Here is a 57,671-nt window from a genome sequence, read left to right on the forward strand (position 1 = left end):
GGAGGATTGCAACGGCTGACAATCTCGCAAAGCTGGGGTCTGATGTTGAGCCGGAACAGCGGGAGAGGGAAACAGTGCAAACACGTCAACCCGGCGCGTCTGACCCTGTTGTCGTGGATGGTACGGAGGGTGATGCGCAGGTTGATCAACCGCCGTACTGCTGGGTGTTATTCCCCGGTTGGAAAATGACGGCAGCGCGTTATGATGAGATGGTGAAAAATAGTGAGCAGGTTCTTGAAGCACGAGGAGAGCGTCATCTGTGGCACATTGTTGTGGTTGATGTGTCAGATGTGTCCGGGCATCATCCGGATCCCGATATAATGGCCACGATCGGACCGGCTCGAGCTGCGTCAAACATAAGTCTTCTCGGCGTTGAGGAAGCAAGAGAACTTACCGGGTTCGAGCGCTATCTTGTGATGGGAGAGTCAGCCGGAGCGCACGGTGCGAGATTATTTACCCACAGCATCAAATCACGAACCCCTGATGCGTGGGTTCAAACGGTGCTTCTGGATGCGTACGTTCCCGATGCTGAGCTCGGAGGTGAGCCGTTCGGGACAATGGCTGATTTCACGCTCAATATTCGTGATACGTATGCACAAGGTATCGAGCAGAACCAAGGGATTGGATTCATGAAAGACCACGTAGGTTGGTATTGGCTTCCGGCTGATGAAGCAGATACCGCTTTTGTTTTAAGAGGCGTTACCGGTCCGGAGTTCGAACGTGCGTACAACATTGATGTATCCTCCTTGTTTCCGGAGCCGGCCGAAAGTAATGAAGTAGATCTGGTTGAGATTGGCAGGCAACAGGCGGAAGGGGTAGGGAAGGCCGGTCAGAGAGCCGCCGAGAGCTTACGGGAAGAGTTCAATGTACTCGCAACGTATTCTAAACGACATGCGTGGCCAGCCGATTGGCTGACTCAGGTCATAGCTGAAGAATCGTCAGAGTATCATCAGCTCTTGCCGATTTTTGGTTCTTGGCCAACGCACGATCAGTTCAAGCGGCATAACCCTAGCCAACCCGCTGACGCCGACGGCGATGAAGAAGATCGCGACGCATACCGTGGTAGCGGGCCGCCTAAGTACATAATGAGAGGGCCGCGTATCGAGGGCACAAAAATGGTCAGCCCTCATTCAGTTGAGGTAGTTGATCAGGATGAATCGTTCGATGGAGCAGAGTTGTTCGATTTTGAGTCCGAAGAAGATGAAGACGATGCGGATGATCTTTTTGATTTCTAGGTGCACCTGGTCGGTCGCATCTGTTTCTAGCCCAACCGCCTGGCGTTATGCCGGGCGGTTTTATTTTCCAGTAAATCTCGACCGAAGCTCCCGGCCTCCTTAGGAGGCCGGGGAGGAGGTTCTTGGATTGAATTAGTCCGCAAACCGTTGTGCAATTAGAGTGAGAATTCAGGTGGACACCATTTACAAATTGCATAAAAGTTGTATATTAGTTGAAGTTCCGTACGGTGCGGATGACTTGTTTCTTCACAACATTAGGAGGCATGCTATGCGTTATACGAATTGGTTGTTGGTCTTAGTGACGGTTGCAGCCGCGTCTGGAACGGTGAAAGGAGAAGAGTTTGATCTCAAGGCAACTGTTGGCGGCCCGAACGGAGAAGATCTGTACATTGCCGACGTGAATGATCAAGGACACGCCTGCGGGTTCATCGACCAGAACGGCTTTGAGCAGGCGGTGTTTCTCAACGGCAGGGAGGTGATCGTTATTGAGACACCTTCCGAGCAGAATGAAAATGCCTATTTGTCTGAATCGTCTGCGACATCGAGCCGAGCGGTCGCGCTTAATGAACATGACCAAGTCGTGTATTACATAAAGGGGGAAAACGGACTCCGTCAAACCTATATCTGGGAAGATGGAGAAAGCACGAAGCTGCCGACGCTTGGCGGCAAGGAGACTGTCGGAAAAGATATCAATCTCTTCGGGTGCGTCGTTGGAGCCTCAAGGAACGCAGACGGTGTGTTTCTTGCGTTTGCGTACTACGAAGGGCAAATACACAACCTCGGCACCTTCCATCCGGAGCATCCTGCCTTCACTAGCGAAGCTACGGCGGTGAACGATCGATTCCAGGTAGTCGGTAGATCACAGTCGACACTTCCTCAAGTTGTGCACGATGAGCCGTACCGCGCTTTCTTCTATGAGGATGGCGAAATGAAAATGCTGAGAACCGAGAAGGTTGCGATCTTAAGTGCGACAGATATCAATAACCACGGCGACGTGACCGGCAAGGCGTACTATGCATTGACCACGGAAGCCGGTGAAACGGTGGTCGGCGACTTTGCGTATATGTTTGCTCATGACGCCGACGCGGCGACGCGGTTAACCCCGGCACATGAATATCATCGGGATTACGGCATGCATATCAATGACCACGGCTGGGTCATCGGTGTGGGGAATACAGATCTTCAGCTCTGGCGTCCGGGAAAACCTGCGGTCAAAGTGAACTCCCTCCGACCCGAGCCAGCTGTTTTCAATCAGCCTGCTTCACAGGGGATGAATGATCGTGGTGACATCGTTGGTGCTCTTCGAGTTAGCGAAGAGAGGGTGATCGGCGTGATCATTGGTCCGAAAGAAGGCGATCAATTGGATGAGGGTGTGGTCATCGAAGATCCGCCCAACGACCCCTTTGGAAGCACGGGTGAAGATACGCCGGAGGAACAGAACGATATCGATCTTGATTCGTTGTTCGATATGTGAGTCAATAAGTCTCAATAATCAGTACCAGGAGTACTAGGAAATGTTCTTTATACCGTCGACCACGTGTCGGCGGTTTTTTATAATAAAAAACCGAGCGAAATAAAATTCGTTCGGCTGGGGTGTGTGCACCGCTTGGTGCGGCATGAAATTTGTTACTCGGTATCGAATTTTCAGTGCCAATATCGTATTCCCTGTTGAGAGTACGACACGGTAAAGATTTTCGTCAATCATTGACTACATAATATAATTACAGTATATTTTTAAAGGAATTTTCCCTGGTAAAGTAGCGTGTGCTGCTTCGGGATAACGGTCTTTTCAGTGAAGGATATTACGATGATGAGTTTTTTGAGAATCTTGTTGGTTGGTGTGTTGTGCTCTGTTGCCACAGCGTGTTCTTCGGAAGACGTTCCATCTGAGCACCAAGGACAGGAAACGGTGGCTGAATTCCTTGAACTCTCTGGTCTTGATCAGTATCTATCCATTGAGGAGTTTGAGAAAACGAATGCCCAAAGAAGGACAGTGGAAGGCGCGGAATACTACAGTCTGCACTTTCACTCTGTCATCTCATTCAAGGAGGATTGCTACTGGCATCCAAGCAGCATTTCGGTGGTTGATTTTATGACGGGGTTTAAGGCGCAGCGCGCAGGTAACACTGCAAGGCTGTTCAACCAAGAACTCAAGCACTTACAATCTTTTACCCCGGCCTTTGCCGGAAGTGAGACCGTGTTTACCGGAGCGGTTGTCTTCGAGAAATTTGAATCTGGATGGAAGCGCAAAAATGGCGGATTTATGGATGCTATGGACTTTCCTGACTACCAGGAATTTACACGTGAAGCCAACGAGATCCTAAATCAGCCGCCCGGACCACGAGCTGGTGATTTGAAAAGCAGCCTCCGGAACCATCTCACTGAGCTCAACCAACTTCTTCAGAGAAAAGAGGGGGAGGAGTTCATCAATGCGGTGTTCGCGCCGCATGTGATCGCGAGAATGAAAGAAGAGGAAAGATATCAACCAATGAGCAATTCATTTAGCTCAAACACCTCTACATACCGGACAGCGTCTCAGCGATTCAGAGCAGCGCTTGGGCACGGCCCTCCGCCTTTCGGCGGTCGCGAGTTTGACCCGCAGTTCCTGAAGGGTGGTGATATTGCAATCGTGGAATATTCCACCACCGGTAAATTCATCTTCTATAGGCATAACGGGAGATGGGTAACGGAAGAAATTTGATTTTTAGTTCAGCTAACGAAGACACATCGGAGGAACAGGACGCCGCCGAGCTTGATTCGTTGTTCGATATGTGAGTCAATAAGTCTCAATAATCAGTACCAGGAGTACTAGGAAATGTTCTTTATACCGTCGACCACGTGTCGGCGGTTTTTTATAATAAAAAATTGGCTCTGCGCAGAGCAAGGGCAAAGTTCTGCCTGCCGGCAGGCAAGATCACAATGCAAAGTTTAACTTGCTGGACACGAGGAATGCGAACGCACCTTCGCCACTCCAGAGACAGCTTGCAAACCGTTGTGCAATTAGAGTGAGAATTGACCCGTCCCTTGACAGAATTACTCTGCAATGCGATATTGCGCGCAGAACACCAACGGGGTGTTACTGGTCTTTCACTCTTTTACGGAGGTGACGTATGTCACAACGTTTGTTGACGGTTCTGACGGTTGCATTGATGTTTATCGGATCGGCCGGGCTGGTCGGCTGTGAAGCTGGCAGTCTCGTCGGCGAGATGGGCGACCTGCTCCCCGGGGAGTATGGCGCCAAGGCAAAACAGGCCGAACGCATGGCCCGGGAAGCCGAAGATGTCCAGGACGAGGTAGATGGTCTGGAGTTGTTTGCCGACAACAGTGACGAGAACGGGACTTCCGTGTCCAACACCGCAAACACCTCAACTGTCAGCGAGTTCGCGACCGACGAAGCGGCGGTCCAAGCCCTCAACGACGACGGCATGGATATCACGGCCAGCCAGTTTCAGGAAGTAAAACGAAGGCTGAACAACAAGCTTCGTGAGGCTGATCAACCCGAGCTTCGCGACCCGGAGCTTCGCAACAAGGTTTATGAGCTTGCCCAGAACCAGCTTGATAAGTAACGTTCACCCCTCCCAACAATCGCCCCGATCAGCTTTGCTGATCGGGGCGATCTTAATTTCTATTTTATCAATCACCCTTTTTCCTAAAATCTATCCTGCCAATTTGCTCACTCGTTGATCTCATCCAAACCACCCACACCTGATTTATCCGGTTTCGAAGTTCTTCAAAGTTTTCTTCATCAAAATAGCCAGATAAGTGATTTTGATATCAGATGTGTGGGGTATTTGTATTACCCTTAAAATGGTGAAACAATGTTGGTATGAATATCGTTCCCGCATCTATTGAACAGTGGAGTAGGCGTGTGCCGCGAAGTGTGTGGTGGGCGCTCGCCTGCATGCTTGTTGCCGGTGGCGCACTTGCGCTGTGGGCAATGGGGCAGCCGGCGATCTGCGAGTGCGGGTACACGAAGTTCTGGCACAGTGCCACGGACGTGCAGAGCTCTCAGCATCTTTTTGATTGGTACACCTTCTCGCACATTATCCACGGCTTCATCTTTTACTGGTTGCTTACGCTTTTTGCCCCACGGATGCCGTTTGCGGCACGGTTGGTGATCGCGCTTATCCCTGAGGTTGCTTGGGAAGTGTTTGAGAATACCGATCTCGTGATCAACCGTTATCGTGATGCCGGCCAGCTGGCATACTTCGGCGATACGGTATTGAACTCGGTATCCGATGTGCTGGCGATGGTCGGTGGATTTATATACGCGCGGTTCGCTCCGGTCTGGAGTACGATCACGCTCATCATCGCTTTTGAACTTTTCACTCTCTACTACATTCGTGATAATTTAACCTTAAATATAATCATGCTCATTCATTCATTTGATTTTATAAAGGAGTGGCAGGCGGGAAAATAGTATGTGGGAAGACCTTATATTCTCAGTCGGACAGCTTGCATTCGTGGTCGCGCTTTTACCGTCTATTTTTGGCAGTGACAAGCCGGCACTTTCTACTAGCTTGATGTACGGATCGATCCTCTTGGTGTTTGCCGGAGCATATGCGTCACTTGAGTTGTGGGGGTCTACGATAACCGCGGCGGCGATATCGATCGCCTGGTTTATTCTTGTTGTTCAGAAGTTCTTGGGAAACAGGAGAAAAAGCGCCCGAAAAAATGCACATCTCTAGAGGTGGGCATAAGGCGATGCGTCTGTATTTACCGATTTTCTATCCGGTGCATCGCGCTAAACACTAAAGACCGGGGTATTTAGTGTTTAAAAGCCGGTTTTGGGCGTTAAATCTAAGCGCGTTCTGCTCCGAAGCTCTGTCTGTCTGCGCGCGACGCACAGGCAGGCTGCGAGGCGCTTATTTTGATATACTTGGAGCTAATGCATATTGTTGTCGCCTCTAAAAATCCGGTAAAGATAGATGCCGCTAAGCGTGGGTTTGAGCGAGTGTTTTCGGACGTGGAGGTCGTTGTCGAGGGAGTGAAGGTCGGGTCAGAAGTTTCTGATCAACCGGTCACGGATAAAGAGTCACGTGAAGGGGCTATAAGTCGAGTACGCAATGCTCGCCAAGCTGAGCAGAATGCTGATTACTGGGTAGGCATTGAGTCCGGGGTGGAAAAACTTGGTAAGCAGTATGGTGACTTTACCTGGGTGGCTATTGGCAACAGGGAGAGTAAGATCGGCACGGCACGAAGTGCGTGTTTTATATTGCCCATGCAGGCAAACGAGTATCTTGAGCGAGGCGAAGAGCTTTCGGTTGTCGGCGATGTGTTGTTTAAGGGAACTGCGTCCGGTAGCGAGCACGGTATGATCGGCAAGCTGACCGGAGGAGTGATCGATCGTACGGATTACACTGTTGAAGCGGTTGTACTCGCGTTGATCCCGTTTATCAACGCCGAGCTCTACACAGAAGAGTGATATACTAAAAATATAATTTTGTATTTGTAATTTAGTTTAAGTACGTATGGACATAGCCCCACTTCAACGAATAGCCAAGCAGATGGTCGAGGACCCAAGAGGAATTCTTGCCGCGGACGAAAGCGTGAGCACTGCCGGTAAGCGCTTGCGTTCGGTCGGCGCGGACAATTCAGAAGAGAACCGTCGGTTGTACCGCCAGCTCTTTTTAGATGCAGATGATATTGAGAAATATCTTAACGGCGTCATTCTTCATACCGAGACCATGCGTCAACGCGATCAAAACGGCGAGTTGTTTGCTAAGCTTCTCGAGAAGAAAGGAATTCTCCCGGGGGTGAAGCTCGATGAGGGAACGGTTCCGTTTCCCGGTTTTCCGGGCGAGGAAGTGACTGAAGGGCTCGACGGCCTGCCTGCACGGGTCGGTGACTATGTGGCTATGGGGGCAAAGTTCGCCAAGTGGCGCAACGTGGTTCACATAGGGAAAGACATTCCAACGTCGGAATGTATTCATACCAATGCTATCAATCTCTCTCGTTACGCCCGTATCTGCCAAGAAGGCGGGTTAGTACCGATCGTTGAGCCGGAGGTTATTCTCAAAGGCGATCATTCCATAGAGCGAGCGGAAGAAGTTACCACCTCGATGCTCTCTGAGCTTTTCTATCAGCTCAAGCGCTACCGGGTTGATCTCTCGGCACTAATCCTCAAGTCGAGCATGGTGCTTCCGGGCGACGAGCACGGTGAACACGCTGAGGCGAGCGTGGTGGCAGACGCAACCGTGCGCACGCTTAAAGCGACCGTGCCGAGCGAGGTTCCCGGCGTGGTCTTTCTTTCCGGCGGGCAGGGTCCTGAAGAAGCGACCGCAAACCTCAACGCAATTGCCAAGCAGGAGCCACTACCGTGGGGTATAACCTTCTCCTATGCTCGTGCTATTCAAGGTCCGGCCCTCGAGGTATGGAAAGGCAAGAAGGAAAATGTTGAGCCGGCTCGCCAAGTATTCCTCGAACGCTTGCGCTTGAACATCGAGGCTGACAAGGGTGAGTTATAGGACTTTGATCTATCGCTAAATAAATTTTAGGACAAACGCCTAAACGAGCGCTCTCGTTTAGGCGTTTGTCTATTGTGGTAGTTGACATTACCTCTCTCAGGTATAAAGTAGGCCATGGTGTTCATGAGGGCTTTGGGTACTTATCAGGAGTTACGATCATGGCAGACGACTGGGACGATATCGTTAACGCGTTGGCCACGTACATTCGAGAAGAGACGGCAATTCTCATCAGAGGGAAGGGAAAGAGGAAAGAAGGGTACAAGGTGTCTCCTCGACAAGCGGTTGCCTGTGCGATCCGTTGGCGCGAGATCAAAGATGAAACGACCCCTGTCGACATTCAGACGCTGGCCGATTCGGCGGACGACGCGCTGGAAGTCTTCTATCGGGAGATCCCGGAGAGCAAGCTGAACTACTTCCTGTTCGATGTTCTTGAAATGTTCAATATCGAGGTTCGATCGAAAGACAGGGTTCCAAGGGACAAACTCCTGGAGATCGTTCAGGAGGTTGTGGCTAAGGTGAACCCGAAAAAGGGTGCACCCCAGGCAGTCGCCTCATAAAACGGTCTGACTCACTGTCTGGCTCGTGGCGCTAGCTTTTCTTAGCGAACCCGCTCTCAACGGAGGGCGGGTTTTTTTTATTTATGTACGTCTATGAATTCTATGAGTCACTTCTTGACCTGCGGTTAGCATGCGTGTAGGTTGTGTACGGGATCGGTTATTTCAGTAACGTCTGACAAGGAGGCGGCCATGAGCGTTAACGGTCAGCTTATATCGAACTCGTTTGAATTCGTTAAAGAAGAGGTGGGGCTTGAGCTTTCCCCGCGACAGTTTTTTGCCTGTGCATGGTTGTGGAGAGACCGGCGTGAGCCTGACCTGACAGCATTACGTAATCAGCAAACAGGCGATCCGGCAGTGATCGCAGTGAGAAAGAGGCTAGGACTGTTGCCGGAGCCTTTTGAACAACCTCCACAGAAACCAAGAGACGCACGGGAGCTGGCGGCTCAAGCTGATCTGACCATCGGTGTCTTGTGTGGCACTGATGCGGACACAGGTGAGCCGTCCTGTGAGGATGTGGTCGAGCAGTTTTGCTTAGACCTTCTGAGTCGAATTTCAGAAAAAGCTCTCTTTGAGCTTGTGACATACGTGATGCTTAACATACAAGAAAAAAACGAGGAAAGGAAAGGAGCCAGGGTATAGTGGTCGTCACCTAACCTGTAATTGCCCGTACCAGTAAAGTGGTGCGGGCATCTTTTATTACCAAAGGTATTTGCTATACTAAAACGTTATGTTTAGTAAACAATTTATAGTACTACTCCTGATCCTTGCCGGGAGTATTGGATTTGCCGGCTATACTTTTTATAGTCCACATCCGTGTCTTGAGCCACTTCGTTATTCTATCGGTCAGATCGACGAGGAGTTTGATATTGCCACTACAACACTGCACTCGATCCTGGCCGAGGCAGAAGAGCCGTGGGAGACTGCTGCCGAACGAGATCTTTTCGTATACGACCCGACCGCTGAATTCAAGGTGAATCTTCTTTTTGACGAACGACAAGAGTTTACGAATGAGTCCGTAGAAGTAAAAGAAGAGCTGGAAGAGTTGCAGACAGAGCGGGAAGAAGTGCTTGCGCGATATCGGTCTCTCTCAGTTCGGTATGAAAACGAAACCGAAGTGTTTGAAGCAATGCAGGCTGAGTACGAAGAAGAGCTTGCGGTGTACAACGAAGAAGTTGAGCGCTGGAACAGTCAAGGAGGAGCTCCTCCCGCTGTTGCCGAGGACCTACAGGATCAGCAACAGGAATTAGAGGCTCAGCGTCAGACGCTTCAGGAGAAACAGCAAGAGGTGGTTAGTCTTGTCGATCAGATCGATCGGGTGGTGGCTGAAGAGCGTGCGATCGTTGATAGATATAATGAAGCAGCGAACACGTACGATGATCGCCACGGTGAGTCACGGGAGTTTGAGCAAGGTCATGCAACACGCAATGAGATCAACGTGTACCAATTTATGGAACACACCGATCTGCGCTTGGTGCTTACACACGAATTAGGGCACACGCTCGGGATCGACCACGTGGAAGATCCGGAAGCAGTAATGAATCGCCTGATGCAGGCGCAGTCGCTTGATCCGATCACACTAACGGAAGCGGACACTGATGCGCTTGTCCAGGCGTGTGAAGATGCATCGTACTGGTTGTTCTGGAATTAAGATGGCAACCAAGCAAATACAGCAAATACAAAACCCGTCGCGCAGAGTACGACGGGTTTTGTATTGATGCGGTCAGTCGGCCTAAACCTCTTTGCCGTAAACACCATCTAAAAGATCAAGATCTTTCTTGCTGGTGCGAAGGAGGTCGATGTTCTTTTCTTCAAATGCCTTAAGCAGAGCGAGGCTTTTCTCGTCGCCGACGTGCTGTTCGAAAAACTCACGCAAGGCAGCAAAGTCTTTAATAAAACAGTGTCCGCCGGCACCACGACCTGAGTCGTGCACCGGGTCCATGTGACTGTCGCCAACCCGTGGGTCATGCGCCATTGCCTTCTTCACTTCGTCAAAGTCGCATTCGAGTGATTCGCAGAGGTCGTACATAAGATTCATGAAGATGACCTTGCTAAAGAGGAAGCAATTGCCGCCGTACTTGATAAGCTCTGCTTCTTTGGCAGAAACGATCCGCTCGTACAGTGCATCCGGGAGCACATCGAGCACTTCTTGGGCACGTTTACGGTACTCATCGGTATCAATAGGAATACCGATAATGTTTCTCTTCGGGTGTGCGGCGTCGGTGGCGGCGCTTTTTTCTACTAAAAATTCCGGAGAGTGGAGAACGTAGCGGTCCGGGTACTGTGTCTGTATCGATTCGGTCGTGCCGGGCGCGATGGTGGATTTAATAACTGCTGTTTTGCCTGTGCCGACAAGTCCGATCACGCTTCGCAGGATGCTGTCGTCAAAACCATCAGGTGTAGTGGGTGTGGGGACGGCGATCAGCACAATGTCACAGTCAGCGATCGCATCTTTGTTTTGTTCAAATGGAGCTTCTTTAGCGTAGCGGACAATATTAAATCCACGATTCTCGAATTCGTCCGCGTAATTTTTGCCGATAAATCCTTGGCCGATAAATCCAATTTTCATGATGTGTGGTGGTTAGAAGTAAATGGTCTCTGTGCGACGGTGCTACGGGGTTGTGACCGGAAGTTCGGCCAAAGGATTACAGGCCTTGTGTATCGTTGTGCCGTTTTTCTGGCTACGGGCTGTTGTGGTGGATGTCCCAAGCAGTGTTTCTCTGTCGAGCGTGACTGTGGCAACAAGGCCGCACCGAACCGCCGGATGCCAGTATTGGTCGAAGACAAAGTTTCCAAGTGAGTACAGTATGAGGCCCTCGCCGTAGGTTTCTGTTGTTTGGACGACGTGGGGGTGGGTCCCGACAACAAGTGTTGCGCCGGCATCCACAAAGCGACGGGCAAGATCACGCTGAAATACTGTTGGCGTACTCTGATATTCCTCTCCCCAGTGAGCTAGAACCACTGTGTGGTCAGTGGTTTCGCCGGCGCGCTCAATCGCCGAAACCGTTTCCGCGCCTGATTGGCCGGTGAATTGATTGTAGGCGATAAACGCTATTGAAACACCGTTGATGGTCGTGGTGGCGGCACGCGGTTTGTCATACGGATCGCCAATAAACTGTATGTCGGCTTGGGTGAGGTGGTGTTTTGTTTGGCGAACGCCGTCAGGGCCGAAGTCGGTGATGTGATTGTTGCCGATCGAGACAAAGCTGATGTTGTTCGCGGTGAGAAACGCGAGACTTTCAGGAGAGAAGGTGAAGCGCATATTGTTCTGGTCACCGATATAGGTGTGCTCACTAAGCGAGGGTGTGGTCGTGACCGGTCCTTCGAGATTGCCGAGAATAAGGTCGCTTTTGTTAAATACCTCATTGAACCCGACCGCTATGTTCTCGAAGCCGTGACCCGCTCCGGTTTGCGGGCGTGCTTTTTTGAGGATGTAGCGGTCGAGCATGATGTCGCCGACAAAGGTGAGCGTGGCCGATTCATCTCCGAGTGAGAGCGCGAGCGGAGAAGCGGGGACCGTGAAGAGGGGCACGCCAAGTATGGCGAGGGCACTTGTTCCAAAAAGAGAAAGTCTGAGAAGGCGGTTCATTTTCTTTTACTATAATCAATACTATAACCAAGAGTGGCTGATACGTCGAATCACGGTGCATTTGGGAATAACACCCCTTACCAAGCGGTAAGGGGTGTTTATTTGACAGGTGAACGAACGTTCACGTATACTGTATTTCGTATGGGTACTAAAACAACCACCTATGAGAAGGCAGTTATTGAATTGCGGACGTTTCACCGTCGGCACAAACGCATGCCGAGTTTTGCCGAGCTTGGTGAATTGGTCGGGCTTAGATCTAAGAATGCGGTCTCGAAACTTATCTCGAAGCTTTCTGAGAATGGAGTCGTGGACAAGGATAGTACCGGTCGGCTTATTCCGCTCGATCTCGAGGGCGAGCTTAAAGTACTCGGCTCGGTCGAAGCAGGTTTCCCATCGGCAGCAGAAGAAGAACTTTTGGACACCTTGAGCCTCGATGAGTATCTGGTTGAGAACAAGGAAGCGAGCTTTCTTCTCGAAGTGAAGGGCGAGTCGATGATCGATGCCGGTATCCGCGAAGGTGACTTGGTTATTGCCGAGCGAGGTGCAACACCGCGGTCGGGCGACGTGGTGGTTGCTGAGGTAGATGGCGAGTGGACTATGAAGTATTACCGCACGAAAGGATCGAAGATCTGGCTGGAGCCGGCCAATAAAAAGTTTAAGCCGATCTATCCGAAAGAGGAACTGCAGATCGCGGCGGTGATAAAAGGAGTTGTTCGTAAATACTGATCTATGCACATACTACACATTGATGGTGATAGTTTCTTCGCAAGCGTGGAGCAGGCGCGTGATCCGTCGCTGAAAGGAAAACCGGTCGTGACCGGCAAAGAGCGAGGTGTGGTCACGGCGGTAAGTAAAGAGGCAAAAAAGTGCGGAGTGGTCCGCGGGATGCCGAGCTGGGAGATCAGGCAGAAGTGCCCGGAGATACAGTTCGTACAGTCTGACTACCGTCTGTATTCAATGGTGTCACAGCGGATGTTCGCGATCGCTCGCCGACATTGCGAGATCGTGGATGAGTATAGTATCGATGAATTCTTCGCGGGGGTGTCGGGCAAGAAAGAAGAAGCAGAGCGGGTGGCGTGGCAGGTTAAAAACGAGATCCAGCGCGAGCTCGGTATTACCGTGTCGGTCGGTGTGGCGTCGAGTAAGGTGCTAGCCAAGGTTGCTTCTAATTGGTCAAAACCCGATGGCTTTACTTCGTTCAAGGATGTTGATGTTTCTTCGAACCTGCGTCAGCTTAACTGCGAGAATGTTTGGGGTATTGGCTCGAGCACTGCGCTAACCCTTGCGCGTTTGGGTGTGCGTACTGCCGAGCAGTTTCGCTCGTGTTCACACGGATGGGTGCGGGCGCACTTGAGTAAGCCCTACGAAGAGATCTGGTATGAGCTGCAGGGCGTGTCGGTAATGCCGCTTGATGTGCCGGCACGAACCCGCCGATCTCTCAGGGTATCGCGTACGTTCAAGCCTAGTGCGTCTCGGGAGACGGTCATGCGCGAGTTCTCGAGAAACGTCGAGCGAGCATGCGAGAAAGCTCGCCGAAAAGGGCTCGTTGCACGGCGGGTAAGCGTGTTCCTTAAAACCCAGCAGTTTGAGGGCGCAACCGTGGAGGTTCCATTGGTGACCGCGAGTGCGTCGTCTCACCAGATCCTTGACTGGGTTATCGATGCGGCGCATGAGTTGTTTCGACCCGGCACGGAGTATCGAGCCACCGGTATCGTGCTGGCCGATCTTATTGATGCACAGCACCTCCAGGCTGATCTGTTCGGGGCGCACGAGCAGAGCACAGCCTACGAGCCGCTTTATACGGTGCTCGACACGATCAATCGCCGTTTCGGCGGTGGTCATATTGCGCTTACGTCCAGTCTTGGAGCTCAGGGAAGATCTGCTCCCTCGAACCCTCTCCGGCGCCTTTGGTTACCGCTCTTGGGGGAAGTGAAATAGGTCTGTCGGGAACTCTATGGCTAGCTCTAGAGCCAGCTCTAGAGTTAGCTATAGAGTTCGTGCTTTACCGTCTCCGGGTCCTTTGTATAGACGTAAAATTGTTGAAGTGCGCCGGTTCCTTGAACCTTGACGATAAGGCCGGCTCCTTGCCTGCCGTCGGGTAGGCTGATCGGAAGGCACTTTATTCTTGGCGTGCGAGAGCGGTTTGACTCGATCGGGCCGATAACGATCTTGGTAACCGAATCGAGTTTACGGATACGGTCGAGCACCGCCAGCGCGTCCTGGATGACGGTCTGGTGGGTTGTGGTGATCTTCGGATCAGCAGATAGTTTGTTGCGGGGAGTGGTCATGGGCTAGAAGTGTATATGCTACACTACACGTTGTTAAATCGATTGCAATACGTATGGCTTACCCAACAAGATTGATAAAGAAGGAGATCGTGGCAGAGGGAACGATTGTACTTCATCTAAAAAAACCTGAAGAGTTTTCCTTCAAGCCGGGTCAGCATATTGATCTGGGTATAGAAAATATGAGCGAGAGCGATGATCTGGGTAGCGTTCGAACTCTTTCGCTCGTGAGTGCGCCGCATGAAGACGAGCTAGCAGTGGCGACATGTCTTCGCAACACGGCTTTTAAGCGTGAGTTGCAGAAACTCGAGGTGGGTGCAGATAATCTCTCGATCGACGGGCCGTTCGGGAATATGACACTACATTCACGCAGTGAACGGCCGGCAGTGATGCTTGCCGGCGGTATCGGCATTACGCCGTTCGTTTCGATGATCCGCCATGCCGAGCACGAGAATCTGCCGCACACCATTACTGTACTGTATTCCGCTCATACAGCCAAAGACACGCCGTTTCTCGAAGAGCTTTCCGAAACAGCGGTGCGCACTGATCGTCTCGCGTTGGTCTCAACGTTAACGCAGGAGGACGGGAAGAGAATCGATGAAGACCTGATTCGAGCGAGTGTGGAGAACATTGCTGACAGCGTGTACTATCTGGCCGGTCCGCCGAAGTTCGTCAAAGCGATGCAGGATCTGCTTGAGCGTATGGGTGTTGTGGACGATGATGTGCGATTTGAAGAATTTGCCGGATACTGAGTTAGGCTCTGGTATTAGGTGTTAGACCTCGTCCGGCAAAGCCGGTTGGGGCTGTTTTTATGGTGAGGTTTGGTATACTAATGAGCAATGGGCAGAAAACTTGTATACACAGTACTAGGTATTTCGGTTGTCGTATTTCTTTTTGCGGTCGTCTTTTTGCTGTTCTCAGATCAGCAAAGTGAAACTTCGGATCTGGAATTTGAGACGGTGAGCACATCAACAGATACCGAGGATGGGTCGAGTAGTGAAACTGATGTTCCTGAAGGTGTTGGATCACAAGCAACTACTACAGTTAACGCGGATGTATTTGATGAAGAGAAGGCACAAGGAAGCTGTGTGAGTGAGCATGAGGAAGAACTTGAGGAACAGAACTACACCGAAGGGAGTCTTTTGGTCGCGTTCGAATCTGATATTGAATTTAATGACGCGAGACGGATCATCGAGGTGGAGGGCGCTTCGTTTGGCGATGAGGATTCCGCCGAGTCCTCGTTTGATGATCAGGGTTGGCTCGAGGTTTCGGTAACCGAAGGCGAGGAGGCACGGTATATGTGCCGATTTGAACGGTATCCGGAAGTGCGAAGCGTTCGGGCTAACATGGTTTTTGAATTGCACGAATAAAGAGTGTGTCGCAACATGGTATGTGTTCTTAAAGCCCAGATCCTACGCCCAACCACTTTAAGAACACATGCCATGTTGCTTAGGAGAGAGGGTAGGAAAAACATCCTGTTAGGGAACAGATGAGAGGAGAAGAGATTAAAATACTATAGACTATGACATTTTTTAGATCGTTTTTTAATGAGTTCAAGCAGTTCGCACTGAAAGGGAGCGTGGTCGATCTGGCGGTCGGTATCGTTATCGGTGCGGCGTTTAACAGTATTGTTACATCTCTTGTTAATGACATTATCACGCCACCGCTTGGGCTACTTATCGGTCGCGTTGATTTTTCAAATTTGTACGTGAATCTTTCCGGAATTGAGTACGATAGCTTTGCGGCCGCTCAAGCAGCCGGCGCCCCGACGATCAATTACGGATCATTCTTTAATTCATTGTTCAGTTTTGTATTGATGGCCCTTGCGGTGTTCGTGCTTGTGAAGGTGATCAATCGCCTTCGTGCACAGGAAGCGAAAGATCCTAAAACAACACCGTCGGTGCGCGCCTGTCCGTACTGCTTTAAAGAGGTGTCACGAAAAGCGATCAAATGTCCCTTCTGTACAGCTGACATTAAGCCGCTCAAAGATGACGCGGTGTAAGCAGAGCTTGCTCCAACTGCACTCGCGAGTCATGCGAGAATGCAATCTTCGCCTTCGCTCGGATAAAGACGTGAGTGAACCCGCCTACCGGAAGGCAGCCCCCCCCACTTTATCCTCGTTTGCCGAAGATTGCGCTCTCGCGCGACCTCACTCGTTTGTTGCAGTAAGTGAAAAGGCGTAGAACAGTCTATGAATACAGACGACCAACAAAGAGCAAAAGAGCAGTTTCTCAAGGTGTACGACGAGTACGCGGATGCTATTTTCAAGCATTGTTATTTTCGGGTATCTGATCGGGAACTGGCTAAAGACCTCATGCACGACACGTTCGCTCGTACTTGGAAATCTATTACGAAAGGGAACGACATCAAGAATATGAGAGCATTTCTGTACCGTGTTGCACACAATCTTATTGTGGATTCGTATGGAAAGAAAAAAGAAATGTCGCTTGATCAGCAGCGTGATGAGAATGAGGAAAATACAAATCCGATCTTTGACCCGGCCGATACGGATGCGGTAGAGCGGATCGAGGGAAACGCTGAGCGTGACCGGGTGCGAGCGGCTGTTGACCAGCTTGACGAAAAATACCGAACTGCTGTTACGATGCGCTTCCTTGACCAGCTGTCACCTACCGAGATCGCCCGTATAACCGGAGAGTCAGAGAATGTGATATCCGTTCGTGTTAATCGAGGGCTCGGACAGCTGCGTACACTTTTAGGCATCGAAAAAATATAGATTTATTTATCATGGATAACCTTATTAAAACAATCAAAGATCTGTTTCAGCGCACGGCGCCGACTCTCTCAAAAGATGAGAAAGAGTCAATTCGAAACATGCTTTCTGAGACCATTGATCTGTCTCCTGTAAGTTCCGCTCAAGCGAAGCGTCTTGATGATGTGAGCCGTTCAGCATATAAAACACGAACAGTTCGATCATTATTCGTAGCCTACATACGACCTATGCCAGCACTAGCAGTAGCTCTTGCGCTGATCCTTACCGGTGGAACATCAGTAGCTGCCCAGCAGTCACTTCCGGGCGACGTCCTCTACCCGGTTAAGACAAATGTAAACGAAGAGATCGCCGGTTGGTTCTCCGTCTCGGCCGAAGCTGACGCAAAGCGCGCATCAATGCTCGCCGAGCGACGCTTGCAGGAAGCTGAGCAGGTTGCTGTAATTGATAGTGAATTAAGCACAGAGACCCGATCGGGTATTTCGGTCGCTTTTGCGAAGCAGGTAGAACGATACCAGCAAGAACTTGAGCAGATCGAGGATGAAGAGACAACGGTTGAAATACGCTCAGGCTTTGAGGCTGCGCTTGAGTCTCACGATCGGGTTTTAGCCCGACTGGAAAGTACGGGACGAGATGTTGCTCAGCTACGAGCTGATGTTGCATCAGTGATGCCGGTACGGGTCGCGGCGTCACTAGGCGCAGAGGCCGCAACTGAAAGCACAGAAAACAAAAGCGAAATGAGTACAATGAGTACAATGCGTGCCGAAAGCGACGCTGACCAGGCGGTGAGTGATGGTGTCGACGTTAAAACCAGCTCTCGAGCCGGTTCAGAGGCCGGCTTTGAGGCTCGGGCACGAGGCAAAATAAAAGCTGCGGCTAACGTTATCGCTTCTGCCGAAAGCACCCTGAAGCGAGTAAATGGATCAAGGGATGATGTAGAAGCTGAAGCCAAAACCCGACTAAAGGAAGCCCGGGAGCTTTTTCTTGAAGCACGGGGTGGTCTCGATGGCGGTGAATATCGAAAAGCCTTTCATGTCGCCGAGTCAGCTCTTCGTGCAGCAAACGATGCGCGAACCTCCTTTGAGTTAACAAAGCTCGGACTGTCGGTCTCTGTTGGGAATGGATCGTCCGGATCATCTGCGGGACAAGGAGCAGGTGGTGGTGTTGAACAAGATTGGGTAGAAGGATTTATTTTTGCTATCTCTGAGAATAGGATTTTAGTGGCCGAGAGCTTGGCTTCGGGAGTAAAGGAGTATACCGGAGAGTTGGGTGAACTTCGTGGCACCGCTGTTTGGTATGCTGTTTCGAGCGATACAGAAATAACAGATCAGGACGGAAGAGAGATGACTTTTGTGGATCTCGATACCCATGTGGGTGTAGAAGTGTACTCAAGCGGACCAATGGCTGAATCGTATCCTGCCCAGGGCGGGGCTGACCGGATCGTTGTAACCGATGAACAGTATAAGGTTCAAAGCAATGCTAATTTGCCTGAGGTATCGCCGTATGAGCAAGGGCTGGAGAGTGAGGCCGGCGTAAATGCGGGCGTTGAGGGCGAATCTTCTGAAGGTAGTGGGGTTGATCTTTCAACTGAGGTTGAGGTAGACGTTCGACTCGATACCTCACTTTAAGATCTCGGCTCTAAGTAGACGGTAAAGAGGCCGAAAATTGTGAGGAACATCTTTTTCCTCTACAATGATACTTATGGTAAAAATTCTAGACGGAAAAAAAGTTCGCGATGAGCGCAAAGCAAAACTTACAGAGCTGGTCTCGCTATTTAACGATACGCCCACGTTAGTTATTCTTCAGGTGGGAAGTCGTGCGGACTCAACCGCGTACATCGAGCAGAAGAAAAAATTCGGCGCCGAGATAGGTGTTGCCGTTGAGGTTCGTCAGTTCCCTGAGGATGTGCAGGAAAGTGATCTGATCGACGCAATAGAAGAAGCAAATAAGGATACGAGCACGCACGGTATTATCGTACAGTTGCCGTTGCCGGACCGTTTAGACACCTCTTCGGTCATTGAGGCGATCGAACCGAACAAGGATGTGGACGGTCTGACGGCGGTGAACGTAAAGAAACTGCAGGCGGGAGACGGCTCCGGTTTTACGCCTGCCACAGCAAAGGGGATCGGCTCACTTCTGGATGCGTACGATATTGATCTTGCTGGTAAGCGGGTAGTAGTAGTTGGCCGGTCAGCGCTTGTGGGTAAGCCAACAGCTTCTGTAATGCTCGTTCGCGACGCGACAGTGACGATCGCTCACAGCAAAACCACTGACCTTGCTCAGGTTACCCGGCAAGCAGATGTGCTGATCGTGGCGACCGGTCGGCCGAAACTGATCGGCGCGGAGCATGTGCGAGAAGGGCAGACGGTAATTGATGTCGGTATTAACCTAAACACCGGGGAAAGTCTGGAAGAAGAAATAGCTCTTCAGACCGGGTCAGGCAAAAAATTTATTGGTGACGTGGACTTTGAGGCGGTCGAAGGGATCGTGTCCGCGATCTCGCCGGTACCCGGCGGTGTTGGTCCGATGACCGTGCTTTCATTATTTGAAAATTGCATCAAAGCATATCAAAAGCAGGTCGAGGAAAGATAAGTAATTATTAAAGAGGTAAGAAGTAACAGAATATGGAACAGAATACTACGCAAAGTGATTCAATGCTGAAAGAAAAGACAAAGCTATTTAAGATAGGATCAGTCGTGTTATTGGTCCTTGCCTTTTTCATTGCGATTCAAGCAGTGAATTCGATCCGTGAATTTTGGCATATCGGAAGTGAGATCGAGCCGCAGGCGACGATCAGTGTTTCGGGTGAAGGTGAGGTGTTTGCAGTACCGGATACAGCTCGGGTTTCGTTCAGTGTGATCGAGACAGCAGAGACAACAGAGGGAGCACAAAGCGCCGCGTCAGAGCGTATCAGTGAAGTGCTGGCCGCTCTTGCAGATCTTGATATCGATGAAAATGATATCAAGACGCAGAACTATACACTTAATCCACGATACGAATACTCGCGTACTGCGTGTGAAGCAGGACAGTTGTGTCCGCCGGAAGGCAGGCAGATACTTGTTGGCTACGAGCTTCGCCAAACGATCGAGGTAAAGGTTGAGGATCGGGAGCGAGCAAGCGATGTGGTTCAGATCCTTGGAGACACTGGAGTTCAACAGATCAGCAATGTTCAGTTGACGATCGATGATGAAGACGCGGTGAATGCAGAGGCGCGTGCCGAAGCTATCGCTGACGCAAAAGCAAAAGCTCAGGAGCTTGCGAGTGATCTTGGTGTGCGGTTGGTTCGCGTGATTCGCTTTGAGGAATCAGGGCAGCCATATCCGTATGCGCGCATGGAATCCGTACAGATGGCTTTTAATGGAGATGACGCTGTCGCTTCGCCACAGTTGCCTGCCGGAGAGAATCGGATAGTCTCAAATGTGAATATTACGTACGAGATACGGTAAATTCCGTAGTGGTTTACAGTAGGAGGGAGTTAAGAAACACCGCCCCGCAAAATGGGGCGGTGTTTTCTGTGCCTGAGCTGATATCCGATATCACTCAGGTGTTTTTGGCTACTATTGACACTAAACCCAAAAAGAGTATTATGATATTTAACGACGCCCCGGGAGGGGTTTTTTATTAGGCAAATCAACTTATGAATTACGTTACTCAATTCATCAATTACGTGAAAGACACACAGGGAGAAATGCTGCACGTCAGCTGGCCAACGCGTCGCCAGGCGATCATCTATACGGTTATTGTGATCGCTATATCGCTTGCAATCGCTCTGTTCCTTGGCTTTTTTGACTGGATATTCTCAGTGGGATTAAACACGTTTGTACTGTAACGAGTCACCTTCATTCTTTATTATGGTTCAACAGAAACAACAAGTTAATCAGGGACGCAACTGGTATGTCGTGCACACGTACGCCGGTTACGAGGATGCTGTGCGCCGAAACCTTAAGCAACGCATCGAGTCGCTTGGTATGACCGATCGGATCTTTGATGTGGTCGTGCCGACTGAAAAGAAGATCAAGATCAAGGGAGGCAAGCGTATTGAAGAAGAAGAAAAGATCTATCCCGGCTATATCCTCGTGAACATGATCGTGACTGATGAGTCGTGGTATGTGGTACGAAACACTCCTCGCGTGACCGGATTTGTTGGGGCCGGTGTGTTTCCGGTTCCGGTTGATCAGGCAGAGATCGATGGCCTTTTTGCTCGTATGAATGCTGACACAAGCTCTCACGAGATCGACTTGAGTGTCGGTGAGCTGGTATCGATCGTGGACGGTCCGTTCAAAGAGCTTGAAGGGAAGGTAAGCGAGGTGGATCACGAGCGAGGCAAGGTGAAAGTGCTTGTCTCGATGTTCGGTCGCGAGACGCCGGTTGAACTTGATTTCTTGCAGGTGAAGAAAACCTAATCGATTGACTAATCCACTTTAATTCTATAAGCTACAACGTACTAAGCTAATTGTATGGCAAAAGAAGTCCAGAAAAAACTAAAACTCCAGGTTCCTGCCGCAAAGGCAACGCCTGCACCTCCGATCGGACCGGCTCTCGGTCAGGCCGGTATTAATATTGGTGAATTCGTTACTCGATTTAACGAAGGAACTGCTCAGATGGCCGGTGATATCATTCCGGTTGAGGTTCTCGTGTACGAAGATAAGAGTTTTGACCTCGTCTACAAGACTCCGCCGGCTTCCCGTCTTATTCTAAAGGCTATCGGCAAGGATAAAGGAGCTGCAAATCCGCTTACTACAAAAGTCGGAACCATCACTAAGGCTCAGATCAAAGAGATCGCCGAGCGAAAAATGGCCGACTTGAACGCTCACGATCTTGATCAGGCTTCCAAGATCATCGCGGGAACCGCTCGCTCAATGGGTGTTGAAGTAAAATAAAAGCCGGTTAGAGCGTTTAATGATACTAAACCCGTCACGTACAAGTGACGGGTTTAGTGTTTTATTATGTTGCCGGCTATTGCTATACCTGGTAAACTCGTTTTGGTTTGTACACTGTGCTCGAAACGAAAGACAAATAAAAAAGGAGACTCTGATGAAAGAGAATACACGATCGCGTACAACTCGTATTGCTGAGGTTCTTCAGTTCGTGTCGGTGTCCTATCCGGTGTTTGCCATGAGCGTGATCCTCTACGGGGTACTGCGGTTGACGGGCAGGATCCGGATCCGGTATCCCGAGCGATGGCCTCGAGGAAAAGGGAGGGTGATCATTGCTCCTAACCATCCTTCGCTCTGGGAGCCGATGCTGCTCATGCTTCTGTTTCCTTGGGAGGGGTTGCGCCATCCGCGTACTCGCATTCCTTGGAGTACTCCGGATAAAGGGAATTATGATCGGTGGTACTGGGCTCTGTTTCGACAACGGTTTATTTTCGTGCCGAGAGGTAAGCGGAAAGGCGAGCTGAAAGCTCTTAGTGCGATCATTCAGAAGCTCAAAGTGGGCGCACGCGTTATTATGTTCGGCGAAGGAGGTCGCACAGCCCGAGGGGCTACATTTTGTTGGTCTCAAAACAAGGCAGGGCGAGTTCGTACTTTACAACACGGCTTGTCGCGTGCCGCCTGTGACTCCGGCGCAACGATTGTGCCTATCTGGATCTCTGGGGCAGAAAAGGTGCTTCCGGTCGGGTGCGGTGTGCCGCGTATGTGGCGGTGCGTCACAATAACTATCGGAGAACCGTATACGGTCGAGCGCGTCTCTTCTAAAGATCCCCAACGTAAAGATCGAGTAGTTGCCGAGACAGAAAAGCTTACGACAGCGCTTCTTGAGTTGGCTGACGAGCAGGACGAGTAAAGGGTGCACCACGAGCGTGCACCCTTTTTTTCTTTTCTTTTCATACCGTGTTCTTTGTACGGTTTTAAAAATGCCGTCCGGGGATACCGGACGGCGGGTTTGGTTTAGAGTTAGTTTAAATGACGTGTGCTTCCACGGAAAGTCGCAAGATCTCTGCATCTTGGCGAGATTCTTCCCGGAGCACTTCATCTCCGGCGTCGATCAGCTCATCGAGATTGTCGACCGGCAGATTACCGCCGTTCTCCCTCTTTCTTAATTCTGTTTCCGAGACACAGTCGCCATCATTTCGCTCGACTTCTCGGATGAGTCTTTGGCGTAGAACGCGGCGTTGCCGTCGGCGCGCTCGAACCTTCATTTCTCGAACTGTCATAGCGAACCTCCTCAAAAGGACGTGATATCAGAACTAATGTGAATAGTACCTATTTTTGCAAACGCGTCAACAATATCATGGCCACATTTTTTCAGGGTGTGGTATAACTGTATGGGATGTGGTTTATCGTAGAACGATCAAAAAAGGAGGTTCCTCGTGTCAAAACTAAAATTGTACGTTGGATGTTCTCTTACTCACGCACCGCAAGCGTACCGAGATCTGGTTGATTCAATGAAGCAGGATCTTGAGCAACAATTTGAAGTGCTCGGTTTTCTTGGTCTCACGCAAGGTTCGCCGGTAGATGTGTATCGTTGGGATATCGAGGGGTGCGTGGCCTCCGCCGATCTGTTTGTTGCAATGTGCGATTACCCGTCAACCGGGTTAGGTCTTGAGATCGGCGCGGCGCTCTGGCGGTACGATGTTCCGACACTAGGGCTTGCCTCTGTTGAGAGCAAAGTTACACGGATCATTCTTGGGGTTGGCGAAGAGGCAGATCAAGAGTTGTTCACCTTCCAGAGGTACAACGACCATCGGCATGCGGTGGAACTGGTGTTGCGTTTTGCCGACTCGCGCACTCAGTCCACATGATGAAAATACTGTATACAGGTACCCCGTCACCATCCGTGGCGGGGTATTTCTTTGTCATCAGCGATTCTTTTCGGTAGTATATGAATACTATGACCTCACACAAGAAAGGAGCGATCGCGTCGCAGACGATCGCAGAGTTGATACAGAGCGGGTTTATTATGGGTGCAACAGAAGATAATGTTCGTCCGGCGTCGCTCGATCTTTCTATCTCGGATGAGGTGTATTCAGTTGGAGGTGTGTTTCAGCCACGTCCGGGAGAAACAGTTCGAGAAGTACTGGAACTTATAGATAAAAAGAAGCACGACCTCAAAAGTCCACTCCAGCGCGAGCAGATGTATATCGCCCGTCTGAACGAAACGCTTGAACTCCCCGAGACTGTATATGCGTTCTGCAATCCTAAATCAACAACCGGTCGTCTCGATATCCATGTTCGCCTCATTGCCGATGGTGTGCCGCGGTACGATTCAGTAACTCCCGGTGGCTGGAAAGGGGAGCTGTGGGTATCGATCGTTCCCAAAACATTTCCGATCAAAGTAGCACCGGGTCAGTCGCTGAACCAGCTTCGGTTTTTTAATGCTGATACGCGACTTGACCAGCTCGAGCTTGAAATGGCCATGAAGCGGGACAAGCTTCTGTGGAATCCGGAAAATAAAAAGCCGTATCTATATGAGGAGCTTTTGGTACGTGATAACGATGACTCTCTTATCCTCTCACTCGACGGTATGAATGACCTGATCGGCTACCGCGGTAGGATCGGCGACACACCGATCGATCTTGCGAAGATCGGCGGATACGACCCAAAGGATTTCTTTGAACCGGTTAAAAAGGACAACGGCTATATTTATTTAAAGCAGAATGAGTTCTACATTCTCTCAACCAGAGAGGCGGTGAAGGTGCCGCCTACCTTGGCTTGCGAGATGGCGCCGATGGACGAGCGGAGCGGGGAATTCCGTTCTCATTATGCCGGATTTATCGATCCGGGCTGGGGGTATGGAAAAGAGGGTGAGGGTAATGGCCGACCGCTGACGCTTGAGGTGCGACCATTTGAAGACTTGGTTGCCCGTGACGGTCAACCAATTGCTAAGATCCGTTTTGAGCGCGTGACCGAAACGCCTGACCAGAACTACGACCAGCTCGACTCAAACTATTCAGTTCAATCCGGTCCACGGCTCGCGAAGCAGTTTAAAGCACCTAAAAACAAGTAAAAGAGACGGTTTAGAAGAGGGTGAGATGGGGTGTAAAAAACCGCCACGCTGAAAGCGTTGCGGTGTTGGATCTCATCCTGTTGTTGTACGGGTTCCGGAACTTCCTTGTCCGATGGCGACCTGGTCGGTTCAATGATCGGTCGATCATCAGGTCGGCTGTGAACACAGCCAACCGTTATCGAGACCAGAAGAACAGCAAGAACGCATTTCATAGAGCACCCTTTCCAGTGTAAATAGTAGTACAAAGCTGTTAGTACTATATATAATTATTTACCCCCTGTCAAGGGTAACCCACGCATAGCGAAGCCCGTCTTCCGTCGAGTGTTCTTCGCGATGTGCCTCTCGTGAAAATTCCTGTTCGTATTTAGGAAACCAGGTGTCACCTTCCTTGCTGGAATCGACCAGCGTTAGATATAAACGGTTGATGAATGGAAGTGCTTGCTCATAGATCTGCTGTCCGCCGATCACAAATATTTCATCACTATCGAGTACGGAAGCTTGTTCAAGCGCGCCCTCAATCGAGTCAGCGATCTGAGCTCCTTGTGTATCGTAATCATTCCGGCGGGTAACAACAATGTTCGTGCGACCGGGAAGTGGTTTGCCAAGGATCGAGAGAATGGATTCAAACGTTTTTCGCCCCATTATCACCGGATGACCGCGAGTGATCTCTTTAAAACGTTTTAGATCCTCAGGTATATGCCAAAGGAGTTGGTTGTCCTTGCCGATCACTCGCGTTCTTTCGCCGACTGCGGCGATCGCACTGATTCGTGGGTGTTTCTTCATACGTTTTTTGATCTCTGGAACTAGCTAGACCGCCATTTTTGCTTTGATCTGGTCGTGGTGTTCGTAGTTCTCAAGTTTTATGTCGTTCATTGTGAAGCTGTCGATATCTTTTACTTCCGGGTTGAGCCACAGTGTTGGAAGCGGTAGAGGTTTGCGAGACAACTGTTCCTTAACTGCATCAAAGTGATCGTGGTAGACGTGCGCGTCGTTCAGCGTAAGGATACATTCGTCGGGTTCGAGGTCGGTTACTTGTGCAACCATCGACAGGAGAAGAGCGTAAGAGGCGATGTTGAACGGCACACCGAGGAACATGTCGCAGCTACGTTGAGTCATGTGAAGACTTATTTTGCCGTTTGCAACGAAAAACTGGAACATCATGTGACAGGGCGGAAGCGCCATGAGATCGAGCTCGCCCGGGTTCCAGGCCGAGACGATCAGCCGTCGGTCACCAGGTTTATTCTTGATCTTATCTATTACTTCCGCAAGCTGATCGATCTCTTTTACTTCGTTTCGTCCACGGTCCGGATAGGCGGGAGAGCGCCAGTTACGCCATTGAACACCGTAGATTCGACCACAGTCTCCGTCGAAAAGTGCGTGGGGCTTCCAGTAGTCAGAATACGCATTGTCGGTCCAGATGGTCCAGTCCTTACCCATGATCTCGCGAAGTCGGTTTTCGTCTCCGCTACCTTCAATGAACCACAGCAATTCGCCGGTCATCATTTTGAAGGCAAGTTTTTTTGTTGTGACCGCCGGAAAACCTTCGCTCATTTTGAACCGAAGCTGTTTTGCAAACAGTGCACGAGTGGAACCATTTCGACCTTCACGGTCAACGCCGGTATCCATGATCTCCTGGAGAAGTGATAGATATGCTTTCATGATGAATATTTACATGTATAACGTTGTATCTATAGTAACAAAAAAATCAGCGTCTCGCTGATTCCGGTCTTTTCTTCTGATTACGTTTCCAGGTTATTCCTTGGGCTGTAGTTCACGTAAAAGCTGGTCTTCCTCCTCAAGAAGTTGATCGAGGGAAGGGGCGTCATCTGTGCCGATCAAGTAGTCACGCTTTTTATTAATGACGGTATTGAGACGATTGAGAAAATCAGTCATTTTCTCGCCCTGCCCAATAAGCCGAGCGCGCTCTTGATGGGACAGACCTCGTTCAACAACTTCTGCAAGTTGTTCTTTTTCTTCGCCGGAGATATCAAGTTCCGCGATGGATGTAGTTAGGGAATCATCTAGCATATATTCTTTCTAAGACTGGGTGAGGCGGGTTTTGCTTACACCGATAGAGTGAGTAGCGCTACCTTTGTTCTGTTACTAGGCTCGATTCAGTGCCGCTTCTATAGTTGTATTAGTATAATTCTCTCCAAACATCTCCACCTCTGCTGCGCGCAGATCATCTAGACGCTCTTGTTGCTCCTTTGATAATTCAACGTGTTCTACGGATTCTATAGGAAACGATCGAGACTCAAGTGAAGACATAGGCGCAAAGAATTAATTGATTAGCTCTATTGTACCAAGCTGTTTTAAAAGTACAAATGAAGAGGATGGCGCAGTTACTAGAAGTGGTTTGTTAGCTGTGGATACCTGTAGTGAATAGAGAGGGCGGTACGTTTATTGACGAAATCAATTTAATATGTATAATTTTAAGTCTGTGGTTCGAACAACGTTCTTTGATCCAAAAATGAAGAAGGAAGCATTAGTATGCCAAGGACGGGAAAATTTCGTATGCAGACGCTCGACGGTCGGATCGCTAGCAGCTCCAATGCGCCTCCGGGCGGATGTCATGAGCACGCCAGGATACTAAATATACCTCCTGCTCCGAGGCAGGTCAGGTTGGCCAGCGATCCGAGAGTGCTTAATTTCGGTGGTGTTAGATCGCTCGATGGAGTTAAAGCACGCCGCCGACAGCTATAAATGTCCTACTAGGACTGCGTCCTTTCAACTTACTACCCCACGCGCGCTCAGTGCCGTGGGGTTTTTCTTAGGGTTTTTTGATCGCTTTTCTAATTGTATTTTTAGGACCTTTCCTCTAGAATGGGTTTATTATGAAAGATACTCAGATTGAAAAGCGAATTCGTGAAGAAGCGAAGCGACAGGATAGAGTAGTGAACTTGATAGCCTCTGAGAATATTGTCTCGCAAGACGTGCTTGTGGCACTTGGCTCAGTGCTGACCAATAAATACGCCGAAGGCTATCCCGGCAAACGATACTATGGCGGCAACGACATTATTGACTCAGTTGAAGCACTTGCTCAAAAGCGCGCCCTCAAGACCTTTGATCTCTCTGAAAAAACCTGGCACGTGAATGTTCAGCCGCTTTCCGGTTCCCCGGCGAACCTCGCGGTGTATTTGGCATTGGTTCCTCAAGGCGGAAAGATCATGGGGATGTCGCTTGATCAGGGAGGACATCTCTCGCATGGGTTCAAGGTTTCGGCAACCGGCATGTTCTGGAAACAGGTATCCTACGGCGTTGATCCCAAAACCGAGCAGATCGATTACGAGGCACTCAAGAAGCTCGCTTTAAAAGAGAAGCCAGATATCATTGTTGCCGGTTTTACGGCGTATCCGCGGAAGGTGAATTGGAAAAAATTCCGGGAGATCGCTGATGCAGTGGTTTACCCTGAGCAAGGTCGAAAGGGTGCGTACTTACACGTTGATATGTCGCATATCGGCGGGTTGGTTGCCGGCGGGGCGCATCCGTCGCCATTTCGCTATGCAGACACCGTAATGACCACGGTTCACAAAACACTGCGCGGACCGCGCGCGGCGATCATATTTGCTCGCAAGGACAAGCGTGGCATTCCAAAAGCGATCGACAAAGCGGTATTCCCGGGACTGCAGGGAGGACCGCACATGAACCAGGTGGCAGCAACCGCTGTTGCGCTCAAAGAAGCAAGTACGAAAGGATTTGAAAAGTATGTTACCCAAGTCGTCGCAAACGCAAAGGTGTTGGCCGATGAGCTGGCAGCGCGTGGTTGGCGTGTTATCTCCGGAGGCACTGATACGCACTTGCTTTTGATAGACACGTGGCTCGACGGCAAAGGGATCTCCGGTAAAGAGGCCAGCGACCGGCTTGAGAAAGAAGATATTATTGTAAACAAAAATACGATCCCGAACGAAACGCGTTCGCCGATGGACCCATCCGGTATTCGCATCGGTACTGCCGCTGAAACATCCAAAGGAGCAAAAGAAAAGGATATGGAGAAGATCGCTGAGCGCATTGATAGAATTCTAAAACAGTAGACATGGCTAAAAAGGACACAGGAAAACCACGTAAAGTTACACCACGCGGCAAGCTGATCGTTATTGATGGTATTGATGGGTCCGGTAAAGCGACGCAAGTTGGTTTGCTTAAAAAATATCTTAAGAAAGAAGGGGTAAAGGTAAAAACGATCGACTTTCCCCGTTATGAAGATAACTTTTTCGGAAGTCTTATCGGTAATTATCTTTCCGGTGAGTATGGAGATTTTGCAAAAACTGATCCACGGGTCGCCTCAGTGCTGTACGCAGCAGATCGATTCGAATCCAGTAAAAATATCCGAAAGTGGTTGGAAGAGGGGTATACCGTTTTGGCTGATCGGTACGTAAGTGCTAACCAGATCCATCAGGGTGGTAAAATTGCAGATGCGCGAAAACGAAAAGAATTTCTCGAGTGGCTTGAAAAAATGGAGCACGGCGTGTTCGGCATCCCAAAGCCGGACCTTGTTATTTATTTAGATGTGCCGTTCGAGGTTAGTCGAGAGTGGCTGAAAAAGAAGTCTGCTCAATCGTCGAAAAAGTATTTAAAGGGAAGAAAGGATGTCGTGGAAGATAATTTAAAATATTTGAAAAATTCTCGAAACGCTGCCCTGTGGTTGGAGCGGAATAATAAAAACTGGGAGAAAGTCACGTGTTGTGACGGCATGACCTGCATGCTCCCTGAGGAGGTTCACGGGTACGTGGCCAAGATCACACAAAAGCGATTACGACGTATATAGATCTAGTACTTCTGCTATACCTTTTGTTACATATGGGGCTTACGATACAGATCAAAAAACTTTACAAGAATACTAAGATGCCTGCCTATGCTCGAGCGGGTGATGTGGCGCTCGATATGTTCTCCCGAGAAGAAGGCGTACTCCTGCCAGGCGAGCGTAAAGTGTTCCATACCGGATTTGCTCTAGAGTTCCCGGAGGGATTTGCAGCTATCGTGAAAGATAAAGGCGGCATAGCGAATGTCGGCGTTACTACACTCGGCGGGGTTTTCGATGCCGGATATCGCGGAGAGTATAATGCCCAGTTGTTTAATCTTAGTACAGAGCCGTATACGGTCGAGGTTGGTGACAAGGTAGCCCAGCTAATGATCCTTCCGGTGGAGATCGTAACACTCGAGGAGGTGGATGAACTCAGTGATTCTGATCGCGGTGACGGTCGGTTCGGGAGTACCGGTTTGAAATAATCGGGTGCGTAATGTGTCTTTATAGGGTAGGAGTATGCTTGAGTACAAGTATACATGTTATTTATGACAACTTTCTCATTGAGGAGCGAGATCAATGGAAACCTCTAGTGTTTCGTACTCATCGTTCAGTGTAACCCGATTTAGACGTGTGCAGGTTGACCTGCTTGAGCCAATAGACCGGCTCCTGAGTCGAGTTGGTGTAAGGGAGTATGATGTGCCTCTTGGAATAACCGCGCTCGATAGTTGTAAGGCGGAAGTCTACGAAGTAAAAATTCGTAGCTGGTTTTATGACAGGCCGCTGGCATCAGTCGAAGAGGCGTGTCTGCACCTTGAGTGTGGGGAACGATTCGCCACGCTTCGAGAATTTCTGAGCTGGGTTGCCGTACGACCAGGCATTGCTCGAGTCGGTGCGTACACTATTTGGGGGAGTCAGTGTCGCAATATTGTTCCTGTTGTACGAAACAAGGGGGTCAATGATATTTCAGATCTACGGGTCAGCTGTGAGCATGTTAAAGAAGCTCTGCGGATTCAGCGGATCCCCACGGTCGTTCGCTGCGTCGCGCAGCATTCAGTTGCCGCATGAGCGAGTGCTCGTATCATCCCTTGCCCCGGTTCTAATAAAGAACCGGGGTTTTCTTTGTGTTTTTCCACCGTCTCTTTCTTGCAGGGTATGAAGTAGAGAAAGTTGGTATGATCGCACAGATACTTTATACTGTGAGCTATGATCCAGGACATCCTGAAAGACACAATTAGCGAAGCGTTGCAACAGATCGGTATTGCTGACCCGGAGGTTGAGCTGGAGCACCCGGCCGATCTTGCACACGGTGATTTTTCAACGAATGTGGCGATGAGATATGCCAAAGAGCAGGGTAGCAGTCCGCGAGATATTGCTGAAAAAGTCATTTCTCTTATTGAAGAGAGTAAGCCTTCTTTCGTAAACAAAGTAGAGATCGCCGGCCCCGGTTTTATTAATTTCTTTTTAGCACGTGATTTCTTTGCAAAGTCACTAGAGGATATTGCTGCTCATGCAATGGATTTTGGCAGGAGCGAGGTTCTTGAAGGAAAGAGAGTGTTGGTCGAATACACCGATCCGAACCTCTTCAAAGAGTTTCATGTCGGTCACATTATGAATAATACGGTCGGCGAAGCGATCGCAAATCTCTTTGAGAGCCAAGGCGCGTCAGTCGTGCGAGCTAATTACCAGAGTGATGTTGGTCCGCCTGTTGCTAAAGCGATCTGGGGAATGCGCCAGCTTGCTCATAAAATGCCGAAAGATGACGCGCCGCTTATCGAGAAGGTGCGATTTCTCGGTGACTCGTATGTTACCGGTAGTGCGGCGTACGAAGAAGGCAGCTCCAAAGAAGAGATCGACGCGATCAATACGCACATATATGAACGTGATAACGACGAGCTAAATGAGCTCTACAAATGGGGTCGTACCGTAAGCCTGAATCATTTTGAAGAGATCTACAAAAAACTCGGCACACGGTTTGATTGTTATTATTTCGAAAGTCAGGTTTTTGAAGACGGACTCAAACTTGTGGAGGAAGGGAAAGAAAAAGGTGTTTTCAAAGAGTCGGATGGCGCGATCGTGTACCACGGTGAAGAGGATGGATTGCATACGCGCGTGTTCGTAAATGCGCGCGGTTTGCCAACCTACGAGACCAAGGAGCTCGGGCTTACCAAGCAGAAATTTGAAACCGAAACATACGAGCAATCGGTCGTGGTAACAGCAAACGAGCAGACATCGTACTTTCAAGTGGTGATGGCCGCGCTTACCAAGCTTTATCCGGAGTGGGTTAAGAGAACGAAGCACATAGAGCACGGCATGCTCCAGACGCCGGATGGCAAGATGTCGTCGCGAAAAGGCAATGTAATCGGCGGCGGGACACTCATCGAAGATGTTGAAGCTCGGGCCAACGAAAAGATACAGGAAACTGACCGTGATCTTGAAGACCCCGATATATTGGCGACCCAGGAAGCGGTCGCGGCGATCAAGTACGCTATTTTAAAGCAGGCGCCGGGTAAGAACGTGACGTTCGATATGGAGCAATCACTCTCGTTGGAAGGAGATTCCGGACCGTATCTACAGTATGCACATACTCGCTGTTACTCGATCCTGGCAAAAGCAAAGACAGAAGGAATTGTGGCATCGATCGAGAATCCACCGGCCGAGTCGTATGAGTTGGAGCGAGTACTGTATCGATTCCCGGAGATCGTCGAGAAGGCATTTAGCGATCTTTCTCCGCAGTATGTTACAACGTACCTGACCGAACTTGCCTCCATGTTCAATAGTTTTTACGGCACCGAGCAGATAGTAAATGTAGATGATGAGTTCTCGCCGTACAAACTCGCGCTCACTCGAGCTACGCAAACCGTTCTCGCCAACGGACTCAATGTTCTTGGCATCGAAGCTCCTGAGCAAATGTAGACTTGAATTATTGTGTTTGAACTGCTGGTGTGGTATGACCATATCAGCGGTTCTTCATGTTCCATGAAATTAAGATAAATACGAAAGGGGGCTACCAATGGTAGCGCTTGCAGATCTAGCAGAAGAACGTGCACGTCTCGATAGAGAGCTTGGTCGGGTTTGGGGAGGGTCCGGGGTGCGAAATCTTTGCCTTGAGGGGTACTGGTTTCACAAACCGATCAAACTGGGGCACCCGCGAGGCTTTTCCTTTAAAGGTCTTGAAGAGGTCGCCAAGACAACAACACTTCTTCCAAACGCGGGTCGAATGCCACTGAATAAGCGCAATCAGCCAAAGGAGTGGTCTCCCAACTGTATCTGGGTTGATCGAAAACGGAGCATCGCACTCAACGCGATCGGACTTTCCGGTCCGGGAGCGAAAGTGGTTTTCGAAAAACTCCAGAAGCTTCGACATCGTTTTCAACCGTCAATTATGGCGATCGGCACAACGCTAGAGGAGCGACTTGCCGAGATGCGGCTCCTGATGAAGTTGATCGTGGAGCACTTCTCGTATGAGCAAGTTCCGATCGTTCAGATCAATGTTTCGTGCCCGAATCTTGAGCACGGCTTTGATCCAATAAACGAACGGATCGTAGAGACTCAGAATATCCTGGACATCGTGTACGAGTACGGTCGCTTCGCGGTGATCAAGCTTAGTGCGGACTTCCTGCCCGAGCGGGTGATGGAGTTTGCTGAGCACCCGGCGTTGTTCGGTATCAGTGGCACAAATACTATTCCGTTCCGTATGATCATCCCGTGGCTTCCCGAAGATCATGAATGCCAGATCCCATGGGATGAACTTTTCGGCGTCGGACAGCCATCTCCGCTTCGTGCTCGCGGGATCGATGCTGATGGCGGTCTTTCGGGCGCACCGCTCAAAAACCTCGCCTGTTTGTGGATCGGTCGGATCCGAAAAGCGGGGTTCAGGAGGCACCTGAACGGAGGTGGCGGTATTTTGCATCCGAATGATATTGAGTCCTTCCGTGTTGCAGGTGTTGACTCGATCTCGCTCGGTTCGGCTGCGTTTCTTGCTTCAGCGCAAGTGCAACCGATCATCCGGTACGGAAATAAAATTCTATCCTAAAATAAGGAAGAAGCTGATGGAACTAATACGAGACAGCGCTGGAGTTGTGTGTGAGATCAGAATGCGTCGACCTGACAACTTCCACGCCCACTACCGACAGAACGGGATGCTCCAGCTCATGGTGCTTCTATTCTTGCGGTATGGTTGGGGACGGGTTGAGGCAATGCCTAATAATCCGTTCATTGACACCGGTCAGAAAGCTATAAAATATCGTTATGAGGCGATGCGTATCGCGCGAGCGAATGAATCCCGCTTTAATTATTCCGAGTTTGAGATGGTGCCGTCGATGCAGATCACGCCTGAGACAACACCGCAGATGGTGCTCGAGGCGTGGCGGCTCGGTGTTCGGATCTTTAAGATCTACCCGCGTTTCGTCACTACCGCCTCTGAAAACGGCGTTATTGATTACAAAGCACTTTACTCGGTTTTTGCAGAGATGGAGCGGATCAATACGCACGTGGTGGGAAAAGAGTTTCCTCATCCGTGTGTGTTGTCGCTTCACCCTGAGGACCCGAATGAGAATGTTGAGCCGTTCGACAAGGAGTCGGCTTTCATCGACAATCACGCTCACGATATCGTTCTTCGTTTCCCGGGATTACCGATCGTCTTCGAGCATATCTCGACAAAGGCGCTCGTGGATTTCGTGAAAAGCGACAATGCAGCTCGGAGAAATATCGCGGCAACGATCACGCCTCAGCACATGATACGTACATACGCGGATCTGCTGGGGTATACACCTGCTTCGAATTTCAAGCTGCAGGTGGATGACTTTTGCAAGCCGGTCCTTAAGCCGCGTGAGGATCGTGATGCGGTTCGTGAAGCGGCAATGAGCGGTAATCCGAAGTTCTTTTACGGCGGAGACGACGCGCCGCATCCGGTAGGGAGCAAGGATTGCCGGGAGTGCTGTGCCGGTACGTTCAACACTGATGCCGGACTGCGGGTTTGTGTTGAAGAGTTCTATCAGCACAAGAAGCTCGAAAATCTTGACCCTTTCTTCTCAGAAAGCGGCGCTCGGTTCTACAGTTTCCCTCAAAACAAAGGAAAAATTACACTCAGACGTGAACCGTCAGTGGTTCCTGAGATGCATGTTATTCCGTGTGACGAGGGAGAGGCTCGTCCGTGGCTGGCCGGTGAAACGCTTCCCTGGAGCATCACCGCCATTCACTGATCAACCTTTGTTCGTTTCTCAATTCAATACCACACCCTGTCGATCCGTCGACGGGGTGTTTTTTTGCACAAAGGGTGAAAATTGGTAGTATTAGCCGTATACATGACTACTTGCAAAGACGAAAATACAAAAAGCGAACTGGCCAAGCGAGAGGAGGAGATACTCAAGCAGTGGCAGGAAAATAGCATATTTGAAAAAACGCTTGAGCAGACCAAGGGCGGGGAGGAGTTTGTATTTTATGAGGGGCCGCCGACCGCCAACGGCCGACCCGGCATTCATCATCTTGAGGCGCGCGCATTTAAGGACGCTATTCCTCGGTACAAAACAATGCGGGGCTATCATGTCCGCCGCAAAGGTGGCTGGGACACGCACGGCCTGCCGGTTGAGCTTGAGGTAGAGAAGCAGCTTGGCCTTACATCGAAAAATGAAATTGAGGAATACGGTATCGAGAAGTTTAACGAAAAGTGCCGTGAGAGTGTCTGGACGTACGTAAACGAGTGGCGATCTTTTACAGAGCGAATCGGGTTCTGGGTTGATTTGGACGATCCGTACGTTACGTATCAGCCGGATTACATGGAGTCAGTGTGGAATGTTCTTGGCCAGGCAAACGAGCGCAAGCTTCTCTACAAAGACTATAAGGTATTGCCGTGGTGTCCACGGTGCGGTACCGCGCTTTCGAGTCATGAACTAGCGCAAGGATACGAAACGGTCAAGGACCTATCGGTGTATGTTGCCTTTAAGATAACCGATAGAGACGAGTACCTTCTGGCCTGGACCACTACTCCGTGGACGCTCCCGGGAAATGTCGCGCTTGCGGTTTCGAAAGAAGTTGAGTATGTACTCATAGAAGTTGAGGGCAAAAAGGTGTGGTTAACCAAGGATCGGCTTGAGCATGTTGCCCCGGAAGCGGTTGTAGAAAAAGAGGTGAAAGGGGGCGAACTAGTCGGTCTCGCCTACGAGCCGCTTTACGCGTATCTCAAAGATAATCTTCCCGAGAGCGAGAAAGAGAAACTTGCGAACGCCTTTCAGGTCTATGATGCAGATTTTGTAACCACTGAGGATGGTACCGGTATTGTGCACACCGCTGTGATGTACGGGCAGGATGACTTTGAGCTTGGTTCTCGAGCGGGTCTTCCAAAATTTCACTTGGTGAAAGAGAATGGCACGTTTATCCCGGAGACAGACTTTCTTGCCGGGCGTTTTGTTAAAGATGAATCCACCGATGTTGAGATCATCAAAGACCTTGCTCATCGCGGGCTTTTGGTTAAGAAAGAAAAAGTTGAGCACACCTATCCGCACTGTTGGAGGTGTAAAACACCGCTTATTTATTACGCACGTGGATCATGGTATATCCGCATGTCAGAGTTGCGTGATGAGTTGGTTAAGGAGAATCAGGAAATTAATTGGGAACCGGAGCATATTCGCGACGGTCGTTTTGGCGAGTGGTTGAGTGAAGTAAAGGACTGGGCGATCTCGCGCGAGCGGTATTGGGGCACACCGCTGCCGATCTGGACCGATGAGAGCGGAGACGAGGTCGAGGTAGTTTCTTCGCGGGAAGATCTCCATAAAAAAGCGCCGGAGAAGGTGGTCAAAGTATTTTTTATGCGACACGGAGAGAGTGTGAAGAATGTTACGCATACGTTTGACAGCGGGCAAGCCGATTTTCCGCTGACCGAAAAAGGAAAAGAAGAAGCGAAGCGCGCGGGAGAAGAACTAAAAGATGCCGGTATTGATCTGGTTGTTACTTCACCGATCCAGCGAACACTCGAGACTGCCGAGATCGTAGCCGGTGAGCTAGGGGCTGAGTTGGTGGTGGAGGAAGGGCTTTCTGAGATCAAAAGCGGGAGTTGGGACGGCAAGAAACTTGACGATGAATCGATCAAGGAAAGCCGTGCAACCTACTGCGCGCTTGGTCCGGAGGATTATTATACTGCTCCGCGCGGAGAGACAGGAGAGAGCTGGAAGGAGATCGAGGCGCGTGCGTTCGGTGCGGTGAGTAAGGTGATAGACGAAAATCCCGGCAAGACAGTTCTCTTTGTAGCGCACCAGGGTATTGTGGTGTATGCGCTTAAGCCACTTAAAGGGTGGGATATTGTTGAAACCCGCAATGAGCGTGTTTACGACAAAGAGTTCCATGCTCATGCTCACCCTGTTCTTGTATACATAGACCGAGAGCGAAAACGTGAACTTGACCTGCACCGACCATACATTGACGCTATTACATACGAAAAAGACGGAAAGGAAATGAAACGAGTTCCGGAAGTGATGGATGTATGGTTTGACTCAGGGTCGATGCCGTTTGCCCAAGATCACTATCCGTTTGAGAATAAAGAGCGTCTTGAGGCAGGAGGCTATCCGGCTGACTTTATATCTGAGGCGATCGATCAAACTCGTGGCTGGTTCTATACACTTCACGCTATCGGGGCGATAATGGGCTTCGGCAAGGCGTACAAGAATGTAATTTCTCTTGGTCATATTCTTGATGCAGAAGGAAAGAAGATGTCGAAATCGAAAGGGAATACAGTAGATCCCTGGGAGCTCATGGATAAATACGGTGCGGATGCCCTTAGATTTTGGATGTACTCGGTCAACCAGCCCGGTGAGCCGAAGAATTTTGTAGAGCAAACTGTGGATGAGGTAGTTAAGAAAGTGTTCAATCTGGCTTCTAACACAGCTCGGTTCTATGAGATGTACAAAGATTCTGATGACGGAACCGATCCGGACAAGACCGACGTGCTTGATCAGTGGATCGAAAGTTATACCAACAAGGTGGTTCAGGATGTTACGGATGATCTTGAAAATTACAAGCTTCTTGAAGCCAGCCGATCCATTCGTGAATTCATTACCGATCTCTCCCAATGGTACCTCCGTCGTTCTCGTGATCGGATAAAGGAAGGTGATCAAGCCGCGCTTTCAACGTTGCGCCAGACATTGCTGACACTCGCAAAACTTCTAGCTCCGTTTGCGCCGTTCTTTGCCGAGGATCTCTATAGTCGAGTTGGTGGCGGAAAGGAAAGTGTTCATATGGAAAGCTGGCCGAAGGGCCCTCAACCCGATGAGCAAGTGCTTACTAATATGGAAAAAGTTAGAGAGATCGTCACACAAGCGCTTGAATTGCGGGCGAAGGCAGGAGTGAAAGTTCGCCAGCCGTTGGCAGTGTTGACGATCGCTGAAGACATGGATGAAGCATATCGGGCGATCATTGCCGAGGAAGTGAATGTGAAGGAGGTGGCGGTTGGCAATGAGCTTGCGCTTGATACCGAATTCACCGATGAACTTAAGCAAGAAGGCGCTGTACGTGAGCTTGTTCGTGCAATTCAAGGGCTTCGCAAGGACTCCGGCATGAATCCGAGCGACAAGGCCACTCTTGCTGTCTCCACGGACGAGGCGGGCGCACAATTGATCGAGCAGTACCGAGACGAAGTTACCAAAACAACGAACCTTTCAGAGGTAACGTATGGCGATGTTGCTCAAGGAAAAAGTGTGGAGGCGAATAGCTATTCGTTCACTATTGATCTTCATATATAATTCTAGTTGGAATACGGCAGATAGCTTTTATCATTAACGCAAGGAGAATCTCATGTCGAGTACTGTGTACGGATTGCGCATGATGGTGGCTTTGTTCTTCTTTCTTTTGCCGTTCGCGTTCGCCGGTGTCCTTGTTGTGAGTGCGCCTGATGGAGTGATTTTTCAGTGGTTTAAGTTATTTGAAGGGTCAACACACCTGGAAGGAACCTTGCTCCTTATTCCCTGGGGTACGGCCGCCGCGATCGCCGGTCATACGCAAGGATGTCGTGACCGAACCATCGCAGCACAGCAGAAAGATGACCCTGTGTTATGAATTCTTTCGCTAAAGAACTTCTCAGGTTGTTTCCGCTCGCACCAAATGGTGTCGGGCGGTTTTCTAAATACGAAATACTAGATACTATATACTGACTATATGGAATACCGTCTCTACACTACCCCTGCTTTTGTGCTCGCCCGAACGCCCTCGGGTGAAGCAAATAGCCGTGTCTGGTTTCTCACCAGAGATCTGGGTCTTATTCAAGCAAATGCCCAGGCGGCGCGATCATTGGCAAGCAAACACCGCTACGGCCTGCAGACCCTATCGCTCTCGGTAGTTTCGGTAGTTCGTGGAAAAAGCGGTTGGCGGGTGACGAGCGTAATGCCGCAGTACTCATATTATTCGCGCTTGAATAGTTCAACAGCTGCTGTGGATGTGGCGGCGAAAGTGGCGCTCGCTTTGCGCACCTTGTGTGCCGGTGAGGAGCATCAGCCTGAGCTGTTCACTATTTTTACTGAGGTAGTGAATAGTCTTTCAGAAGATTCTCTTAATTATAAAGAGTGTCGAGCCATTGAGTGTATTGCCTTGTTGCGTATACTCTCGCGTCTTGGTTACGTGGGCGACGATAAACTCCTTATTCCGTTTACTTCCTCGTCCGGATTTGATCAACCGTTGATTCAGAAGGTAACAGAACATAAGAGGAACATTATTCGAACGATCAATAAAGCTTTTGAAGCAAGTCACCTGGTTTCCGCACGCTACGCGTAGCCACTGTTGGGGCGAGGTGGTATAATTTCAATTATCTATGGCTGATCGAGAGGGCGATAACAAACTTGAAAAGGCGCAGAATCGACTATATTCTCGCGATTACAATGAACCGGATTCAAATCGCCGAAGCGGTTTTGAAGAGGATGATGAGCCGGTTAGACGCAATTGGGACGACTTGCACGCGCAAGAACAAGAAACAGTAGAGGCTCAAGAGCCGGACCCGCAGGACCGGTCAGAAGAGCAAGTAGACGAGCAGCCTTCAGAACAAACCCTTTCAGAAACCACCGAAGAACAAACTGAAGAACAAATCGAAAAACAAACTGAAGATCAACCCCAAGGATACTCTGAAGAACCACAAGAGAGATCGCCGGAGGCACGTTCGGTACAAGACTCGTCAGCCGATCGAGAGGCGGTGAGCGTGAGCGCTGGAGTAGACGAGAAACCCCGGGGCTCCCGCACGGACAGCTTTTTTAATACATTATTCTGGCTGTCGCTAGCTTTTTTCGTGCTAGCGATCAGCGGTGCAGTAGCACTCTTTTTAACCGGCTCTTTTTTCACGTCCGGCGACAATGTGCTGGTTAGAGTTGAGGGACCAACATCCGTAAGTGGAGCAGAAGATAGTGAGTTCGATATTATTGTGGCAAATAACAACGACACCGGATTGACCAACGCAAAGCTTACCGTTACGTACCCTGAGGGCGCCCGATACACAGATGATCTGGGCCGCAAAAAAGCACGCGAAGTGGTGGTACTCGATACGGTTGATCCGGGCCAACAGATCCGAGCCACGATCGATACGACTATCATAGGAAGAGCTGATACGACCGAGACAATAACACTTTCCCTTGAGTACGGGCTTGAAAATTCAAGCGCAACGTTTGTAAAGGAGACGGAATACGATGTTGCTATCACAAATGCTCCGATCGATGTTTCTATTAGTTCCCCGACCGAAATAAACAGTAATCAGCCGGTCACCTTTGATCTAACGATCAGTTCGAACACGAGTAAGCAATTGGAGAACCTGTTACTGGTCACTCAGTATCCGTTCGGGTTCAGTTTGCGAAGCGCTGACCCTGAGGCGAGCGACGGCGACACGGTCTGGGAGATAGGCACCCTTGAGCCCGGGGAAGAAAAGAACATTCGAATATCCGGTCCTTTGCAGGCGCAGGAGAAGGAACAGCGAACATTTACGTTCAGTATCGGTATTGCCGATGAGAACCGAAGGGAAACCCTGGCGCACGTGCTCGATGAAACCAAACGAACGCTATCGATCAACGCACCGTACTTAGACCTCGACGCGACATTTCAGAACATGACACCGGAAGAGTTCGTCGGGGAAGTCGGCGACAATATCAGAGCTGATATATCATGGAAAAATAATTTAGACGAACGGATTGCTGATGTTGAATTGATAGCGACACTCGGTGGAAATGCCTTTTCACGCGAATCGGTTCAGGTGGATCGTGAAGGATTTTATCGATCTTCTAATAATGAAGTTGTCTGGAACATGAGCACGAACCCGGCTCTTTCTTCAATGGATAGCAATGAGCAAGTAAATGTTAATTTCCTTTTTGCTTCACAGAAAGAGATATCATCAGGGTCAGCAGATGTTGCTAATCCACACATCACCGTTGAGCTCGAAGCGATCGGCAATCAGTTTACAGACGCAGAACTTCCTGAAACCGTAAGTACAGCACATAGCTTTTTGTTGAAGATGAACACGGTCATGGATATCGAGGCTCACGCGGTCTACAGTGACGGACCGTTCGTAAACACGGGTCCGGTGCCGCCTGTTGCCGATAAGCCGACAACATTTACCGTTGTTGTGAACGCGCTTAATCGCTATAACGATGTAGAGGATGCGGAGTTCACTGCCCGCTTACCAACCTATGTTGAATGGACCGGTAATACCACAAACGATGAGGTTATCTCATATAACAGTAATACTCGTGAAATTCGATGGAACATTGGAGAGTTGAGAAGGCAGAGTGGGCATGCGCTGTCCGCTGAGCAGGTCGCGTTTCAGGTTGAGGTTACACCAAGTATTAGTCACATCGACGAACAGCCGGAGATCGTGACGGATGGTTTACTGCTTGGTCGTGATACGTATACTGAGCAGGATCTTCGTGTGCAGCCTCGCGATGTGACAACGAACTTGGAGATCGATCCCCAATACTCAGCCCGTCGTGACGGCACAGTGCGAGCACGCTAACGGTTTGGCGGAAGCGATAAGTATGATATGCATAAGAGTCTATGACCAATACCACCACACAACCAACACTTGAAGATATTGTTTCACTGGCGAAGCGCCGAGGATTCATCTACCCTGGTTCAGAGATCTACGGGGGGCTTGCCGGTGCCTATGACTACGGCCCGCTCGGTGTAGCGCTGAAGAACAACGTCAAGCAGCTTTGGTGGAAGCGTTTCGTGGACGGGCGGGATGATATGTACGGTGTCGACGCCTCGATCTTAATGAACAGAAAAACATGGGAAGCGAGCGGACACGCCGCCGGATTCGCCGACCCGCTCGTGGAAGACCTTGAGACAAAACAGCGATATCGAGCTGATCATCTTCTTGAAGATGCTGAGATCGATCCGTCAGGGATGGACTTTGCCGCCATGAGTGCCGCGATACGTGACAACAATATTAAAAGCCCTGAGGGCAACGAGCTGTCTGATGTTCGTGAATTTAATATGATGTTTCAAACATCAGTCGGCGCAACGAGTGGAGAGGAAGGGAAAACGTACCTTCGACCGGAGACCGCGCAGGGAATTTTTGTGAACTTTAAAAACATTGTTGACTCGCTCTACCCGAACTTCCCGTTCGGTATCGCTCAGGTTGGTAAAGCGTTCCGCAATGAGATCGCTCCGCGAGATTTTGTGTTCCGAACGCGTGAATTTGAACAGATGGAAATAGAGTACTTTATCCGAGAAGAGGAATGGGAGCAGTGGTTTGAATACTGGCGCGAGCAAATGTGGGGCTGGGTTGATGATATCGGTCTCACGAAAGAAAAGGTGCACGAGCTAGAGGTCCCCGACACCGAGCTTGCGCATTATTCAAAGCGTACGATCGATTTTGAATATGATTATCCGATCGGTAGAAAGGAGCTGTACGGCTTAGCCTACCGAACCGACCACGATCTCAAGCAGCACATGGAGCACTCCGGCGTCAGTCTTGAGTACACCGACAAGCAGACCTCTGAGCGATTCATCCCGCACGTGATCGAGCCGTCGCTTGGGTTGGATCGAACGGTTCTGGCGCTCTTGTGCGACGCATATCAGGAAGACGAAGTGAACGGGGAGAAGCGAATGTATCTGGCGTTCAAGCCGGATGTTGCACCGGTACGAATGGCGGTCTTTCCGCTTTTGAAGAACAAGCCGGAATTGGTAGAGAAGGCAAGAGAGGTCTTTGCCCTGCTTAAAGCAGAGTTTGGCCGGGTCTGGTTCGATGATAATGGCAACATCGGTAAGCGGTATCGACGGCAGGACGAGATCGGAACCCCGCACACGATAACGATAGACTTCGATACCCTTGAAGGAGGGGAGAACGGCGAGAAGGACACGGTCACCGTCCGTGACCGGGACACAGCAGCGCAGGAGCGAGTTTCAATTTCTGAGTTAATTCAGAAATTGAAATAGAAGGTAAGAATATGATTCAACAACCAAACCACCGTTCGATCACGTCGAACGGTGGTTTTTCCGTATTACGTAAAGGCCGGTTACAAATATTAGAGTTAACTCTAATATAACTCTAATATAACTCTAATATTTAAAATTCACGTATTTTCTGCTACACTACGGCCACTCTATAAGCCACCTTTTATGAAAGCTAACAAAAAGATACTCAAGAACGGCATGCGTCTTATAACCGTGCCGATGAAAGACAACCCGGCGGTAACCGTAATGGCAATGACCGAAACCGGGTCAAAGAACGAGACGGATGAGACGAGCGGTATTGCTCACTTTCTCGAGCACATGTGTTTTAAAGGCGGCAAGAAATACACAAGTCCGCGAGAGGTAAGTACGGCGCTTGATAAGCTCGGCGCTGAATCAAACGCAATGACCGGTCATGAATACACCGGCTATTACGGCAAGGCGCACCCGAAACACTTCAAAAAGATCCTTGATGTTGTTGCGGATATCTATATACATACTCGCCTGGACGAGGACGAGATGGAAAAAGAGCGGGGAGTGATCCTCGAGGAGATAAACATGTACGAGGATTTTCCACCACGTCATGTTGCTGACCTGTTCTATCAATTGATCTATAAAGGTCAGCCAGCCGGTCGACCGATCTTGGGTCCACGCGAGAACATTAAACAAATGTCTCGGGAAACATTTCTTGAGTTTCATCAGACACACTACGTCGCTGAGAAGACGATCCTCTTTGTTGCTGGTGAATTTGACCAAAAAGAAGTAGTTAAGGAAGTGGAGAAAGCATTCGCACAGATCCCCTCATCCAAGGCGCCGAAAATGCCGAAAACAGTCGAGAAGCAGGTGGCGCCACAGCTATTTATTCAACAGAAGAAGACCGATCAGATGCACTTTATGCTTGGGGTACGGGCATACAAAGCAAAAGACAAGCGGGTCCCGGCGTTGAATGTTCTTAAAACAGTGCTCGGTGGCGGTATGTCGAGTCGCTTGTTTCTGAAGCTTCGCGAAGAAATGGGAGTTTGCTACTACGTAAAAGCACCGCTTGGTTTGCATATCGACCACGGCTATCTCGGTGTTGCTGCCGGAGTAGATAAAAACCGGCTTGAGGAAGTATTAGGAGAGGTTATGGGAGAAATGAATCGTCTTAAAGATGAATTGATCGACGAGAAGGAGCTTAAAAAAGCCAAGGATTATATTATCGGCAATATGTCGCTCGGACTTGAGACATCGGACTCTGTCGCTGATTTTTTTGCCGAGCAGGAGATAATGGAGGGCGGGATCTTGAGAACACCTAATCAAGTGATACAAGAGATTCGTGCGGTGACTGCTAAAGATGTACAAAAAGTTGCTCGAGATATCTTTAAAAACGAAAAATTAAATATGGCGGTCGTGGGGGATGTAAAAGACGAGGCAAAGGTTAAGAAAGCACTTAAGATCTAGTTGCTTTTCTCCTAGCACGCGTCCGTGCTCAATGGTAGGATAATGGTTATGATAAACGAACAGCCCTCCAACACACCTCGCACTCATACGATGATTTCCATCAGCTTGAATACCGTTCTGATGATCGTCGGGGTTGCTCTCACGCTCTTAGCCGCGTATTTGTTGCGCGATCTTGTGTTGGTTGTATTTGCTGCGGTTGTTATCGCGGTGGCGGTAGAGCCGGCTATTCAGTGGTTTCATCGTCGAAAAGTACCGAGACTTCCCGCGGTTATCATTATCTATTTGATCATTGCTACTATTTTTGTCGGAGTGATCGCGTTTCTTTTGCGACCTCTTATCGGACAGGCCATGGAATTTTTGAATTCACTACCGGAGTACTGGCAGTCTCTACAGGCGTGGGCGTCTATGCAAACCGGGGGCAGTGTTGGAACCGGAGGAGAGGCTCTATCTATACAGGAGGTTTCACGAGAGTTGCGTGATTCGCTCACCGGTCTGTCCGGCGGCGCGTTAAGTGTTATTTCTAATGTGTTTGGCGGTGTGTTGAGTTTTGTTTTGATCGCTGTGCTGTCGTTTTATCTTTCGGTCCAAGAGAATGGAGTCACGGACTTCTTGCGCATGGTTACGCCGACTCGCTATGAGCCATATGTGCTTGGTCTATGGAAACGTGCCGAGCGAAAGATCGGCCTGTGGATGCAGGGACAGTTGATCCTGGTGGTGATCATCGGTGTTTTGACATACATTGGTTTGACCTTGCTTGGTGTCGAGCACGCGTTGCTCCTTGCGGTGCTGGCCGGAGCATTTGAGATTATTCCGCTTTTCGGTCCGATTCTGGCAGCGATTCCGGCGATCCTGATCGCGTTTACAACCGAAGGCGTTACTCTGGCGCTTCTGGTAACCGGGCTGTATGTTGTTATACAGCAGCTTGAAAACCACGTGATCTATCCGATGGTAGTGAAGAAGGTGGTCGGCCTCTCGCCAATAGTGATCATTATCGGCCTGGTTGCCGGTGGTCAGCTCGGCGGGTTTCTCGGTATTCTTCTGGCTGTACCGATAGCGGCGATCTTGATGGAGATCATAAATGACGTACAGGAAGGAAAAGAGATGCGATCAAAGAGGATGGAACCGGAAGGATCTGAGTAGGAAACCTCTACCTAACTAATCGTTACGTGACCGAAATGAATACACAAACACCATTTTATATCACTACAACGCTGCCATATGTAAACGCCAGTCCGCATATCGGTTTTGCCATGGAGTTAGTGCGTGCAGACATTATTGCTCGGTACAAACGTCAGGCGGGTTTTGATGTGTTTTTTAACACCGGCACAGACGAGCATGGTGCAAAGATCCACGAGAAGGCGCTCGAGAAAGGCATTGAACCTCAGGAATACGTTGACGAGGCAGCAGAAAAGTTCAAGGATCTGATCGATCTCCTCAACATTTCACCAGAGGTTCATTTCATTCGTACGACCGATGAGCGTCACGTAAAAGCAGCGCAAGAGTTTTGGAGGCGGTGCAACGAGAACGGCGATATCTATAAAGGAACCTACAAGGTGAAATACTGTGTGGGCTGCGAACTCGAGAAGACGGAATCCGACCTCGACGAGAGCGGTCACTGCCCGATTCATCCGAATCGCGAGCTCGAGGTTCGCGAAGAGGAGAACTATTTCTTTAAGTTTTCCGCGTATGCTGAAAAGTTGCTCGATCTGTATACTAGCACGCCGGACTTTGTGATCCCTGACTTTCGTCTGGGTGAAATACGGGCATTTGTAGAGCGCGGGCTCACTGACTTTAGTATCTCTCGGGTGAAGGAGAAGATGCCGTGGGGGATCGAGGTGCCTGGTGATCCTGACCATGTGATGTATGTATGGTTCGATGCGTTAGTGAACTACGTCTCAACACTTGACTGGCCGATCGAGTCAGAGATGTTCGAGAGGTACTGGAAGAATGGCACGCCAACCCAGTACGCCGGCAAGGATAACCTGCGCCAGCAGTCTGCCATGTGGCAAGCAATGCTCATGTCGGCCGGTTTACCTGCTTCTCGCCAGATCGTGATAAATGGTTTTATTACCAGCGGTGGTCAGAAGATGTCGAAGTCGACCGGTAACGTGATCAGTCCGCAGGAGATAGTTGAGGTATACGGTGCTGATGCACTGCGCTACTACTTAGCGCGAGAGTTGCAGTCGTTCGAAGATAGCGACTTTACCCAAGAGCGATTTCGCGAGGTCTACAACGCTAACCTCGCAAACGGTCTTGGGAACCTGGCTAGTCGGATCATGAAAATGGCTGAGACGCACCTAACGACCGCCCCGATACTGCCGGCACAAGTGTATGAGCAGGATTTCCAGGAAGCATTGGAGCGATTCGATCTTCAGCGAGCAACAGACATCATCTGGGAGAAGATCCAAGCTATGGACGGAAATATCCAGGAGACAGAGCCGTTCAAACTGGTTAAAACTGATCTAGAGCAAGCCAAAGCTATTATTAGCGACCTCGTGATCGATCTGTATAAAGTAAGTCAGATGCTTGCTCCGGTCATGCCGAGTACGTCAGCGGCAATTCAAGAGGCGGTCAAGACGAACACAAAGCCGGAAACACTTTTTCCTCGCCGAGAAGAGTAGAACCAGACATGACTCAACTGAACTACATCGATATTCATGCTCACTTTGATACCTACGAGCCTGAAGAGCGTCAGGCTGTGCTGGGGCGGATGCGCGAGCATGGCGTTCACGCGATTGCTGTCGGTACCGATGTGCAGAGCTCGCAAAGTGTTGTTCGGCTTGCCCGAGAAGAAGAAAGCGTGTCTGCCTGTGTTGGTGTTCATCCGGACGCAAGCAGAGACGCCGACCTGGATATGATCGCAGGTCTTGCCGGTGACCCGCAGGTGGTTGCGATAGGTGAGTGCGGGTTTGATTACTTTAGGCGCGAGGGGAGAGAGGGTGGAGGAAGTGATCGAGATGATCTGAAGCCGGTTCAGCAAGCGGTGTTTGAGCGGCAGGTGGAGCTTGCGGTGCAGTATCAGAAACCGCTCATGCTTCATGTGCGCCCGGCGAAGGATTCTATGGATGCCTACGAAGACACACTTGAGCTCCTCGAGAGCTATGCACAAGAACATGGCGAGGCTCTGGGCGGTAACGCGCACTTTTTTGCCGGCACAGTTGAACATGCGCGGCGGTTTCTTGAGATCGGCTTTACGCTTTCGTTTACCGGAGTTATTACGTTCACAAATGATTACGACGAGGTGATTCGATACATTCCCTCGGATATGCTACACGCGGAGACCGATTCGCCGTTTGTTGCGCCTGTTCCGTATCGTGGCAAGCAGAACGAGCCGAGCTATGTACAACACGTTGTTGAGCGGCTAGCCCGGATACGCGACGAGGACCCGCAGGTGTTGGGAAAAGCGCTTGTGGACAACGCACGGCGACTTTTTGGAGTATAGTAAATAAGAGGCGATGAGGTTATTTTATGAATAATTATTTTTATGCAACAAGATCTTGAACAAAATACTGTGTCCGGATCATCGGAAGGTTTTGACACAACACCTGCATACGGACAACAGGAGACTCTTGTTTCCGGAGCAGGCCCTGTAAATGAGCAAACAAAATTACCAAGCATCGGCACTCACTTGAAGGAAGCGTACGCAATGGTGGTAGATCGCGCCGGCGTGCTTAGCGTAGCTTATATAGCTTTGTTTATTGTTAATATCCTTACACTCTACATAGCTGCGAAAGTAGTGTTCCTTTTAGCGTTTAATTCTGGTGGTTTCGAAATGATCCTGCCATTAATGGCGTTGGTCGGTATTGGGTGTGTGGCCTATGGGGTTTGGACGGTTATTATAGTAATGATCGTGGATTCACTACTTACTCCGCACGAAAACTCAACTGTAGGACGTCACATTTACCGTGCTGTTGCGTTGTTTGTCCCGGCTCTTTGGATTGTTATTCTCGTCGGATTGGCCACGACCGGTGGATTTGTTTTACTGGTCATCCCCGGAATCCTTCTTAGTTTGTGGTTCTCTCTAGTTATTCCAGTTATGATTGCTGATAGATATCGCGGATGGGATGCGCTGTGTGCCAGTCGAGAACTTGTACGTAACTACACAGGGGAAGTATTTATTCGATATCTCGTTGTTGGTATCCTTCTTGCCGTCATTGGGGGAATAGCTGGCTTGATCCTTGACCTGGTCGTATCAGCTGTTTTGCCATCGTACGGGCTAATGGAATTGATCGTTAGCCAAATTATTCCTATATTGATCAATACTGTTCTTTGGATATATATTGTGGCGTTTGGCGTTCGATTATATCAGTATTTGAAGGAGCGAAAAGGGGTAGTTGATCCGTCAAATCCAAAACGCGGTTGGTATATGGCCGCTGCCGTACTCGGCCTTTTGGTTATTTTAGGGTATACCGCTATGATCGGTAGTGTTCTATTGTAACTGGTGCTGGACTAAGATAATCTGAGATTCGAAGTTTGGTAGCAGGAATGATGAATAGAATAAGCAGGTGCGGGTGAATCGGCAATAATCACTTGCGCCTGCTATGTCGGTGTGATAGGCTAGATTTCATTAAGAAAAGAAGATAGCCAGTAAAAAAGAAGCCCCATATGGCAGAAAACGACACACAAGCACTTCAAGAGAACGGATCTGAGATCATCGCGCGCGAATACGAATGCGCGTATTTACTCATGCCAACGATCGCTGAGGAGAAGGTTGCTGGCGAGGTTGAGGCGATCCGATCTGTGATCGAAAAGAACAGCGCCGGTATTGTCCAGGAAAAAGAGCCTGAGAAAATGCCACTGGCCTACGAGATGACGATCAAGCGAGAAGGAAAGAAAGATCGTTTCTTGGAAGCGTATTTCGGTTGGATGACCTTCACGGCTTCAAGCGAGGCGATCGCCGTGATGAACGAAGAGCTTGCCCGTAACAGTTCACTGATCAGATTCATGATCATTCTTGCCGCTGCTGAGCAGGGTGTCGACGATGTTGATGAGTCACTGGTCTCGCCGCAAAGCGAGGAAGATCAGGTCAAACTCGATGATGACGCCTCTTCGGAAGATATCGACAAAAGCATCGATGCACTTGTTGACGAGGAAGAAACTGTGACGGCATCGTAATTACCACCTCAACTCTTAGTCTATGTACCTTAATAAAGCGATCATCATTGGTAACCTTACTCAAGATCCTGAACTAAAATCACTTCCATCAGGTGTTCAGGTCTCGAACTTTTCACTTGCAACAAACCGTGTGTACAATGACAAAGACGGCAACAAGCAGGAGAGCTCTGAATTCCACAATATTGTGGTCTTTGGAAGGCAGGCGGAAACAAGCGCGCAGTATCTGAAGAAAGGCCAGCAGGCGCTTGTCGAAGGACGGTTGCAGACGAGAAGCTGGGAAGATCAAAACGGAGTAAAGAAGTACCGAACCGAGATCATTGCCGACCGGGTACAGTTCGGGCAGAAGGCCGGTGACGCACCTGCGGGAGGCCAAGGAGGCGGACAAAAGCAAGCTGCTAACACCGGCAGTCAACAGCAGGATCAGCAAGGACAAGATATTAACTATCCGGACGAAGAGATCAATCCTGACGATATCCCGTTTTAGAAAAATAAGGAGTGAAGCGACTATATTTTTCTACCCGGTTAAATAATCGAGACCAGTGGTCTCGATTCCGGTCGACCTGTCGGCCGGATTTAACCGGGTGACTTAAGCGAGTAATTCGTTTCACTCATAACACGTTAAGCCATGAATTCAAACATCAATCTTACATCACTCGACTATAAGCACACAGAAACACTGAAGAAGTTTCTGGATGATCACGGTCGTATTCTACCGCGTCGTAAAACCGGCGTGACTGCAAAGAACCAGCGTCGAGTAGCAAACGCTATCAAGCGCGCTCGATTCATGGGGCTTCTGCCTTACATTCTTCGATAGTCGTTTGGTGGGTGCTTCGGGTATGAATTACTGGCCAATATATTTACCGTCGTTGTCTTTTTCAGAAAAAGTAAAAAACATACTTGTGTGTTTTTTGATCATGGCCTTGGGTTTAGGATTGTTTAAATTTGCTCCGATCTCATTGTGGGGGAGCGGTATCCAGTTTGACGCATCGTTTCATGTTGTCGCAACGATATTTGGTCTGTACGTAATTTGGTATTTTATCGAAAGAAATAAACGATGGCGGGTACCGTTCTTTATTGTGGCAACCGGTTTGGTGACGGTTATTTCAATCCAGCGGATCTTTGCTGAGGCTCATAACGAGATCGGCATACTTATCGCTCTTGCGCTCTCTGCGGTAGCGATCATTCTGTCGCGTCCGGAATATTTTCTTAAGCGCCTGAGGTTTTAGTGAGGTTCTAGATCTGTCGACACGTAGACATGGTAGCTAAATAAAACACCATCCGCCGGGTGGTGTTTTATTTTTTGGAAACTCGCTCTACGTAGACACCTTTTTCTGTGTTCACGCGGATCACGTCTCCGGCTTCAATGAACATCGGTACTTCTATTTCAGCACCGGAGGAGAGGGTAATACGTTTGTTGCCTCCTTGTGCGGTGTTGCCCTTGATATTTGGCGGGGCATCAGTAACCTCAAGTTCGACTTTAACCGGCAAGGTAATGCCGATGTATGCATCCTGGTGGCGAATACCGCTTACCTCCATTCCTTCAATGAGGTAGATAGCTTGTTTACCGATAACCTCTTCAGAGATAGAGAAACGATCACTTTTATCTTCTTTAGAATGAAAAATGTAGTCACCTCGCTTTTCGTAAATAAAAATGATCGGCTGAGTATCAATGGAAGCCTTCTCAACTTTGTCAGATTGCTGAAATGTGCGCTCCATAACATTTCCTGTTATAAGGTTGCGAAGCTTGGTCTGATTGACCGCTTTTCGTTGCTGTTTGCGGAAAATGTGAGAATCGAGTACTTCGTAGGGTTGGCCGTCGAGCTCAATATAGGTTCGGTTTGTGATGTCGCTGTAGCTAAGCATGGGCGAGAGTATAGCATATATCCATCCGTTTTGGATGGATGGTCGTCTTGTATCTTAAATCGTATCTACCTATAACAACAAATAGCGTAACTAATTCTTCATCAGTCCGGCGGATCTTTTTTACGAGACATGGCCTTTTCTGTGCGCAAGTATGCTACTCAGGCTTCCGCTTGTAGGTTTTCGCGGATCTGTTTGAGGAGTTCAGTTCTGATCTTCTTGCTTTCTTTCTGTTGGAGAAGTTGGCGAGTGGCGTCGTATCCGCGACCAAGTTTCTCCTCGCCGTAGTAGTAGACGCTTCCTTTCTTGGTCACGAGCCCAAACCGCTCGCCAAGGGCGATAAGTTCGCCTTCTTTGGAGATACCTTCGTTATACATCAGATCGAATTCGGTCTGTTTGAACGGTGCAGCAACCTTGTTTTTCACCACCTTTACACGTACCCGTCCGCCCATGACAGCATCACCTTTCTTGATCTGGGCAATACGGCGCACGTCAAGGCGAACCGACGTGTAGAACTTGAGCGCTCGACCACCCGGAGTCGTCTCGGGAGAGTTACTTACCAGACAGTCATCTATAAAGTAGTTGTGGTTGTTAGCAACAGAAATATCAAATCGCTGTTTACTGATCCGCTGACCGTCTCGATAGGGAACGCGGGTTCCTATCTTCTGTACTCGCATTGGTCTCAATACCTCGGTTTGGTTTGTCTGAGTCGGCAGTTGGTGAAACTGTCCGCGGTAGGAAGCAGGGAGTTTGTACTCCATTGACGAGGGTACGAACGGAGCGATCAGCTCAAATAGTTTGTCCGACTCTGCTACTGAAAATGAGAGCACGTCGTACTCGCCACACGCTCGCCATGTAGGTGTTATACCGAAACGCGCAAATATGCGGTCGATACGTTCACGACTTTTTGTGTCATTGGAAAATCCGTTTACATATAACGCGGCGCGTGGGCGACGGGTGTAGGTTTTACCCTTCCAGTATGTTTTGCCGGTCTGAAGTGATCCGTCGCCACAGTACCACAACGCGATCGCTCGGGGCGTGATCGTCTCAACGATCGATTCCGGTACTATCTTTTTCTTTTCAACGTAGAATAGGGAATGAAGGTCACCGATACGCAAAAGCGCTTGTGTTTCCATTGTCGCGGTACCGCGCGAGGTTTGCGTAGTAACATTACGTGTTAGGTCACCGAGCTCTTCAGCTAACCAGGATACATATCCGCTTTGAGAGGCGGCGTGTTCTTCTCTAAAGTACGCCGTTTGCTCACCTTGTTTCTTGATATTTCCGTCACCAAGTAGGGAGCCGATGATTATCTGCTCTTGTTCATGGCTCATCTCGGTATTTGATATGCGGACAGAGATTTCATCGCCTTCCTTAATATCTTTTGCCTTTCTCCAGCCATGCGGCGTGTAAACCTTGTGGTCAGGAGTACACGAGAACCCGCGCCGTCCGTTCCCTGTGTGGTTTTGTACAAAAAACTGGAGAAATGAGTCTGTTTCTCCGTTAATGTGCCAGTCAAGCACCGGTTGAGGTTCAATCTGCTTTGTCTCAAAGTTGTACGAGAGTACTTCTACCGGAAGTGTCTGGTTTACAATCTTTCCAATTTTCTCACGACTTCCGTCGGCGAGCATTACCTGGGAGTCGTACGAGAAACAGCCGAACATAACGCCGATCTTCTCACGGATCTGGTTAATAAATATGACCGTGGTGTTGCTTTTGGCGACGATAGCGGTCAGCTTACGGAGTGCTTGGGACATCAGGCGTGCCTGCTTGCCCACCTGGGCGTCACCCATCTCACCCTCGATTTCGTCTCGGGGAGTAAGAGCGGCAACTGAGTCAACGACGATAATGTCTACTTTGCCGGATCGAACAAGGCTTTCGGTTATCTCCAGTGCCTGCTCCCCGTTGTCCGGCTGAGAGATCAAGAGGTCATTGATATTCACTCCAAGTTTCTTGGTGTACTCCGGGTCCATGGCGTGCTCGGCATCAATGAATGCTGCGATCCCTCCTTGCTTTTGTGCTCCGGCAACTGCGTGGAGAGCAAGCGTGGTCTTTCCGGAAGATTCCGGTCCGTATATCTCGATAACACGCCCGCGGGGAAATCCTCCAACACCAAGAGCGTAGTCAAGACCCACCGAACCGCTTGGGATAGCATCAATATCTACCTTAGGTCTCTCCCCAAGTTTTGTAATGGATTCTTCTCCGAACTTTGTCTGGATCTCGCGAAGAGTGTCGTCAATACTTGTACTTGCGTCATCTTTCTTTTGCAAGGTCTTTGCGGTTTTCTGTTTCTTGGCCATATACGCTGAGTCTCGTTTTGAGATGATTAGGATTCGTTTCCGGCCTCAGGATCTTGTGGCTCTTCTTGACTTAGTGGATCAGAATCGGACTGAGCAAGAGGAGTATGAACGATCTCAACCGTATCTGTGGTTGTGCGTCCGAATCGGTCGGTCGCTTCGATCGTGATCACGTTGTATCCCTGGGCAAGAACAACCGGTTCTTCAAATTGTCCTTCTTCGTTAATATAAATTGTTCGGTCGTTGAGGCTGATGGCGGAGATGTTCGAAGTGATGCCTTCAACGTTAACTAATGTGGTGCGCACGGTAGCGCCGTTTTGTGGGTGCTGAATTGACACGTTTGGACCGCTGATCAGGTCGCGCGCCTGGAACAAGCCGTAGCCCACCAGGAGGCAGACGATCATGGTGCCGATGGTAAAGTGAAGTATTCGCTGTCCTTTAATGGTCATAGTGTTTGCATGCCCTCCTGACCCCTTTGTGGGGGAAATTCGCGGTCGTGCGGGTCCTTCTGTAAGGACAGGAGTGTAAACCTCCACTGCCGTACAACCTCGGATATGACCACAGTATACCACGCACAATGTCTTATACTACTGTGGATTTTGTCCGTTATCCCCAGGGGCGGACGGGTAGGTTCCATCATCGGTGAAACTGTTGTGACCGCCGAAATTACCGGCTTCCTCGTTCACAAGAACACGTCGCGGTTTTGATCCCTCTCCTTCACTAACAACCCCGCGCTCTTCAAGCATGTCCATAAGACGAGCCGCTCTCGCGTAGCCCACTTTAAGCTTACGCTGAATGAGTGAGGTTGATGCCTTGTTCATTTCTATAACAAGCTCTCGCGCTTCTTCAAAGAGTTCGTCCTCGTCGTCACCGTCTTCGTCAAAGGATACATCGGTAACACTGCCGGCTGATTCACCGGTGAAGTCGATCTGCTCAGGCAACTCGTTGCTGTACTGGTCGGCAAGGTACGTAACAACTTTCTTCACCTCATCTTCGGTAATGAAGGCGGACTGAATACGGCTTGGTTGTGACATCTCACCTGATAGGTACAACATGTCACCGGCACCCAACAGCTTCTCGGCGCCACCGGCATCGAGAATGGTGCGGGAGTCTACCTGTGAGGCCACCTGAAGGGCAATACGTGCCGGAATGTTTGCTTTAATAAGACCGGTGATGACATTTACACTCGGGCGTTGAGTTGAGAGCACGAGGTGAATACCAACCGCGCGGGACATCTGCGCGAGTCGTACGATAGCCGATTCCATTTCTCGCGGGTACGCCTGCATAATATCGGCAAGCTCATCAACGATAACCACGATGTACGGCATGGTTTCAGGCAGCTCATCGTCTTCGCCGGCCTCGCCCTTCTTGTGCTTCGCGAGAGCCGGTTCCAGAACGTTCTTGTGATATGAACCGATGTCGCGAACTTTTTCTGTTTCCAGAATGTCGTATCGACGATCCATTTCTTTCTGTGCCCACTTGAGTGAGAGAATAGCTTTTTTAGGATCGGTGATCACCGGGGTAAGCAGGTGGGGGATGCTGTTGTAAAGTGTTAGCTCCACACGTTTTGGATCGACCATGATAAAGCGCATGAACTCCGGCGAGTTTCGGTACAGAAGCGAGGTGATCAGCGAATGAATGGTCACTGATTTACCGGAACCGGTTGCGCCGGCGATCAGCACGTGAGGCATCTTAGCTAGGTTGCCAAAGTGCGTCTCGCCGGTGATGCCTTTTCCAAGCGCCATCAATAGAGGCTTGTCAGGTTCAGAGAAAGCCTTTGAGCCAAGCAATGTGGCAAGACCGATCGTGGACTTGGTCGTGTTTGGTAGCTCGATACCTACTAAGGACTTGCCTGGAATTGGGGCTTCGATGCGGAGTGGGTGAGCCGCAAGCGCGAGCGAAAGGTCGTTCTGGAGCGCCACGATACGTGAGAGCTTTACTCCTTCTGCCGGCTTGAGTGCGTAGCGGGTTACAGTCGGCCCGACTGACACCTCGTCCATTTCAACCTGAACACCGAAGTTGTGAAGCGTTCGCTTTATAACATTTGCGTTTGCCTTGATGTCACCTACGCCCGGCTTTCCTCGATCTTTCTCAAGGAGTTTCAACGGAGGCGGCTTGTACTCGATCGAGAATGAGCTTGATGGTGTTAGATCCAGCTCACCGGTCGTCGAAAGGGTTCGATCTTCAGTGTCGCTATCTATTTCCGCGGGCGCAGCTGGTGGTTCGGGCGGTAGATCTGTCTCAAGCGTGGTACCCATCTCGTCGTCGGCCACATCGCTGTCCAGGTGGAACGTGCCAAGATCTTGACCCTCGTCGGCAAGCTCGTCATTGCTTCCGAACAAGCGCTGGGGAAGTGAAAGGACCGCCTCAAGAGAAATGAGGTGGTCGAATACGATCAAGAGCGCAATAAAAAGCGTCGCTCCTAAAATGATAACCGTGAGGTACAGCTCAAAAAGCGAGAGGAGTGGTGCGGTTATCGCTGCTCCGATCACACCACCGGGACTTTCGATCTTGCCGGCGAGCAATATCTGGATAAGACCTAATCCACCGATTATGAATAGGATACCTCCAAGTGCTTGCGAGATAGCAACCTTCTGCCGAAGTGCTTTGAGGAAGGATATTCCTAAAAGGATAAACAAAACCGGAAGCAAAAAGTAGCCGACACCCAGTAACATATCGAGAAGGGTAAATGCCTTCTCTCCCACTAAGCCTGCATTGCCAAAATAAGCCAGCACAAGGAAAGCGGTGATAACAAAAAACACGATCGCCACAACCGCCTGAATAGTCTCTTCGCGGATGTATTCGTATAGTCCGAGGGATTCCTCCTCTTCAAACTCCTCTTCCTCCGTATCCTTTTTCTTTGTTTTCTTTTGTGATTTCTTTGCCATAACTGAAGATTCTACCAATTTAGTATAACACCCGCAAAGGCGCAAAGGAATAAATGAAATATAGAACGGAATACAGAGAATACGGCAAGTAATAGTGAATAAAAGTAGAAGAAGGCCGGAAAAAGCTATCGCACTTGCAAAGCGCAGCAACAACCCCTTTTTGCTTCTTAAGTACCCAAATGAAAGGGTCGTGAGCCCTCAAAAGAGCCGATCTGTTGCAAAAGGACAGGTTTTATATACTATAAGACATGTCTTTTAAAACGCTCTGTATAGGACAATATGTTAAGGACAGTATTGACATTAAGAATTGTCTCTTATATAATCTCTAGACAAGGTAAAGGACATAATCGTGTCCATGACAGATAACTCAAAAAACCGCTACATACAAGAGACAAGCGAAAACACCGCCCTCACTAACACTCCTAGTGACAGCAGTTTTGTCTCTTTGTACAAAAAGACAGAAAAGATAGCTACGGCTATCTATCTCGTGACCGACCTCCTCGATCACGAGGAACCTTTACATTGGTCGCTTCGAGAGAATGTTACCTACCTACTCAATCTTTTGGTGTCCTTAAGAGATACTGTTGATACTCGTTCGAATACGAAGAACGCCTGCCGCAATAAACTTATTGATCTGATCACGCAGATCAATGTCGCCACATCGGCCGGACTTATCTCTCAGATGAACGGTTCGGTCCTTGTGCGTGAGCTGAATACGCTTGCCGATAGGATAGATCAGCTTTCAATTGATTCTGTCGGAGGACCTCATCTAGACGATGCGTTTTTCAAGTCGTCAGATTCGGAAAACGTAGCATCTGCGCCTGATCAAGGCCGCAGACATGCTTCTGTAAATAAGCCTGCTTTGAAGAGTGAACCGCTTAACGGTGGATCTGCTTTAGCCTCAAGCCAGGCGAGTAAACAGGGTGTGGATAATCCGCAAATACAGGGTGGTAATACTGACAGTGCTTCATCCGAAGTTACTCGTTCAAAAGGCACAAAACCGGCGGTTCAGGCCAAGAAGAACAAGCGTCAGCGCGCCATCCTTCACCTTATTAAGGAGAAGGGCGAGGTGAGCGTGAGAGACGTTGCTACAGTGATCGCTGACTGCAGTGAGA

At 49.6% G+C, this 57,671-nt stretch carries 60 protein-coding genes (1 of these 60 running past the window's edge); 48 read left to right on the forward strand and 12 right to left on the reverse strand.

Translation table 11 applies throughout. The features are described 5' to 3' along the window. The 11 genes from WD312_01100 to WD312_01150 form a co-directional block, all read left to right on the forward strand. The coding region (locus WD312_01100; GenBank protein MEX2563700.1) for a hypothetical protein at positions 1–1,235 on the forward strand (1,235 nt) is incomplete at its 5' end. A gap of 268 nt (positions 1,236–1,503) precedes the next feature. Further along, positions 1,504–2,709, forward strand: a complete 1,206-nt coding sequence (locus WD312_01105; protein MEX2563701.1) for a hypothetical protein — start codon at positions 1,504–1,506, stop codon at positions 2,707–2,709. Positions 2,710–3,045: 336 nt separating this feature from the next. Continuing rightward, complete coding sequence (locus WD312_01110; GenBank protein MEX2563702.1) at positions 3,046–3,936, forward strand: hypothetical protein; 891 nt, start codon at positions 3,046–3,048, stop codon at positions 3,934–3,936. 409 nt (positions 3,937–4,345) lie between these two features. After that, positions 4,346–4,801 carry a hypothetical protein gene (locus tag WD312_01115; protein MEX2563703.1) on the forward strand — a complete coding sequence of 152 codons (456 nt, stop codon included), beginning with the start codon at positions 4,346–4,348 and terminating at the stop codon, positions 4,799–4,801. A gap of 260 nt (positions 4,802–5,061) precedes the next feature. Continuing rightward, positions 5,062–5,655, forward strand: coding sequence for a DUF2585 family protein (locus tag WD312_01120; GenBank protein ID MEX2563704.1), 594 nt, complete (start codon positions 5,062–5,064; stop codon positions 5,653–5,655). A gap of 1 nt (position 5,656) precedes the next feature. Further along, positions 5,657–5,923: a hypothetical protein gene (locus WD312_01125; GenBank protein MEX2563705.1), complete on the forward strand. Its 267-nt coding sequence runs from the start codon at positions 5,657–5,659 to the stop codon at positions 5,921–5,923. 200 nt (positions 5,924–6,123) lie between these two features. Then, complete coding sequence (yjjX, locus tag WD312_01130; protein ID MEX2563706.1) at positions 6,124–6,660, forward strand: inosine/xanthosine triphosphatase; 537 nt, start codon at positions 6,124–6,126, stop codon at positions 6,658–6,660. A 46-nt stretch (positions 6,661–6,706) separates the two neighbouring features. Next, on the forward strand, positions 6,707–7,702 hold the full coding sequence (locus WD312_01135) for a class I fructose-bisphosphate aldolase (protein MEX2563707.1): 996 nt from the start codon (positions 6,707–6,709) through the stop codon (positions 7,700–7,702). Positions 7,703–7,860: 158 nt separating this feature from the next. Next, positions 7,861–8,259, forward strand: coding sequence for a hypothetical protein (locus WD312_01140; protein MEX2563708.1), 399 nt, complete (start codon positions 7,861–7,863; stop codon positions 8,257–8,259). 189 nt (positions 8,260–8,448) lie between these two features. Further along, a complete protein-coding gene (locus WD312_01145; protein ID MEX2563709.1) occupies positions 8,449–8,898 on the forward strand; it encodes a hypothetical protein in 450 nt (149 codons plus the stop codon). Positions 8,899–8,986: 88 nt separating this feature from the next. Then, the gene (locus WD312_01150; protein MEX2563710.1) at positions 8,987–9,907 is read left to right on the forward strand and encodes a matrixin family metalloprotease; all 921 of its coding nucleotides are present in this window, start codon (positions 8,987–8,989) and stop codon (positions 9,905–9,907) included. 81 nt (positions 9,908–9,988) lie between these two features. Here WD312_01150 and WD312_01155 read toward each other — a convergent pair whose 3' ends face one another. Together WD312_01155 and WD312_01160 are read right to left on the reverse strand one after the other, a co-directional pair. Next, a complete protein-coding gene (locus WD312_01155) occupies positions 9,989–10,825 on the reverse strand; it encodes a hypothetical protein (protein ID MEX2563711.1) in 837 nt (278 codons plus the stop codon). Positions 10,826–10,867: 42 nt separating this feature from the next. Next, positions 10,868–11,845 (reverse strand): CapA family protein, encoded by a 978-nt coding sequence (locus WD312_01160; protein ID MEX2563712.1) that lies wholly within the window; start codon positions 11,843–11,845, stop codon positions 10,868–10,870. Between the two features lie 141 nt (positions 11,846–11,986). Between WD312_01160 and lexA the strand changes: the two genes are divergently transcribed. After that, positions 11,987–12,571 (forward strand): transcriptional repressor LexA, encoded by a 585-nt coding sequence (gene lexA, locus WD312_01165; protein ID MEX2563713.1) that lies wholly within the window; start codon positions 11,987–11,989, stop codon positions 12,569–12,571. Positions 12,572–12,574: 3 nt separating this feature from the next. Further along, positions 12,575–13,783: a DNA polymerase IV gene (locus tag WD312_01170; GenBank protein MEX2563714.1), complete on the forward strand. Its 1,209-nt coding sequence runs from the start codon at positions 12,575–12,577 to the stop codon at positions 13,781–13,783. Positions 13,784–13,827: 44 nt separating this feature from the next. Here the strand turns inward: WD312_01170 and WD312_01175 are convergent, their stop codons facing one another. Continuing rightward, positions 13,828–14,133, reverse strand: a complete 306-nt coding sequence (locus tag WD312_01175; GenBank protein ID MEX2563715.1) for a hypothetical protein — start codon at positions 14,131–14,133, stop codon at positions 13,828–13,830. Between the two features lie 53 nt (positions 14,134–14,186). Here WD312_01175 and WD312_01180 point away from each other — a divergent pair, with 53 nt between their 5' ends. The 11 genes from WD312_01180 to WD312_01230 all read left to right on the forward strand — a co-directional run bounded on the left by WD312_01180 (position 14,187) and on the right by WD312_01230 (position 22,645). Next, positions 14,187–14,882, forward strand: coding sequence for an FAD-dependent oxidoreductase (locus WD312_01180; protein MEX2563716.1), 696 nt, complete (start codon positions 14,187–14,189; stop codon positions 14,880–14,882). Positions 14,883–14,969: 87 nt separating this feature from the next. After that, entirely contained in the window at positions 14,970–15,500 is a 531-nt protein-coding gene (locus tag WD312_01185) for a hypothetical protein (protein ID MEX2563717.1), read from the forward strand. Positions 15,501–15,652: 152 nt separating this feature from the next. After that, complete coding sequence (gene mscL, locus WD312_01190; protein MEX2563718.1) at positions 15,653–16,132, forward strand: large conductance mechanosensitive channel protein MscL; 480 nt, start codon at positions 15,653–15,655, stop codon at positions 16,130–16,132. Positions 16,133–16,321: 189 nt separating this feature from the next. Then, positions 16,322–16,864: an RNA polymerase sigma factor gene (locus tag WD312_01195; protein MEX2563719.1), complete on the forward strand. Its 543-nt coding sequence runs from the start codon at positions 16,322–16,324 to the stop codon at positions 16,862–16,864. Positions 16,865–16,875: 11 nt separating this feature from the next. Next, entirely contained in the window at positions 16,876–18,486 is a 1,611-nt protein-coding gene (locus WD312_01200; GenBank protein ID MEX2563720.1) for a DUF3221 domain-containing protein, read from the forward strand. Positions 18,487–18,559: 73 nt separating this feature from the next. Continuing rightward, positions 18,560–19,450, forward strand: a complete 891-nt coding sequence (locus WD312_01205) for a bifunctional 5,10-methylenetetrahydrofolate dehydrogenase/5,10-methenyltetrahydrofolate cyclohydrolase (protein MEX2563721.1) — start codon at positions 18,560–18,562, stop codon at positions 19,448–19,450. Between the two features lie 32 nt (positions 19,451–19,482). After that, complete coding sequence (locus tag WD312_01210) at positions 19,483–20,304, forward strand: SIMPL domain-containing protein (protein MEX2563722.1); 822 nt, start codon at positions 19,483–19,485, stop codon at positions 20,302–20,304. 191 nt (positions 20,305–20,495) lie between these two features. Next, a complete protein-coding gene (secE, locus tag WD312_01215) occupies positions 20,496–20,687 on the forward strand; it encodes a preprotein translocase subunit SecE (protein MEX2563723.1) in 192 nt (63 codons plus the stop codon). A gap of 22 nt (positions 20,688–20,709) precedes the next feature. Beyond that, the gene (gene nusG / locus WD312_01220; protein ID MEX2563724.1) at positions 20,710–21,261 is read left to right on the forward strand and encodes a transcription termination/antitermination protein NusG; all 552 of its coding nucleotides are present in this window, start codon (positions 20,710–20,712) and stop codon (positions 21,259–21,261) included. Between the two features lie 54 nt (positions 21,262–21,315). Continuing rightward, a complete protein-coding gene (gene rplK, locus WD312_01225; GenBank protein MEX2563725.1) occupies positions 21,316–21,738 on the forward strand; it encodes a 50S ribosomal protein L11 in 423 nt (140 codons plus the stop codon). Positions 21,739–21,892: 154 nt separating this feature from the next. Next, the gene (locus tag WD312_01230) at positions 21,893–22,645 is read left to right on the forward strand and encodes a lysophospholipid acyltransferase family protein (GenBank protein ID MEX2563726.1); all 753 of its coding nucleotides are present in this window, start codon (positions 21,893–21,895) and stop codon (positions 22,643–22,645) included. Positions 22,646–22,760: 115 nt separating this feature from the next. Here the strand turns inward: WD312_01230 and WD312_01235 are convergent, their stop codons facing one another. Beyond that, entirely contained in the window at positions 22,761–23,015 is a 255-nt protein-coding gene (locus WD312_01235; protein ID MEX2563727.1) for a hypothetical protein, read from the reverse strand. A gap of 156 nt (positions 23,016–23,171) precedes the next feature. Between WD312_01235 and WD312_01240 the strand changes: the two genes are divergently transcribed. Together WD312_01240 and WD312_01245 are read left to right on the forward strand one after the other, a co-directional pair. Beyond that, positions 23,172–23,603 (forward strand): hypothetical protein, encoded by a 432-nt coding sequence (locus WD312_01240; protein ID MEX2563728.1) that lies wholly within the window; start codon positions 23,172–23,174, stop codon positions 23,601–23,603. Positions 23,604–23,692: 89 nt separating this feature from the next. Beyond that, a complete protein-coding gene (locus tag WD312_01245) occupies positions 23,693–24,808 on the forward strand; it encodes a 2'-deoxycytidine 5'-triphosphate deaminase (protein ID MEX2563729.1) in 1,116 nt (371 codons plus the stop codon). Between the two features lie 270 nt (positions 24,809–25,078). Here the strand turns inward: WD312_01245 and WD312_01250 are convergent, their stop codons facing one another. The 4 genes from WD312_01250 to WD312_01265 all read right to left on the reverse strand — a co-directional run bounded on the left by WD312_01250 (position 25,079) and on the right by WD312_01265 (position 27,076). Beyond that, on the reverse strand, positions 25,079–25,591 hold the full coding sequence (locus WD312_01250) for a dihydrofolate reductase (protein ID MEX2563730.1): 513 nt from the start codon (positions 25,589–25,591) through the stop codon (positions 25,079–25,081). A gap of 24 nt (positions 25,592–25,615) precedes the next feature. Continuing rightward, positions 25,616–26,467, reverse strand: a complete 852-nt coding sequence (locus WD312_01255) for a thymidylate synthase (GenBank protein ID MEX2563731.1) — start codon at positions 26,465–26,467, stop codon at positions 25,616–25,618. Between the two features lie 93 nt (positions 26,468–26,560). Continuing rightward, entirely contained in the window at positions 26,561–26,836 is a 276-nt protein-coding gene (locus WD312_01260) for a hypothetical protein (GenBank protein MEX2563732.1), read from the reverse strand. Positions 26,837–26,911: 75 nt separating this feature from the next. Next, positions 26,912–27,076, reverse strand: coding sequence for a hypothetical protein (locus WD312_01265; GenBank protein MEX2563733.1), 165 nt, complete (start codon positions 27,074–27,076; stop codon positions 26,912–26,914). 566 nt (positions 27,077–27,642) lie between these two features. Here WD312_01265 and glyA point away from each other — a divergent pair. From glyA to WD312_01370, 21 genes are all read left to right on the forward strand, one after another. After that, on the forward strand, positions 27,643–28,839 hold the full coding sequence (gene glyA / locus WD312_01270) for a serine hydroxymethyltransferase (GenBank protein ID MEX2563734.1): 1,197 nt from the start codon (positions 27,643–27,645) through the stop codon (positions 28,837–28,839). A 2-nt stretch (positions 28,840–28,841) separates the two neighbouring features. Next, complete coding sequence (gene tmk / locus WD312_01275) at positions 28,842–29,573, forward strand: dTMP kinase (protein ID MEX2563735.1); 732 nt, start codon at positions 28,842–28,844, stop codon at positions 29,571–29,573. Between the two features lie 32 nt (positions 29,574–29,605). Next, on the forward strand, positions 29,606–30,034 hold the full coding sequence (dut, locus tag WD312_01280) for a dUTP diphosphatase (protein ID MEX2563736.1): 429 nt from the start codon (positions 29,606–29,608) through the stop codon (positions 30,032–30,034). A 94-nt stretch (positions 30,035–30,128) separates the two neighbouring features. Next, the gene (locus tag WD312_01285; protein MEX2563737.1) at positions 30,129–30,617 is read left to right on the forward strand and encodes a hypothetical protein; all 489 of its coding nucleotides are present in this window, start codon (positions 30,129–30,131) and stop codon (positions 30,615–30,617) included. A gap of 138 nt (positions 30,618–30,755) precedes the next feature. Then, positions 30,756–32,465 (forward strand): arginine--tRNA ligase, encoded by a 1,710-nt coding sequence (gene argS / locus WD312_01290; protein ID MEX2563738.1) that lies wholly within the window; start codon positions 30,756–30,758, stop codon positions 32,463–32,465. Between the two features lie 97 nt (positions 32,466–32,562). After that, the gene (locus WD312_01295; GenBank protein ID MEX2563739.1) at positions 32,563–33,585 is read left to right on the forward strand and encodes a hypothetical protein; all 1,023 of its coding nucleotides are present in this window, start codon (positions 32,563–32,565) and stop codon (positions 33,583–33,585) included. A 16-nt stretch (positions 33,586–33,601) separates the two neighbouring features. Continuing rightward, the gene (locus tag WD312_01300) at positions 33,602–34,753 is read left to right on the forward strand and encodes a hypothetical protein (GenBank protein ID MEX2563740.1); all 1,152 of its coding nucleotides are present in this window, start codon (positions 33,602–33,604) and stop codon (positions 34,751–34,753) included. Between the two features lie 102 nt (positions 34,754–34,855). Then, positions 34,856–38,281: a class I tRNA ligase family protein gene (locus tag WD312_01305; protein ID MEX2563741.1), complete on the forward strand. Its 3,426-nt coding sequence runs from the start codon at positions 34,856–34,858 to the stop codon at positions 38,279–38,281. Positions 38,282–38,333: 52 nt separating this feature from the next. Beyond that, positions 38,334–38,594, forward strand: coding sequence for a hypothetical protein (locus WD312_01310; GenBank protein MEX2563742.1), 261 nt, complete (start codon positions 38,334–38,336; stop codon positions 38,592–38,594). A 99-nt stretch (positions 38,595–38,693) separates the two neighbouring features. Further along, positions 38,694–39,305 carry a recombination protein O N-terminal domain-containing protein gene (locus WD312_01315; protein ID MEX2563743.1) on the forward strand — a complete coding sequence of 204 codons (612 nt, stop codon included), beginning with the start codon at positions 38,694–38,696 and terminating at the stop codon, positions 39,303–39,305. 37 nt (positions 39,306–39,342) lie between these two features. Further along, a complete protein-coding gene (locus WD312_01320; GenBank protein ID MEX2563744.1) occupies positions 39,343–41,517 on the forward strand; it encodes a hypothetical protein in 2,175 nt (724 codons plus the stop codon). A 41-nt stretch (positions 41,518–41,558) separates the two neighbouring features. Continuing rightward, positions 41,559–42,944, forward strand: coding sequence for a glycine--tRNA ligase (locus tag WD312_01325; protein ID MEX2563745.1), 1,386 nt, complete (start codon positions 41,559–41,561; stop codon positions 42,942–42,944). 183 nt (positions 42,945–43,127) lie between these two features. After that, on the forward strand, positions 43,128–44,399 hold the full coding sequence (locus WD312_01330) for a pitrilysin family protein (GenBank protein MEX2563746.1): 1,272 nt from the start codon (positions 43,128–43,130) through the stop codon (positions 44,397–44,399). Positions 44,400–44,447: 48 nt separating this feature from the next. Next, positions 44,448–45,539: an AI-2E family transporter gene (locus WD312_01335; protein ID MEX2563747.1), complete on the forward strand. Its 1,092-nt coding sequence runs from the start codon at positions 44,448–44,450 to the stop codon at positions 45,537–45,539. Positions 45,540–45,574: 35 nt separating this feature from the next. Continuing rightward, positions 45,575–47,020, forward strand: coding sequence for a methionine--tRNA ligase (metG, locus tag WD312_01340; protein ID MEX2563748.1), 1,446 nt, complete (start codon positions 45,575–45,577; stop codon positions 47,018–47,020). Between the two features lie 8 nt (positions 47,021–47,028). Then, entirely contained in the window at positions 47,029–47,841 is an 813-nt protein-coding gene (locus WD312_01345) for a TatD family hydrolase (GenBank protein MEX2563749.1), read from the forward strand. A gap of 42 nt (positions 47,842–47,883) precedes the next feature. Continuing rightward, positions 47,884–48,837, forward strand: coding sequence for a hypothetical protein (locus WD312_01350; protein MEX2563750.1), 954 nt, complete (start codon positions 47,884–47,886; stop codon positions 48,835–48,837). Positions 48,838–49,004: 167 nt separating this feature from the next. Then, positions 49,005–49,514: a 30S ribosomal protein S6 gene (rpsF, locus tag WD312_01355; protein MEX2563751.1), complete on the forward strand. Its 510-nt coding sequence runs from the start codon at positions 49,005–49,007 to the stop codon at positions 49,512–49,514. A gap of 22 nt (positions 49,515–49,536) precedes the next feature. After that, positions 49,537–49,998 carry a single-stranded DNA-binding protein gene (gene ssb, locus WD312_01360; GenBank protein MEX2563752.1) on the forward strand — a complete coding sequence of 154 codons (462 nt, stop codon included), beginning with the start codon at positions 49,537–49,539 and terminating at the stop codon, positions 49,996–49,998. Positions 49,999–50,139: 141 nt separating this feature from the next. Continuing rightward, positions 50,140–50,328: a 30S ribosomal protein S18 gene (rpsR, locus tag WD312_01365; GenBank protein MEX2563753.1), complete on the forward strand. Its 189-nt coding sequence runs from the start codon at positions 50,140–50,142 to the stop codon at positions 50,326–50,328. A 22-nt stretch (positions 50,329–50,350) separates the two neighbouring features. After that, positions 50,351–50,740, forward strand: a complete 390-nt coding sequence (locus WD312_01370; GenBank protein MEX2563754.1) for a hypothetical protein — start codon at positions 50,351–50,353, stop codon at positions 50,738–50,740. Positions 50,741–50,807: 67 nt separating this feature from the next. On the opposite strand, the gene WD312_01375 is transcribed toward WD312_01370, so the two are convergent. From WD312_01375 to WD312_01390, 4 genes are all read right to left on the reverse strand, one after another. Then, positions 50,808–51,377, reverse strand: a complete 570-nt coding sequence (locus tag WD312_01375) for an elongation factor P (GenBank protein ID MEX2563755.1) — start codon at positions 51,375–51,377, stop codon at positions 50,808–50,810. A gap of 158 nt (positions 51,378–51,535) precedes the next feature. Then, positions 51,536–53,671: a recombinase RecA gene (gene recA / locus WD312_01380; GenBank protein ID MEX2563756.1), complete on the reverse strand. Its 2,136-nt coding sequence runs from the start codon at positions 53,669–53,671 to the stop codon at positions 51,536–51,538. 26 nt (positions 53,672–53,697) lie between these two features. Beyond that, on the reverse strand, positions 53,698–54,117 hold the full coding sequence (locus WD312_01385) for a hypothetical protein (protein ID MEX2563757.1): 420 nt from the start codon (positions 54,115–54,117) through the stop codon (positions 53,698–53,700). A 138-nt stretch (positions 54,118–54,255) separates the two neighbouring features. Then, entirely contained in the window at positions 54,256–56,556 is a 2,301-nt protein-coding gene (locus WD312_01390) for a DNA translocase FtsK (GenBank protein MEX2563758.1), read from the reverse strand. 355 nt (positions 56,557–56,911) lie between these two features. Between WD312_01390 and WD312_01395 the strand changes: the two genes are divergently transcribed. Beyond that, positions 56,912–57,671, forward strand: partial view of a hypothetical protein gene (locus WD312_01395; GenBank protein ID MEX2563759.1) — the 5' portion only. It continues 92 nt past the right edge of the window; only the first 760 of its 852 coding nucleotides appear in the window; its start codon is at positions 56,912–56,914; its stop codon lies off the right edge, out of view.

The sequence above is a fragment of the Candidatus Paceibacterota bacterium genome, from assembly GCA_040905715.1.
Classification (GTDB): Bacteria; Patescibacteriota; Minisyncoccia; order Phycocordibacterales; family CSBR16-193; genus JBBDHZ01.

Excerpts from the sequence above, each read along its gene's own strand:
- WD312_01105 (MEX2563701.1), top strand. The coding sequence starts at position 1,504 with ATGCGTTATACGAATTGGTTGTTGGTCTTAGTGACGGTTGCAGCCGCG.
- WD312_01110 (MEX2563702.1), top strand. The coding sequence starts at position 3,046 with ATGAGTTTTTTGAGAATCTTGTTGGTTGGTGTGTTGTGCTCTGTTGCC.
- WD312_01115 (MEX2563703.1), top strand. The coding sequence starts at position 4,346 with ATGTCACAACGTTTGTTGACGGTTCTGACGGTTGCATTGATGTTTATC.
- WD312_01120 (MEX2563704.1), top strand. The coding sequence starts at position 5,062 with ATGAATATCGTTCCCGCATCTATTGAACAGTGGAGTAGGCGTGTGCCG.
- WD312_01125 (MEX2563705.1), top strand. The coding sequence starts at position 5,657 with ATGTGGGAAGACCTTATATTCTCAGTCGGACAGCTTGCATTCGTGGTC.
- yjjX (MEX2563706.1), top strand. The coding sequence starts at position 6,124 with ATGCATATTGTTGTCGCCTCTAAAAATCCGGTAAAGATAGATGCCGCT.
- WD312_01135 (MEX2563707.1), top strand. The coding sequence starts at position 6,707 with ATGGACATAGCCCCACTTCAACGAATAGCCAAGCAGATGGTCGAGGAC.
- WD312_01140 (MEX2563708.1), top strand. The coding sequence starts at position 7,861 with ATGGCAGACGACTGGGACGATATCGTTAACGCGTTGGCCACGTACATT.
- WD312_01145 (MEX2563709.1), top strand. The coding sequence starts at position 8,449 with ATGAGCGTTAACGGTCAGCTTATATCGAACTCGTTTGAATTCGTTAAA.
- WD312_01150 (MEX2563710.1), top strand. The coding sequence starts at position 8,987 with ATGTTTAGTAAACAATTTATAGTACTACTCCTGATCCTTGCCGGGAGT.
- WD312_01155 (MEX2563711.1), bottom strand. The coding sequence starts at position 10,825 with ATGAAAATTGGATTTATCGGCCAAGGATTTATCGGCAAAAATTACGCG.
- WD312_01160 (MEX2563712.1), bottom strand. The coding sequence starts at position 11,845 with ATGAACCGCCTTCTCAGACTTTCTCTTTTTGGAACAAGTGCCCTCGCC.
- lexA (MEX2563713.1), top strand. The coding sequence starts at position 11,987 with ATGGGTACTAAAACAACCACCTATGAGAAGGCAGTTATTGAATTGCGG.
- WD312_01170 (MEX2563714.1), top strand. The coding sequence starts at position 12,575 with ATGCACATACTACACATTGATGGTGATAGTTTCTTCGCAAGCGTGGAG.
- WD312_01175 (MEX2563715.1), bottom strand. The coding sequence starts at position 14,133 with ATGACCACTCCCCGCAACAAACTATCTGCTGATCCGAAGATCACCACA.
- WD312_01180 (MEX2563716.1), top strand. The coding sequence starts at position 14,187 with ATGGCTTACCCAACAAGATTGATAAAGAAGGAGATCGTGGCAGAGGGA.
- WD312_01185 (MEX2563717.1), top strand. The coding sequence starts at position 14,970 with ATGGGCAGAAAACTTGTATACACAGTACTAGGTATTTCGGTTGTCGTA.
- mscL (MEX2563718.1), top strand. The coding sequence starts at position 15,653 with ATGACATTTTTTAGATCGTTTTTTAATGAGTTCAAGCAGTTCGCACTG.
- WD312_01195 (MEX2563719.1), top strand. The coding sequence starts at position 16,322 with ATGAATACAGACGACCAACAAAGAGCAAAAGAGCAGTTTCTCAAGGTG.
- WD312_01200 (MEX2563720.1), top strand. The coding sequence starts at position 16,876 with ATGGATAACCTTATTAAAACAATCAAAGATCTGTTTCAGCGCACGGCG.
- WD312_01205 (MEX2563721.1), top strand. The coding sequence starts at position 18,560 with ATGGTAAAAATTCTAGACGGAAAAAAAGTTCGCGATGAGCGCAAAGCA.
- WD312_01210 (MEX2563722.1), top strand. The coding sequence starts at position 19,483 with ATGGAACAGAATACTACGCAAAGTGATTCAATGCTGAAAGAAAAGACA.
- secE (MEX2563723.1), top strand. The coding sequence starts at position 20,496 with ATGAATTACGTTACTCAATTCATCAATTACGTGAAAGACACACAGGGA.
- nusG (MEX2563724.1), top strand. The coding sequence starts at position 20,710 with ATGGTTCAACAGAAACAACAAGTTAATCAGGGACGCAACTGGTATGTC.
- rplK (MEX2563725.1), top strand. The coding sequence starts at position 21,316 with ATGGCAAAAGAAGTCCAGAAAAAACTAAAACTCCAGGTTCCTGCCGCA.
- WD312_01230 (MEX2563726.1), top strand. The coding sequence starts at position 21,893 with ATGAAAGAGAATACACGATCGCGTACAACTCGTATTGCTGAGGTTCTT.
- WD312_01235 (MEX2563727.1), bottom strand. The coding sequence starts at position 23,015 with ATGACAGTTCGAGAAATGAAGGTTCGAGCGCGCCGACGGCAACGCCGC.
- WD312_01245 (MEX2563729.1), top strand. The coding sequence starts at position 23,693 with ATGACCTCACACAAGAAAGGAGCGATCGCGTCGCAGACGATCGCAGAG.
- WD312_01250 (MEX2563730.1), bottom strand. The coding sequence starts at position 25,591 with ATGAAGAAACACCCACGAATCAGTGCGATCGCCGCAGTCGGCGAAAGA.
- WD312_01255 (MEX2563731.1), bottom strand. The coding sequence starts at position 26,467 with ATGAAAGCATATCTATCACTTCTCCAGGAGATCATGGATACCGGCGTT.
- WD312_01260 (MEX2563732.1), bottom strand. The coding sequence starts at position 26,836 with ATGCTAGATGATTCCCTAACTACATCCATCGCGGAACTTGATATCTCC.
- WD312_01265 (MEX2563733.1), bottom strand. The coding sequence starts at position 27,076 with ATGTCTTCACTTGAGTCTCGATCGTTTCCTATAGAATCCGTAGAACAC.
- glyA (MEX2563734.1), top strand. The coding sequence starts at position 27,643 with ATGAAAGATACTCAGATTGAAAAGCGAATTCGTGAAGAAGCGAAGCGA.
- tmk (MEX2563735.1), top strand. The coding sequence starts at position 28,842 with ATGGCTAAAAAGGACACAGGAAAACCACGTAAAGTTACACCACGCGGC.
- dut (MEX2563736.1), top strand. The coding sequence starts at position 29,606 with ATGGGGCTTACGATACAGATCAAAAAACTTTACAAGAATACTAAGATG.
- WD312_01285 (MEX2563737.1), top strand. The coding sequence starts at position 30,129 with ATGGAAACCTCTAGTGTTTCGTACTCATCGTTCAGTGTAACCCGATTT.
- argS (MEX2563738.1), top strand. The coding sequence starts at position 30,756 with ATGATCCAGGACATCCTGAAAGACACAATTAGCGAAGCGTTGCAACAG.
- WD312_01295 (MEX2563739.1), top strand. The coding sequence starts at position 32,563 with ATGGTAGCGCTTGCAGATCTAGCAGAAGAACGTGCACGTCTCGATAGA.
- WD312_01300 (MEX2563740.1), top strand. The coding sequence starts at position 33,602 with ATGGAACTAATACGAGACAGCGCTGGAGTTGTGTGTGAGATCAGAATG.
- WD312_01305 (MEX2563741.1), top strand. The coding sequence starts at position 34,856 with ATGACTACTTGCAAAGACGAAAATACAAAAAGCGAACTGGCCAAGCGA.
- WD312_01310 (MEX2563742.1), top strand. The coding sequence starts at position 38,334 with ATGTCGAGTACTGTGTACGGATTGCGCATGATGGTGGCTTTGTTCTTC.
- WD312_01315 (MEX2563743.1), top strand. The coding sequence starts at position 38,694 with ATGGAATACCGTCTCTACACTACCCCTGCTTTTGTGCTCGCCCGAACG.
- WD312_01320 (MEX2563744.1), top strand. The coding sequence starts at position 39,343 with ATGGCTGATCGAGAGGGCGATAACAAACTTGAAAAGGCGCAGAATCGA.
- WD312_01325 (MEX2563745.1), top strand. The coding sequence starts at position 41,559 with ATGACCAATACCACCACACAACCAACACTTGAAGATATTGTTTCACTG.
- WD312_01330 (MEX2563746.1), top strand. The coding sequence starts at position 43,128 with ATGAAAGCTAACAAAAAGATACTCAAGAACGGCATGCGTCTTATAACC.
- WD312_01335 (MEX2563747.1), top strand. The coding sequence starts at position 44,448 with ATGATAAACGAACAGCCCTCCAACACACCTCGCACTCATACGATGATT.
- metG (MEX2563748.1), top strand. The coding sequence starts at position 45,575 with ATGAATACACAAACACCATTTTATATCACTACAACGCTGCCATATGTA.
- WD312_01345 (MEX2563749.1), top strand. The coding sequence starts at position 47,029 with ATGACTCAACTGAACTACATCGATATTCATGCTCACTTTGATACCTAC.
- WD312_01350 (MEX2563750.1), top strand. The coding sequence starts at position 47,884 with ATGCAACAAGATCTTGAACAAAATACTGTGTCCGGATCATCGGAAGGT.
- rpsF (MEX2563751.1), top strand. The coding sequence starts at position 49,005 with ATGGCAGAAAACGACACACAAGCACTTCAAGAGAACGGATCTGAGATC.
- ssb (MEX2563752.1), top strand. The coding sequence starts at position 49,537 with ATGTACCTTAATAAAGCGATCATCATTGGTAACCTTACTCAAGATCCT.
- rpsR (MEX2563753.1), top strand. The coding sequence starts at position 50,140 with ATGAATTCAAACATCAATCTTACATCACTCGACTATAAGCACACAGAA.
- WD312_01370 (MEX2563754.1), top strand. The coding sequence starts at position 50,351 with ATGAATTACTGGCCAATATATTTACCGTCGTTGTCTTTTTCAGAAAAA.
- WD312_01375 (MEX2563755.1), bottom strand. The coding sequence starts at position 51,377 with ATGCTTAGCTACAGCGACATCACAAACCGAACCTATATTGAGCTCGAC.
- recA (MEX2563756.1), bottom strand. The coding sequence starts at position 53,671 with ATGGCCAAGAAACAGAAAACCGCAAAGACCTTGCAAAAGAAAGATGAC.
- WD312_01385 (MEX2563757.1), bottom strand. The coding sequence starts at position 54,117 with ATGACCATTAAAGGACAGCGAATACTTCACTTTACCATCGGCACCATG.
- WD312_01390 (MEX2563758.1), bottom strand. The coding sequence starts at position 56,556 with ATGGCAAAGAAATCACAAAAGAAAACAAAGAAAAAGGATACGGAGGAA.